The organism is Streptomyces sp. NPDC007896 (assembly GCF_042959425.1).
Taxonomy (GTDB): domain Bacteria; phylum Actinomycetota; class Actinomycetes; order Streptomycetales; family Streptomycetaceae; genus Streptomyces.
In genome coordinates, this window is sequence record NZ_JBIBKX010000033.1 from 1 (window position 1) to 56,811 (window position 56,811).

Sequence of the window (56,811 nt, forward strand, 5' to 3'; positions counted from 1 at the left end):
AGGCTAGGAGCATCTGGCGCCCAAGCCCCCGCGGTAGCTTGAGGCGTCACCTGAAATAACGACGCCAGTTGTGCGCCGACACCTCGCCTCTGATAAGGAAGACGCGCAGGTTTCGTTCCAGCGGGACTTGACGTTGTACATGGCAACCGCATGGGGATGATTCAGACGGGCAGTGGCCTGGGCCTCGCTGCGGAAACGTTGCCTCGTGGCCTCGTCCTGACTCGACGGCGAGCAGTCGGGGAGGACACGAAGCCCGCGCGGGTGGCCGACCCCTTCACCTCCCGAGACAGGCCGGGCTTCTCCGCGTTCTCCTCGGACTTCACCACTGTCCCGAGGAACGCGGCCACAGCCGCCGCTTCGGCCTTCTGCTTGATCTCGCCGGTCAGCGGCGACTCCGTCTTGCCGTCGGTGTCCCCCGCGGCCGCCTGGCCGCCCGAACTCCGCGCCGACTGCTGGTTGTCGGCGGCCTTGGCCCTGCCGGAGCCCGAATCGGATCCGCTGCCGCAGGCGACCAGCGAGAACAGCAGCACAGCGGCGGGAACGGCGGCCACGGTAGGGGACTTACGACTCATCAGGATCTCTCCGTGCAAGGGTCTTCAAGGCCCGGGGATCGGACCTCGGGGGAATGTCAATGACCCTAGAAACACGCCCTCCAGAACAAGCCCAGCTGGTTGAGGAGTACCTCAGTGGACCGTAGATCAGCGCGGAACGCCGCGTTGGACGGCGCCCCGTCCGCCTGTCCGCGCGGCCTCGCCAGCGGTCCCGGGGTTGTCCCCGGACGGCCACGGCTTCCACCAGGCGTGACCTGTGTGGGTCGTCAGGTCGCCTGACGGAATCCCGACGATGCCGATCCGGACGAATGTTGTCTCCCTGAGGGGCTCAGGCCTCCTGACTGCACAGGCCGAGCACGCCGCGCGCGGATTGGAAGGCGGCTCGCTTGACCCTGACAGCCCGCCATCGTCAAAACCCCCATACCGTCAGAGTCGGCAGGATCGGGTTCAGGCGCGGGAGGAGGGAGCGACTGCCCTGGCGCCTCCGGAGGCGCCGGTGTGTCCGGAGTGCGGTCTGGAGGCGGACCGGTTTCCGACGCTGTCGCAGGCGTGGATGCTGTTGGAACCGTTGGAGCCGGAGCATGTGGTGGCGGCGCATTTGGTGCCGCCACGTCACCGTTGGGTGATCAATTCCGACGGAGTTGCGTGGAATCTATGGATGGCCGAGCCGTTGACGAGGACCGTGTCCGCCGATATTGACGAGGCCGATAGACGACACGCGGATGCCCCAGCCGACCCAGGCTGGGATTCCCCTGCCAGGCGATACAACTCCGTGAGCCACCAGCCGGAACATACGAGACCGGACGGCACAGCGGAGGCGGAACGCAACCCGGCAGGCTCGGCAAACAACCAAGCAGGTCGACGCCGGTGGCCCGCTCGACAAGGAGCGGGATGAGGTCTCCTGCGTCGGCAAGCCGCAGCGGGTTGTACAAGCGTTGCGCACGCCGCTCGTTCTCCCCGCGCATCACAGGTTCTCCCATGATGTATCGGGCGGCTCGTCGGTTCAGCGAACCGCAGACGGAATTCGGTGACGTGCGGGTTTGTAGCTTCCCGGAAAGAGGGATCCCGCGTACGTGATGGCCGGTGTCCCGGCGGCTGGGAGGTACCGGAAGGCGTAGGGGCGCTGCCGGTGTCCCAGCGGGGGGTTCGTACGATCGGACGGTGACCCAGCAGACTACGGTGCGCATGAGGCGGAAGCAGGTCTTCGGGACTGTCCTCTGCGGTGTGATCGCCCTTTCCCTCTTCGGTGTCGCCGCCTACATGGCCGTCTCGGCCGTCGGGCGCTTGGGGCTGGTCGGGCATCAGCTGACCATGCGGGTCACGGACTGCGAAGCGTCCGCGCCGGCCACGACATCCCGGGGCGGCGGTCATCCCGACCTCGATTGCAGGGGGTTCGTGGATCCGGCGCGGACCTCTGACGGCGGGAAACGCTGGATTACGGCGACCGGTTTCTCCTCCGAGCCCGTCTTCGGCGCGCCCCTGGAAGTGGCCAAGGAGCCGTGGGGGTCTTGGGTGCCGGTGGATCAGGGCGGCTGGAACCGGCTGGGCCGCGCGCTCTCCCCGCTGATCCCGCTCGCCTTCGCGGGCTTGTTCGCCAAGGCGAGCGTGGCCGCTTACCGGGGCTGGAGGAACTCCAGGCGGTTGCCCGCGGGGGCCTCGGCGTAGAAGGGGCTGCGCACCCGAAGCCGGCGCAGGGCTCATCGGGCAGGGGCGACGTCCAGCGACGTATTCCGTCACCTGGAGAGCCCCCATTCGTCGGTTGCCCTCAGCAGGCGGCAGGTGCGACGGCGGCCTCAGGCCTCCTTCGGGGGTAGCTCGCGTCCACGCGGTGGATCGGCGAGCACGGCGCCGTGTCGTCCCCGCGCCCACAGGGGCATTTCGGAGGTACCCCATCCTGCCCACCGAACTCACCGCGTAGCCTCAAAGACGAGATCACCGAGTGGTCGTCGATAACCGAAGTCGTCCATGGCCGCCCGGCCGCGATGGGTGTGGATGCCGTAGAAGGTGACCAGGTGGGTGCACATCACGAGCAGCCAGTGCAGGCTGGCCCGCCACCCGCCACCCGCCATCGATTCGCCGTGGATGCACGGGCGAGAGTGGCGACTTCCACTGAGCGCTGGAGGCACTGGCGTGCGGCTGGGGCACACTGGCAGCGACTCTTGTCGGCGACCCGGCCTGGCGACCGTCAGCATCAAGGGTGTGCCCTCGCGCCTGTGCCTGGACGTGACCAGCGGAGCCACCAGCAACGAGCCCTCCGATGGAGCTCTGGCCCTGCACCGGCAGCAGCAACCAGCGCTGGACCACGAGTTGACGGACCGACTCGGACGGATCCGGACTCACCGCCCCAGCGGTGAGTCCGGATCCCAACGCGACTTGCGCATCCGGCTGCTGAGGCGGGCGCCGAGGTCGGGCTCCACGGGGCCCGCGGGCTGCTCTCCGAGGTGGGCGGCCAGGTCGGGGCCGTGCAGGTCCACGGCCGACTCGATGAGGTCGGCGAGGCTGGTGGCGGCGCCCCGGCCCTTGCGGATGCCGGTGACGCCGGTGACGAGCGCGACCGCGAAGGCGGGCCACCACCAGATGCCGAGCAACAGGTAGAGCGCAGCCCACGCGGTGAGCCGGGCGGCGCTGGCGAACGCGTCGCGTGCCGCGCCGAGTTCGGTCCGCACAGTGTCGGGGACGACGAGCCAGAGCCGGGGCCAGGAAGCGGCCAGGTCCAGCCCGTAGGCCGCCTCGACCCGGACCTGGCAGGCGCGCAGCCGATCGCCGATCCAGGTGGGGCGGGCCGGTTCGACCAAGCAGATCCGGTCGGCGCGCAGCATCGCCCGGCGCACCGCGACCGGATCGACCGAGCCGTTCGCGACGGCGGTCAGCTGGGCGGACCTGGCCCGCCGCCGGTCCACCAGCCAGCGGGCGGGCCGACGCTCACCCGGGAGCGTCCACATCGCCTCGACCAGCCTGCCGCCCGCGCCGGCGGCCAGCCCGGCGGCCACCGCGCCGGCCAGCACAGCGGCCAGGACAAGCGCCGTGCCACCCGGCGATTTGAGGGCCGGACTGGCCGCCCAGGCCGTGACCCGGTGGCTCAACTCCGAGTAACCGAGGGCGTGCCGCTGACCGAGCTCGGCCGCCGCGGCGGCCGCGGCCAGGTAGAGCAGGCCCGGGACCGCGACCAAGGCCGCCCACCGGTCGGCGAGCTGCTGCCCGACCCCCGCCAAGAACTCGGTCATCCGGGCAGCGGTCCCGCCGTGAGCGGGTCCCCGGATGCCGCGCACCGGGGCGGGAGTTGGCCCGACCGGACCCGCCCGTGGCCGGCGCACCAGGCGCGCGGGCACACCCACTACCGCGCGCCGCTGCCCGCCTCGGCCCCGGGCAGCTGCCCGGGGTAGCCGGCGCGCCAGGTCGCCGACGGGTACAGTCCCTTGCCCTCGGTCCTGCGCACCATCGCGTCGAGCGCGTCGAGTTGGGTCTCCAGCTGCGGATCGATCCGGCCGGCCCGCAGCGCCTGCTCAGCGTGCTGGTAGAGCGGCCCGAGACCATTGCTCCGGGCCAGGTCGGCGAGCGCGCTGTCACCGAGTTCGCGGCAGAATGCGGCGACCTTCACCGCCAGGTCGATCCCCATGCGCACCTCGCATTCCACCACGGGCGGGGCGTACCAGCCCTCAGCCGACCCGTGCTCCAGGTTAGAGCATCGGCTTGCCATTCAAGGGAGTTGTCGATCAGTCGGCACGGTCAGGAGCCGGAGTGCAGGTAGCCGGCCCAGAGTGACGGTGTGTCGGGTAGTCGGCCGCGCAGGTCGAGGGTCACCCGGTGGAGGGCTTCGGCGGCGCGACGGGTGTCGAGCCGACGATCGGTCGGCGGGCCGGTGGTCAGCCGTGCGTAGAAGGCCTGGGCAAGGCCGGCGGCGATCCCGTCCTCGATCTCCCAGAGGGTGCCGACGACTTGGGGGAAGCCGGCCAGCTGGAAGGCGGAGACCAGGTGGATCGACTCGTCGATCAGCTCCGCGTTGTCCGTGACGGCGGTCCGGCAGGCGGAGAGATAGGCGAGCCGCGCGCCGTCCAGCGTGACCGGGGCCAGGCCCGCGACGGTGAACGGAGCACTGCGGTGGTCGGTGAGCAGCAACCGGCTGCGGGAGGGATCGACGAGGTCGCTCTCGGCGTGGCAGGCGACGTGCAGCACCGAGCAGCCGGGCAGCTCCTCAAGGACCCGGGCGCGCGTGGCCGGCCCGGCGGCGAGGCGGCCGACGTCGCCCGGCAGGTCGGGATCGGCGAGCAGGACCGGCGAGGGGAGGCGCGACAGCAGCGCGGCCGCCTCGTCCGCGGCCCGCTCCAGGTCCGGCGATCCGGCGACGATCAGCGACGTGCCGGGACGGTCCGGCCTGGCCGCCCGCTCCCGAGCGTAGCCGAGGGCGCGCACGGTCGGCGTGTACGAGGAGACCACCCGGTCCAGGACGGTCCGCGCGCCGGACCGTCGGGAGGGCCGCTCCCGGTGGTGGCCGGCCGCGTGCAGCGGTCACGCGGCTCCCTCCTGGTCGATGGCGGCCGCCAGGAGCACGGCGGCGTCGGCGCGGAAGAGACGCTTCATCGGACGGGCTCCTGTTCGCGGGAGGGGTGGGTCAAGGGGAGGGCAAGGTCGTTACCGGCGGTGCGGGGAACAAGGTGGCCGTGGAGGTGTTCTTCGCGATTCGCCTGTGTCATGAGACATAGGGCGGCGGTGGCTGACTTCACCGGAACTGAATGAGTCAACGATCGTGTGCGTGGGCCTGAGTCCACCTGCTGAGGCGATGTCGCCGAACGAGGGGATTCGGGACGCTCGAGTGCGAATGCTCTGTGTCAGAGCACGTCACCTCCTGCGGTGTTGTGCCCGGCATGCTGCTGGCCTCCAGGCGGCGGGCTCGGGTTACGGTCTTGGTGTGGTCGGTGAGGTGGATGTGCGATGGCTGCTGGTGTCGGTGACGACGGCGGGGGCCGCGCCGTCGTTGCGGATGCAGGTGTGGCGGAAGCTGAAGGGGCTGGGGGCGCTGTATCTGCAGCAGTCGGTGTGCCTGCTGCCGGATCGGCCGCCGGTCGCGCGGGCGCTGTCCGAGCTGGGTGAGCGAGTACGGGCGGACGGGGGGCGTATGCGTGTCGTCCACATTGAGGTCGCCGACGGTGCTGAGCGGGCGGAGCTCGCTCAGGAGTTGGGCGCGGCTGTGGAGACCGAATATGCGGAAGTGCTGGAGCGGCTGCCGTCGTTCTTCGCCGAGTTGGAGATGGAGGCCGCACGGGGGCGCGCGGTCTTCGCGGAGGTCGAGGAGTCCGAGGCGGACCTGGAACGGTTTCGCTCGTGGGTGGCGAAGATCGAAGCGCGGGACTACTTCAGTGCGCCGCTCGGGGACCGGGTGCGGGTCGAACTGGACCGCGCTGCTTCGGCGTTGGCAGAGTTCGAGGCCGCCGCGCTGGCCGGAGAGGACCACGACGGCCAGGGTGCGCCCGCATAGTCATGGACCGTCCGTTACAGGCCCGCCAGGAACAGTGCCGCCGAGACGATCAGTCCGGCCTCGACCAGCCGGCCAGAGACCCGGTCGCCCGCTTCGCCCTCGGTGCGATACCCCTGGCCGTGGCAAGGGCCCTGCTCTGACCCACGCCACGCTGCCCCCGCTCAAGACACGCGGCTACTTCTGTGGTGAGGCGGTGGGCAGTCCGGCGAGGCGGCGTACGACGGTCAGGCCGTCGTCGGTGCCCGGCCAGTGCCGGGTCAGCGCCTGCGGACCGGCCCGGCGGATGACGGCACGCAGCACCAGCGCCACGGCGATGGCGTCGTCCGCGTACCCGAGCACCGGGATGAAGTCGGGGACCAGGTCGATGGGCAGGGCGAGGTAGCCGGCCAGGATCCACAGCAGCCAGCGAGTGCGGCGCGGCAGTTCGCGGTCGCGGGCCAGGCGGGAGATCAGGCGGAGGAGATCGGGCAGGAGGCGTACGGCCTCGGTGAGCAGGTTGCCCTTGGGGCGGGCGAGGGCCAGGGTCGCGAGCAGGAGCAGCCAGCACAGGAGCAGGCCGGTCGCGATGCCGATCAGGGTTTGCCACACCGTTGACTCCCGGGCTCACTCCGCGGGGCCGGAACGCCCCCCACCGAGTGATGTTACGGGTGTAACATTCCGGCCAGCTGCGGGGCCGCCTCCCCCGTCGGTCCCGCAGCGCCCTCCTCTTCCTCCGCCCCCTGGACACGTGCACCCGCCTGCGGCCTGCACACCAGGCCCGGTGTCCGAGGCCGCAGTGCAGGCCCTGCGGGCTCAATGGCGTGACGGCGAACGGCTCGTGCCCGGCACCGGCGGTTCCCGGAGGCCGTCATGCTCCGACGGCGGCGCCCGGCGAGCCGTGTGCTGCCTATGAGTCAGGGATGCATCCCGGGGAACGAAGCCGGAACCTCATGCTCGGACGGCATGTCTGCGTGGTGCTCCCTGGCCCCTGACACGGGTACGCCGGTGTGCGGGCGTGTCGACCCGGTCGCTGTCGTGTGGGGCTGGCGGACGGAGCGCCGGATGCGGGGTGTGACAGGGCGCAGTCGGACGCGGGCGTCGAGGCCGGTGCCGGGGGCTTCGTGGAGGGTGATGTCGCCGCCGGAGGCGTGGACGAGGTGGCGGACGATGGGCAGGCCGAGGCCGGTGCCGTCGTGGGGGGAGTCGGAGGCGCGCCAGAAGCGGTCGAAGGCGCGTGCGCGGTCGGCGGCCGGCATGCCGGGGCCCTGGTCGATGACGCGCAGTTCGGCGCCCGGTGCCCGGGCCAGGGTGAGGGTGGTGCCGGGCGGGGAGACGCGCAGGGCGTTGGCGAGGAGGTTGTCGATGATCTGTTCCAGGGCTCCGGGGACCGCCCATACCCGTCCGGCCGGTGCCCCGGCGATGGCGATGGTGACGTGCTGTTCGGCGGCGAGGGGTTCCCAGGCGGCGGCGCGGTCGGTCACGACGGTGTCGAGGTCGACGGCCTCGGGTGTGGTGGCGGAGTTCTCCAGGCGGGCCAGTGCGAGCAGGCCGTGGACCATGCGGGAGAGGCGTTCGACTTCCTCGAGGGTCTCGTCGAGGCTGGTGTGGGCGCGCGGGTCGAGGTAGGGCTCGAAGTTCTCCAGCCGCAGGCGCAGGGCGGTGAGCGGGGTTTTGAGCTGGTGGGAGGCTTCGGAGGCGAAGGCGTACTGCCCGTCCAGCAGGCGCTGCAGGCGGGTGGCGGTGCGGGTGAACGCGCTGGCGAGGCGGCGCAGTTCGGGCGGGCCGGTGGTGGCGTCGGGCGGGCTGGTCAGGCGGCCGTCGGCGAGTCGCGTGGTGGCTTGTTCCAGGGTGCGCAGGGGGCGGGTGATCCAGCGGGCGAGACCAAAGGCGACCAGCGCCACCGCGGCCAGGACGCACGCCCCGACCAGGGCGAGGGCGAGCCAGATCCGGTGCACCTGGTCGTTGACCATGGTCACCGGGTACGTCACCCGCAGCGCGCCGCGGATGGTGGTGCCGGAGGCGCCGGGCAGGGTCGCCGTCAGCAGGTCGGTGCCGTCGGTGTCGGTGCGGGTGGCAACCGTGCGCCGGTTGCGCAGGGCGGTGGCGATGTCCGGCTCACCGGACAGGTCGGTCCCGGCCGCGGTGCGGCCGCCGGAGTCGACCAGGACGGCGCCCTGCCGGTCGACCACGACGACCCGGCCGCCGGTTTCGGCGGCGTATTCCCCGGCCAGGCGCGGAAGTTCGGCGGTGTTGCCCTTCTCGATGTTCTCCTCGGCGACCTCGGCGAGCATCGATGCATCCCGCTCGACCGACTGCGAGAAACGGGACTCCTCGCCGCGGGCGTAGAGGGCGGCGCGCGGGGACCTGGTGGCTGAAGCCGTGGCGGTGCGGCATCTGCGCGATGGCCGACAGCGTCATGCTCTTGTGGAACCGCCGCCCGATCAGCGTCTTGATCCGCGCCAGCGTCCAGGTCTGGTCCGGCCAGCCGTGCGCTACCGGCCCCCTGGCCAACTCCCGCTCAAGCACCGCGAACAGCGCCTCACTCAGCTTGGGCCTGGACGCCTGCCCCTTCGACTCCAGGCCCGGTGCCACCGCGCTCCCATGCCCGGTGTCACCGCTGTACTGACCGCACGCTGACACGTAACTGCCCGGCGATGGCTGCATTGTCGTGTCCCAGGGCGAATAACTCGGCCGCCTGCACCTGGATGTGCTCGCGAAACGCCCGTCGTTCCGCGGTCAGCCGTCCCCTTGCGGATACCTCATGTGACCGGCCTACCGCGACAACCACAGCTTTTCGACCCCAACGACATCACGTCGGCAAGGTCAGTAACTCAGCCCAAAGTCAACGGCATGACTCTGCTGGTGATGTTGGTAAGCCGCTGACGGCTGGCTGCGCTCGGTGCTTGGCTGGGAGTGTGCGGGGTGGTGTCGTCGGTGGAGGTGGTCGCGGTGTCGCTGCGGCCGGAGGATCACCAGCGAATCCCGGTACGGACCGTGCAAACGGCGCGGGCGGCGTGTCCGAAGAGCACCCCGGCCATGCTCATCCGGGACCGGTTGGATGTCCTGTTCGAGGACGAGGAGTTCGCCGGTCTGTATCCGGATGACGGCAGGCCGGGACTGTCGCCGGGGCAGCTCGCGCTGGTGTCGGTGCTGCAGTTCGCGGAGAACCTGTCCGACCGGGCGGCGGCGGACGCGGTCCGCACCAGGATCGACTGGAAATACGCGCTCGGCCTTGAGCTGGAAGATCCTGGATTCGATCACTCGGTCCTGTGCGAGTTCAGGTCCCGGCTGGCCGAACAGGACGGCGCCGCCGACCAGTTACTGGAGCTGATGCTGGACCGCCTGGTGGCGGCAGGCCTGCTCAAGGCCGGGGGCCGGCAGCGTACCGACGCCACCCATGTACTGGCCGCGGTGCGGACCCTCAGCCGCCTGGAGCTGGTCGGAGAGACGCTGCGAGCAGCCCTGGAGGAACTGGCCGAGGCCGCCCCCGCCTGGCTGGCGCCGCAGATCGAGCCCGAGTGGGTCAAGCGATACGGGCGCCGGGTGGAGATTGGCAAACTGCCGGGCGGGAAGGCGGCCGTGACCGCCCGGGCCGAGGAGTACGGCCGGGACGGACAGAAGATCCTCACCGCCGCCTGGGCCGCCTGCGCCCCACCCCACCTGCGGCTTCTTCCCCAAGTGGAGATTCTGCGTCAGGTCTGGGTCCACCACTACTTCTGGGACGTGGACGGATTACTGCGCTGGCGGGACGGCCACGCCCTGCCGCCCGCCTCACTGCGGTTCGACTCCCCCTACGACACCGACGCGCACTACTGCGTCAAACGGGACACCGCCTGGAGCGGATACCGGACACATTTCACGGAAACCTGCGACGAAGAACGCCCTGAGCTGGTGGTCCATGTCGCCACCACCACCTCCACCGTCCAGGACATCGAGCTGACCGACACCATCCACGACGAGCTCGCCGAGCGGCAGTTGCTGCCCGCGGAGCACGTCGTCGATTCCGGCTACATCTCTCCGGCACGTATCGAGCGGGCCCAGCGAGTGCACGGCATCACTCTGCTCGGCCCGGTCACCGCCGACCACAGCGCCCAGGCCAAGGCCGGTTCGGGCTTCGACAAGGCGGCCTTCACCATCGACTGGGACAACAAGCAGGCGAACTGCCCGCGCGGGGCCACGAGCGTGTCCTGGACCGAGCTGAGAATGAAGGGGAACACCTATCTGCAGGCCCGGTTCGCCGAGGCAGACTGCCGGACCTGCCCAGACCGCGCACGATGCACCTCTTCAGTCACCGGGCCCCGCTCCATCGCCATGCTCCCCCGGCCGCTGCACGAGATCCAGATGAGCAACCGGCTCGACCAGCGCACCGAGCAATGGCAGCGCCGCTACGCGATCCGCGCCGGCATCGAAGCCACTCTCTCGCAGAACGTCCGAGCCCACGGCTTGCGCCGTTCCCGCTACCGGGGCCTGGCGAAGACCCACGTCCAGCACGTTCTCACCGCCTTGGCCTGCAACGTCACCCGGGTCTCCGACTGGATATCCAGCACCACCAGAACCCGCCGCCGTACCACGCACTTTCACGCGCTATGCGCAGTCGCCGCATGACCTGGACAACATCACCAGCAGAGTCACGGCATTGTCTTTAAGGTCAGCCTCTCCGAATCGTGCTCACCGATGCGCCTCTAGCGCGACCTCGCGGTGTACGCGCGGAACGCGGCCAGCGCGCCTGCCCCGAACCAGCAGATCTCGAACACCGCCCGGGCCGCCCCGTGCAGCGGGTGGTCGGCCGTGGAGGCCGCGAACTGCCCCCACAGGACGGCGAGTCCGGCCACCACCAGCACCGCGACCCGGGCCACCCACCCGGCGTAGACCAGCTGCGCGCAGGGGTAGCCGTTGTGGAGACGGGTGGGAGTGAGCGGGGCAGATGTCAATCAACGGACCGAACCCTCCGTGGGTAGTTTCACGGATGCGCTGCGGGTCCGCGATACGCCAGGCTCGTGCAGATGCCCGGGTTTCGCGGTGTGGCGCCCGCGAACGCGGACATCCCCGGCAGCCATGAAGGAGGAGTAGACCGTGAAGCTGATGAGCGCGGATCGCCGGCAGGCAGCCCCCCCGCCCGTGTGAGGACGACCGTTTCCGGGACATCATCTGGCCCGCGTCCTTCCGCAATGCGCCCCGGGTCCGTGTCCCTGCGCACGCGCTTGCCGTGTTGGTGGTCATCACCGCGGTGTGCGAGGCGTTCCAGGGCTTCTACGCGGCTGACAACCCCGATTACGCTCAGGACCGCGCGGACAACGTGCTGCTTGTGGCGGGACTGAGCGCGGTGCCGCTGTTGCTGATGTGTGGGGTGCTGATCGGCGCCCTGCAGTCCTGGCGTGGGGTGCCGTACTGGATGCTGGCCTTCGCGGCCTGGACGACGTCAGTGCTCGTGACCCCGGTCTTGCTGCTGGCGATCGGCCTGATGGCGGAGCCGGAAAGCCCCTGCGGGGCGAACAATCCGGAGCATCCGCTCTCGGGGATTGTGGTGCCATTCTGCGTGGTGATGGCGCTGGCCGCCGGATCGTTGGCCGGGTGGATCGCGTGGGTGCTCTTGCGTCGCCGGGCGCGGCCCGTGGCGCTGTACGCGGTGTGGCTCGCTACGGTCGCTGTCACCATCGTGCTGACCTTGGCACCGCCGCTCCACACGGCTCAAACCTGCGGTCCGTACGGGATGGGCTGAGCTTGAAATTCAACCTCTGGCCTCGAACGTCGCGTCGTACGCGCTCACTCATCCGGGGGTTCGCCGGGCAGGCGGACGGCCTTCGCATGATCATGCATTCCGCCACGGAATCACGTTCATACGAAGGCCGCAGAGAGTGAGTGTGCTCCAGCACGATGCCCGACGGGACGCGTTCGACTTCACGTCACACTTCCGACGGTCGACCACCTGCCCGGCGGCCAGGACCCGCTGCCCGTCTGGCTGTGGTCCTCGAAGACCGGCATAACCAGCGCGGACGTCGACCTGCGCTGGCAGGCGTTCCTGCGGCGCTTCGATCTTGAGCACACCTTCCGCATGATCAAGCAGACGCTCGGCTGGACCCGCCCGAAGCTCCGCAGGCCCGAGGCGGCGAACCGGTGGACCTGGCTGGTCATCGCGGTCCATACCCAGCTGAGGCTCACCCGCGACGCCGCCGCTGATCTCCGCCACCCGTGGGAGAAACCGGCCGATCCCACACGGCTCACCCCGGCCCGCGCCCGCCGAGGGTTTCGCGACCTCCAGGGCAGCACGAGACACGCTCAGGGCCTACGGCCGATGAAGGCGAGCAAGCGAGTCTGCACGTCGGCGCTTTCGGGTACCTCGGCCCGTGGTCCGTACTGCCCGCTCTTGCGGAGCACGTCGTCGAGCGGCAGCATCCCGTCGAGCAACTGGGCGCACCTGCCAGGGTCGAGGCGCTCCTCCTGGCCGGTGGCCCGCGCCAGGTCCCAGGTGTGCATGAAAACGTCGGCGGTGTAGAACCGGTCGACCGCCTGGTCCAGCGGGACCTCTCCGATGTGCTGGTTCGACAGCATCCTGTGCGCCGTGGCCGGATCGTCGAGGAGGGCCTGCACCCCGTCGCTGTGCACCGTCCAGGCTGCCACCGGGTCGTCGTCCACCGACGGCCCTTTCGGCAGTTCGACTCCGGCGCCAGCCTTCAGGAAGTCCGGGAACCACTCGACAAGGTGGCGCACCACATCCCGGGCGGCCCACCCCTCGCACGGCGCTGGGTTGTCCCATGCCCCGGGACGCACTCCGCGCACGCGGTCCGTGAATACCCCTGCGACAGTGCGGTGCTCATCGGCTGCCCTCGTCATGACCTCAAGCCTTCCTTCTCGGTACGTCGGTAGGCGTTGCCGCTCCGGCGGCCGCTGAGCAGCTCGTCAAGCCGCTCCTGGCCTCCCCGGGCGCCGCGTTGCATGCCGCTCTTGATCATCGAGTCGCGGGCCTCGATGGAGTCCATGAAAGATTTGGTGGTGACCCGGGTGCGACCGCGGAGGTCCTCGAAGGCGATTGTCTCCAGGCTGACGCCGTCCGGGAAGCCTATTGGTCGGGGGCCGGGTGCTGAACGCACCGAGCTGTGGCATAGAGAGCCGGACGGGCCGATCCCAGCCCGCCCCGATCAGTGCCATCAGGCGTCCGCGCCGACGGAAATGCGGGCGGCCCGCACGTCCCCCAGGTAGCCGCGGGGCCACAAGGTCTCGTGTGGAGCGGGCAGCGGTCCCTGACGGCGCTGGAGGCCGACGATGTGCCGGACGACCACCTTCGCTTCGGCCAGGGCCGCGGACCTGCCGTTGCGCATCAGCCAGCAGGTCGGCGACTGGAGCAGCCGCACGTCCTCGTGCCCGGCACTGCAACCAGCGCCGGGCGTCAAGAAGGCCGGTACGCCTACCGCGTGGCGAGTTCGCGTACCGTCGCCATGTCGTTGAACGGCAGCAGTTCCTCGTTGACGATCTGGTAGGGCTCGCTGCCTTTGCCCGCGATCAGGATGACGTCGCCGTGCCCTGCGGCGGACAGGGCGAAGGAGATGGCGCGGCGGCGGTCGGTGAACCGCTCGAAAGTGGTGCCGCTCGCGAGCAGGCCCGGGACGATCTGATCCATGATCGCCCGGGGGTCCTCGTTCCGGGGATTGTCCGAAGTGAGAACGCACAGATCGGAGTAGGTGCCGGCGATCTCCCCCATCCGGGCGCGCTTGGTGACGTCCCGGTCCCCGCCGCAGCCGAAGACCGTGACGACCCGGCCAGAGGCGAAGCCGCGGATGGTGGTCAGCACCTTCTCCAGTGAGTCCGGGGAGTGCGCATAGTCCACGATGACGGACGTGCCGTCCGGGGTCTCGTAGCGTTCGAACCTTCCCGGGATCGGAGGCATCTGCTCAAGTGCGGCGACCAGTCCGGCCAGATCGTGCCCGATGAGGTGGCAGGCTGCGACAGTGGCCAGTGCGTTGGAGACGGAGAACCGTCCAGGCACGGGGATCGCCGCCGGATACTTGTGGCCGGCGTGGTGCAGGGTGAAGCGGGTGCCGACGGCGTCCATGGTGAGGCCGGTCGCCCGGTAGTCCGCCTCCGCGTCGATGCCGTACGTGACGACCGCGCCGGGCATCATCGCCCCGATGCAGGCTCCGACCGGGTCGTCGGCGTTGACCACCGCACGCCGGCACAGCCCCTGGAACAGACGCAGTTTGGCGTCCCGGTAGTTCTCCATGGTGCCGTGGTCGTCCAGGTGATCCTGCGTCAGGTTGGTGAACACCCCTACGTCGATGAACGAGTGGTCGAGGCGGTGGGTCAGCAGGCCCATCGACGTGGCTTCGAGCGCCACGGTGCCGACACCGCGGTCGCGCATGCACCCGAGCAGATACTGGAAGTCCGGCGACTCCGGTGTGGTCAGTACCGACATCGGCATCGGGATCAGTTCGTCGCCGATCCGGCTGCCGCCCGTCCCGATGACCCCCACCCTGGCGTGCTCGGCGACCCTCAGCACCGACTCCACCATGGAGGAAACCGACGTCTTCCCGTTGGTGCCCGTGACGGCCACCATCTTCATCTGCCGGCCCGGCTCCCCGTGGTAGCGGGAGGCGACGACCGCGGCCGCCTTGCGCGTGTCCGCGACGGCTACGACGCATACACCAGCTGCCGACGCCCAGGTCGCGACCGGAAGTTGCGCCGTCGCGGAGTCGATGAGTATCGCCACCGCGCCGCGTGCGAGAGCCGGTCCGACGGACTCGGGGCCGCCCTCGCGATGGCCGGGTACCGCGATGAACAGGGATCCCGGAGCGGCGCGGTGGGCGTCGAAGCAGGTGCCTCCGGTAATCCTCGTCTCCGGATCGCCCTCGATGACTTCATGATCGTGCCCGGCGAGCAGCTCGCTCAACTTCACAAGGGTCCTCTCGAAGATGCACCGGCTGCCGGTTGTCCGGCGGTCGGCGCGCAGGCGGCGCCAGGGCACCAAGGGATGACAAAGCAGGAAATTATGGCGAGGACCGCCGCCGTGCGGTTACAGAGGTGGGGAGGGGCGCCCGCGCAGAAAATAGTCCGCCCGCAGGGGCGGAATGACCTGGGAAATGCCGAGAATTGCCCGAAATCGCTAGCCGTGACCGTGCAACGCGCGACAGTAGATCGCCGACGCGTTCACCGGGTCGACGGCCGTCGCGCACGCGGCGGACGGGCACAGGGCATGAGCGGCCTGGAACAGGCACTCCCTCACTGCGCATGTGCGACCCATGTGTGGAGTGTACGTCCAGCCGCCGGGGCGATCGCCCACCGCTCGCTCGCACATCTGCGTTGCTGCTGCCGCACTGTCTCCGGCACCCGCGCCGCGAGGAACGCCGTGCGGTGGCGCAGGCGGAAGCCCAGCGACTCGTACAGCCGGATGGCGTTGGTGTTGCGCGCGGAGGTGTGCGGGAAGGGCCTCTCGTCGCGGGCACGGACGCCGGGGGCCACCGCCAGGACCAGGCGGGCGGCCACGCCCTGCCCGCGGAAGGCCGGGTCGATCAGACCGCACTGATCTCCGTAGCTGGAGCGGATCACGGCTCGCCGCAGTGAACTGGACGCGCTCGCCGAGGAGTTGGCCAAGCAGCTGCAGGGACCCGCGGTCACCTGGCACGATCGGCCGAGATCTCGAAGGCCGGCAACGTCCGGCCCCGTAGACCAGATGACGGGCCATCTCGCCACTCCTGAAGATTCCCTGGACTTCGCGGTACTCCCCAACACTCGCCGACCCGTGGCGCTCGCGCTCGCCGGAACGTCGGCCCTTGCAGCGTGGCAAGCAATCGCGAGAAGCGAGAGGCTTGGGCACGCACCTTCTGCTCAGCTGCCTCCTTGGATTGCTGAAGCTGATCGTCGGAAACTCTCACCTGCCAGAGCGTGGCGACCGCACTGGTCAGCAGGCCGAGCACGCTCACGAGTACGGTGATTTCCTGCCACTGGCGTGGCCCTCTCTGTGTCCGTGGCTCGGATACCTCGTCTTCACCTCAGAGCTCCATGAGCGCGGTGTGCGTCTCGGCATTCGCAGCCCTGGGGCGCCACACCAGCCAGACCGCGCCGATACCCTCGTCGAGGTCGACGTCACCCGACACCACGGTCAGCTGGCGGCGAGGCAGCCAACCGGGCTGCGGCGCACGGCCGTTGATCATGCGCCGGATCACCCCCGGCAGGATGATCCCCATCCAGCGGTGAATCCGGCGCGACCGACGCAGCTCCGCGGAACTAGGCATGTTCACACGGTACCCAGGGTGGGCCAGGCTCATCGCGCCAGCGGAGCCGGGGCCGTGTCAATGACCGTAAGGAACGCCCCGCACGATCCGAGAGCGGGAGACCCTGACATCGTGACGAAGCGCGGCATCCGTCTCACGACGTCGTGAGTTGGTGGGATTGACATCTCCCCCTGAAGGACTCCGTTGGGAAAGTCGTGATTCGGGCGGGGCTGTGTCGTTGCACCGCCCCGGACCAGCGACCGACAGATCCAAATGAGGACACCACGGTCCGTTCTCACGCGGGTCAAGCCACCGCCCGGGACGGCACCCGCTGATTCTCACAGTTTTCACGAACGAGCAACTCGCGGTCACGGCATCCTCGCCGACGCCGGAGGTGCGGTCGAAGACCCGGGGCGCGCCGGTGGCGGCGATCACGGACAGTTTGCGCTCCGGCCAGCTGTGGGACGGCAGCCGGGCCTCGATGATCGGACGCCGGTCGGCCTCGGTGACGGTCTCGGCGCCGGCGCCATCTCGCCTGTCCGACGCGGGCGTTCCACCGGGTCGGTGACCTCGGCGTCCTGCTTCGCGCCGAACTCGAAGACCTCATCGAGCGCCCCTTCCCGTGGTGTCAGCTCCTCCCGCTGGAACGCGAGGTCCACCCGGGTCTGGAAAAGCGTCGGCCTCTCCACGCCGCTGCTGATCTGTGCGGCTACCACAGACCCGGCCGAGGTGCCGAAGCAGGAAGTCCGCGTCGGTGACATCGGCCCCGGCGTCGGCGAGACCGGCCAGCACGCCCGTCGCCCAGGGGACACCGGCCACTCCGCCACCACCGAGGACCAGCGCACGTTCGTTCTTCATTTCTGCCCGTGCCCGAGAGTCGACCGGGATGCGGGTCTGCCCGCTGCGGGTGAGGCTGGTGTCATGTCCGAGCACTGCGTGATCGTCTGTCCGCCGTCTGCGGCCGGTGGCCGCCAGGTGCGTGTCGACGACCGGCTCATGGGCACCGCACACAGCCTTCACGACCTCACGGTGTTGCTACAGAACGCCGGCCTGACCGGCTGGGACGAGTTGGATGTCGTCGAGTCGGGATTGATCGAGTGGCATGAAGGCGGGCCGGAGGTGTGGGAGCCCTGAACGCACGTGCGACCCTCCGCTGACGCGAGGTCGCGCAGGGACCTGCCGCCCACGGGCGGACCAGGGCAGCGCCGAGACCCAGGCGGACGTGACCGTGCCCTCGTCGATCACGCTGGTCGGTGACCTGAGCCGCCCCGGTTTCATGGAGTCCTCGGACTGCCCCGAGTTGGGTGGAGCCGACGGACTGTCCCGAGTTGCGTGGAGCCGGGGGCAGCTGGGCAACTGCCTCAATAGGACGTGCCTGGCGGGAAGATGCGAGAGCGGCCGTTTCGGGAGACGGTGGAAGAGGGGCGGGGCCGTTCGCCGGCCGATTCTTGCCGAGCATCGCACTAGCCGTAAGGAAACGTGATGGCCATAGCCACAGACATGCTCGTTCCGGCCCTACGCGAGGTCCGCGAGGCCCAGGCCGCGCTGGCTGACCGTTGCAAAGCGCACCTCATGGTCACACCCGCCGGGGAGTACCGGGAGGTCCTGGAGCGCCGCGTCGGGGACTCCCGGGGCCATGTGTACCGCATCGACGAACGTCTGGGTACGTTGCAGCCCCGCGGGCTGATGCAGACCGTTATCGGGAATGCCTGGCACCTCACCGGGCAGGCCGTCCGGCTGCCCTTCGATGCGGCAATGGCCGTCCCGAACGCCGTGTCGCGGGGCCCGGGAAAGGCGACGGAGCACCAGCTATTGAAGAACGCCGAGGATGAGTACGCGGTCACCGCGTTCGCCGTGGCCATCTGCCGGGCCGCCGAGCGCATCGCCGAGGAGGCCGCGGACGCCGCCACCTCAGAGCTGCTGGGCTCCATCCGCCGTGACGACGAGGAGGCGCTGGAAGAACTCGGCAGCAGCCTCGAGCAGCGCGCCGAGGCGGCAGTGCTGGCCGCCGAGACCGCTGAGGGCATGGGCACCGCCGGTGCCGCCCAGGCGGTCCGCGACTGGAGCAGCTGGCTTCGGGAGACGGCCGAACGCATGCCTGGCGTGGACCGGCTCCAGGGTGCGCCGGAGGGAGCCCTCATCTCGGAGGACGAGCTGCCGATCTCCGACTACCGTCGGCTCAGCACCAGGATGATCCTCGGCCGGCTCCCGCACCTGTCCCAGACGGATCTGGCCACGGTCGGCGCCTATGAGCGTGCCCACGCCGGCAGATCCGCGGTCCTGAGCAGGGTCGCGGACCTGCTCGGGCCCGAGCCCTGGCTCGGTTACGACAGCATGAATGCGGGCGAGATCCGCAAGCGGCTCGGTGACGCCGAGGAGGGTCTCACCCGGCGTGTGCTGGAATACGAGCGTCGCCATCAGGCACGCTCCACCATCCTCGCCGCCGCCGAACGAGTCCACGCCGGACCGGCCTGACCGGCCCGTGTGGGGCGGGGTTACCTGGCGCCACGTCCCTTTCGAGCGCCGAGCGTCACGCCCCTGGGATCACGCGGCAGTCCGCGGGACCCGGGGGCGTCGGTGCTGGTAGGTCCACAGCTGGTCGACGAGGGTGAAGCCGAAGGCCTCGAACAGCCGGTGGGCGGCCTGGCTGTCGGAGCAGGGCTGCGAGGCGTCATCGACGACCAGGGCGACTTCGGTGGCGCCTTGCTCGGCCAGCAGGGCCAAGGCCTGACCGAGCAGCTTGCGGCCCAGGCCGCAGTGGCGGCGCGTGTGCTCGGTCTCGATCCAGTACACGGTCGCGGTGCGATCGGTTCCGACGCTGACCAGGGCTTCGGCGACGGGCTCTGCGGCCTCACGGATGATCAGTCGGTGGCCCGGGGGGAAGTCGCAGGGGAAGACATCAGCGACCAGCTTGGTCGGCGGGGCCTCTGCTGGTAGAGCGCAGTGGAGATAGCAGCCCTGGCGGCGGCCGGTGAAGCCGGACTGCAGCAGGGCATCGTGGGTGGCGCCGCGGCGGGTGCGGGGTAGGCCACCCGGCCCCAGGGGACCTGGCGGAGCGCCGACGAATGCGTCGGTCTGCGGGCAGGGGGCAAGGTCGGCCAGGGCATGGCTGAGCAAGGCACGCAGGGCAGGGGGTTCCTCCCGGGCGTGTATCCAGCAGATGAGGCCGGTGTGCACATCGGTCCAGGACAGGTACCCGATGATGCCGCGAGGATTGTCCTCGGCATCGGCCAGAACGCTGATCCGCGGCCAGGTCGGTACTGCCCAGCCGGCCGGGGGGACAAGACCGCGCCGCGCCGCGGCCAGCTTCTCCGGGGTGCAGTGCGGCTGTCCCGGCAGCCGGTCGGCATCAATCAGCTCTCGCACCCCCGGTTCGTCCTCGGGGCGATACGGGCGTACCGTCGACCCGCTCTGGGGGCTGAGCGAAAAGGCCATATCGTCCGTCCGCATTCGTGCTGACGTTCTTACCGGCTATCTGCCAGCCTCCCCCGTTTCATCCCTGCTGTCACGGGGGCCGGTGGCAGTGCCGCGGGTGACCGGGCCGCAACGCTGCGGGGCGTCGCCGGGCAGGACGGTCACGCGCCGAAGGTGGCCTGCTGGATCGCGGTCAGCAGCGAGCGCACCTGCTCGACGACCGGCTGGTGGAGGGGCAGCGTCAGGTGGCCGACACCGGGCACGAGCACGTTGCAGGCCTTGAGGTCGGGATGGTCGATGCAGCCCCTGGCGGCAGGGATGACGGCCTCGTCCAGGTCGCTGTAGAAGGCCACGAAGCGGGTACGGCATCCCGCGGCGGGCTCGGCGAGCTCGGTCAGCAGCTCGCTTCCCGGCCGTAGCTGACGCATGAGTGGATGGGGTGGGGCCAGCAGGGCCGTTGCGGTCCCGCCGTGCGGCGTCGCCAGCGTGATCACCAGCGGCACGTACGCGTCCCCGGCGAGCCGCTGCACGTAGTAGCGGGCGATCAGCCCGCCCAGGCTGTACCCGATCACGACCACGGGCAGCCCCGAGCTTTGGGCAGACGCCAGCTCCACCTGCTGGCCCAGCGCCCGGGCCGCGGTGCGGATGTCCGGGGTGAGTACGTTATAGCTGGCCAGGGAAAGCGGGCCCACGCCGCAGCCGCGCAGCTCGCGCTGCAGCGGCGAGACGATCGTCGCCCGGTCGGCCAGCCCGTGCACCAACAGCACCGGGATCCCCGAATCGGTCGCTGGCTGTTCGTCCCGGCCCGTCGACCGCCGGAGCTTGGAACGACTGAACTGGCCGGTCAGCTGCCCGACGCTTTCCGCGGCCATGTCGAGCGGGAGCCGGACCAAGCGCATGGCAGCCCTGCTTGCCTCGACACCGACGCCGCGCGCCGGTGTCAGCCCCGGCACCGACAGGTGCGGCCCGAAAGGAATGCCCGTGGCCGTTCACCTCCCTGCGTAGGCCCCCGCTTGTCCCGTCCGCTGTGGGCCCTCTTGGGAAAACGTTGCGCGTGCCGACCGGATTCCCCACCACCGTAGCGTTTCCTACGGTGGTGGGGATGGCCGGAACGGCGGTCGCTGCCCGGACCGGGTGCCCCGCCGGCAACCCGCCAACCAGGACACAGTCCATACGGCGCTTATCGATGGGCAGTCAATCGCCCTGCCAACGGTCGCCTCATTTTGATCGCTACCTCTTGTTAAGCAAATATCATTTCTGGGGGGTGTGGAAAAATGGAATACGTAGGACCGAATTACTGACTTGGGAAGTCAACAGCGTGCCCGGGCGCCAGTTGAGATGCCATCTGGATCGCCCCCTCTTCTTCTCTTCGGGGAAATGGGGAGCTCTCTTCGGGGAAATGGGGAGCGAGATTCCAGCACTGGAGCACTCCTCGCCCACCGGAGGCGACGGCGTGTGGTCGCCGGTGACGCCGCTTCTCCTGCGGGTTGTTCACCTTCAGTCGGAGCAGCCTCGGGTTCCGCGGTCTCGCCGGTCGCAGGGGGCTTCCGCCTCCGTGGCCTCTGCGGTCTCCGAGGCCCGGAAACACACCGCCCCAGACGGCGTCGCACCCCTCGCCACCGACCGGTCTGCGCCGTGCCCCGTCTGACCGCCGGGACAGACCGCTCGCATCGCCGCCTTCGCCAAGGGCCCGGCACAGGGACGGTCCCCTCGCAGGGCTGCTCCGGCTCAAGCTGCGGCCCGGGGCTCGGCGACATGCGCATCGCGGAGCACGCGGCAGACCTCGCCGACGACCCTGCCGTGCAGGGGCAGCGAGACGTGGCCGACGGCCCGCACGGGGACGTTGCTGACCTGAAGGTCAGGGTGGTCAAGTCTGGCGTTGGCGGTGGGGACGATCAGCTCGTCGAGGTCACTGTGGAACGCAACGAAGCGGGTTCCGCAACCGGGAGCGGGCCCGGCGAGCTCCACGAGCACGTCGCTGCCGGGGCGAAGCTGCCGGATCGCCTGATGCGGCAGCGGCACCATCGCGGCCAGCGTGCCGTGGTGCGGGGTGCCCAGGGTGACGAGCGTGTGCACGCGGGCGTCACCGCCCATGCGCTGCACGTAGTAGCGGGCGACCAAGCCCCCGAGGCTGTGGCCGATCACATGCACGCGCTCGTGCCCGCTGGCCTCGCAAACCCGCTCCACCTCGTCTGCCAGCAACCGCGCGGCGCTGCGGACGTCGTTGCTCAGCCAGCAGTAGTTCAGCTCGGCCACCCGGCGAAAGCCCGCTTGCCGCAGACCGCGTCTCAAGACGTGGAAAATCGCCCGGTTACTGCTCATCCCGTGTACAAGCAGAACTGGGCTGTCTGCGGAGATGGCAGGAAGAGGCATAGTGCCGTCTGGCGGCGGCCCCAGGCGGGATCGGACCGTCTGGCGTTCCTCGCCCATGCCGGACGGGTACAGGGCCAGCGCCGCGATGATCGCGGCCACCTCCACGGCGGCGCCGAAGACGGCTCCGGTGAGCGCGCGGACCGGGAGCAGGCTCCCACGGGAAGCCGACCGCCCGGCCCGGCCCAGAAGGGTCACTCCCGTGCTGCGGCATACGAAAGGAAGCATGCTACGACTCCTTACGGCGCACGGGGTGTGCACAGTCGGATCCAGGCCGGGAAACGCGCCCCGCCGCACGGAGAAGGCTCCACTCGGAGCCTGCACTCGAAGGCCGCCGCCAGCGGCAACCGGCCAGTTACGCGGTCCGCTCAAACGGATTTCGGCGACGTTAAGCCGAAGTTCCCGGTGTCAGCAATAGATAGGTGACCCACCTCACCCCGCCATGGTTCGCTATGTCTGAATTACCAAGAGAATTCATATTTAAGTGGGGTTTGATGGGCTTGCCGACCAGGCCGGCCAGCGAGACCAGGGAGGTACGGACCGCCTTGGAGGCAGCACCGGATCGGTCAGGGAAGAACGGGCTGCGCCGGGCCGCGGAAGGACGGCTCGGACAGCACGAAGCGGGGCCGACTATGGCCCGGACTACTGTCCATGTCGCCTCCTCCCGGTCCCGGCCGCGCACAGGGCGTCGCGGTCATGTGCCACGAGATTCTGCACAAGGAGCGGTGGCCTGTGCGCGCGGCCGGAGTTCAACCGGTGCTGGGGTTGAGGCGGGCGGCGAGGAGTGCGATGTCGTCGTCGACGGAGGCGGGCGTCAGGTGGATGAGCAGGCGGTCGCACAGCTCGTCCAGGGTCGGGGCGGGTTGTTCGAGGAGGTGGGTGAGTTCGGCGAGGCGTTCGTCGATGTCGCTGCCGCGGGCCTCGACGAGCCCGTCGGTGTACAGGACGAGGGTGCTGCCGGGCTGGAGGGTGACATCGGTGGTGGTGAAGGGGGTGCCGCCGACGCCGAGGGGGACACCGGGTGGCACGTCGAGGAGGCGGGCGGTGCCGTCGGGTGAGACGGCGGCGGGCGGGGGGTGCCCGGCGCGGGTGATTTGGCACCGGCCGTTCGCGGGATCGATGACGGTGTAGAGGAAGGTGACCAGCATCGGCTCGGTGAGGTCTTCCAGTGCGGCTTCCAGCTGGTGCAGCAGGTTCTCGGGTGCGAGGTCGAGCCGCGCCAGTGCGCGGACGCTGACGGAGAGCCGTCCCATGACGGCTGCGGCCGCGGTGCCGTGTCCCATGACGTCGCCGATGGTGAGCGCGGCCTTTCCGCCGGCGAGTCGGATGACGTCATACCAGTCGCCGCCGACTTCGTTGACGTCGCTGGCGGGCAGGTAGCGGTGGGCGATCTCCATCCCCAGGATCTGGGGAATGTGCTGGGGAAGCAGGCTTCTTTGGAGCACGAGGGCGGTGTCGTGTTCACGGCGGTAGAGACGGGCGTTGTCCACACAGATGGCGGCGCGGGCCGCGAGTTCGCCGGCGAGGCTCACGTCGTCGTCCGTGAACGGGCCGACGGGTCGGCTCCGGTACAGGGTGCCGAGGCCGAGCACGACGCCGCGGGCGATCAGCGGCACCATCATGAACGAGTGCACCCCGTGCTCGAGAAGTTGTGCGGGCGCCGGTGTATGGCGAGCCGCTGGGGCGATGGCCTTCTTGTCCAGGTGGGCGATCATGAAGGTCTCGCGGTCGGCGAGGACCTGTGTGTAGGGCGCTCCGGCAGGGAAGGTCAGGGTTCGTCCGAGCGGGGCGAGGATGTCCGCGATACGTGAGCCGGCCGGGGGAGCTTTTCCGAGGCGGCGCAGAGCGGTGCCGCCGACCAGGCCCGGGCCGAGGTCTCCACCGGTGGTGAGGGCTTCCAGGACGTCGACGGTGACAGCGTCCGCCAGGTCGCGCACGGCGACTTCCGCGAGCTCCTGCGCGGTGCGTTCCAGGTCCAGACTGGTCCCGATCTTGACGCTCGCCTCATTCACCAGGGCCAGGCGGCGTCTTCCTGCTTCCGCTTCGAGCTGGTCCTGTTGTTGGGCGGTGATGTCGATCAGGGAGGCGGTCAGCCCGATCGGTCGGCCGTCGGGGTCCTCCAGCCTGACATAGGAGCACGACCACACGCGCTCGTGTTCGGGATCGGCGTGGGTGCGGCCCCTGCGGCGAAAATCAAGGACGGGCTTCCCGGTGGCCATGACCTGCCGCATCGCGGTTTCCATCGCTGCCGCGTTCACCGTGTGCAGCAGCTCCGCTACGCTGCGTCCGATATGGGCATTCTCCGGCAGGCCGTTCATGGCCTGGAGAGCCTGGTTCACGCGCAGGAACCGCAGCTGGGTGTCGAAGACGGCTATGCCGACGGGAGAGCGGACGAACAACCCGTCCCATACCGCGGAGGAACCGCGGATGCCACGGGCGGTGCGGGCGTCGGCGGCGAACACCAGCACGGTGGTGCCGCCGCGGTGGCGGGCCGGGACGGGTGCCGCCCAGATCTCCAGCTCAAGTGGATGTCCGTCGCGGTGCCAGGCGGTCACCGCGGCCATGACCCCGCGGTCGGCGGTCGCGCTGTCCCACAAGGACCGGCCGAGGCTGCGGTCGGCACCGGGGTGCAGCAGGTCGGCGATGGGCCGACCCACGACCTCCCTCGACGGATACCCGAGCAGAGCCTGCGCCCCGTGGTCCCAGCGCACGATCGTCCCATCGGCGGTCGTGGCCACGACCGCGACCCGTAGCTCCCCCAGCCAGCCACCCGCATCCCAGGCGGCACCGCCGGCCACATCATCCACGGGTGCCCGCATCACCACACGTCCCATCTGCCCCGCACAGCCTCTCTTCCAGTATCCGTGCGGACCCGGCGCATCGCGCTTCAGCTCGAGGCTGCGGATTGCCTGCCGACCTGGCGGGGTGGTGCTGAACGCCGTACGGCCACTGCCGTCAAGGGCAGCCCCAACCAGACCGATCCCGCCGCCTTCGCGGCACGCGAGATCGCGGCGCGCGCCCACGCCCGCGGCATCCTCGTCGTCGGCGGCACGATCACCCCGTACGGCGGCGACGGCGGCTGGACCGCAGCCCGCGAGGCCGTACGGCAGTCCGTCAACGACCTGACCCGGTACGGCGGCGTCTTCGACGCGGTGGCGGACTTCGCCGCCGCCGTCGGCCGAATCGGGCTCTCGCCTACCAGCAGGGCCAGGGCGCGAAGCCGCCCTCTCCGAGCAACACGGTGACGCCCCCTCACGCAGGACGTCGAAGTGCCCGGCGACGGCCGAATGCGGCGCGGGCGTCGTTGCAGTGGGGAAGGACAACGATCGGCAGGCCCATAGCGACGCCCTCGTTGGTCAGGCCGAGCGCCAGGGTGTCGGAGACGGCGGCGGCCCACTTGGCGAACGTGTCCCCATCCGCCCGACGTCCGCGGGCCCGCGGCTGGTAAACCCTCCTCCCCACCCGTGACGGTATGGCCCGAACTTGCCGGTGGGTGACAGTGCGTGGTGGAGTCCGGTGGTGGGCGTGTGCGGTGAGGACCGCCCCGGATGGCGATGGAGCGGAAGAGCGTGGCACGGATCGTCGTACGAGAACCGGGCACGGGCACGATGAGCGCACCGCCGCCGGCCGCCCCCGGGGCTGCCACTTGGGCACGGGGGCTGCTCGACGGGGGCTGGGCGGCGGTGTTCCTGCCCGGAGAGCCGGCCCGTCTCGGGCGTGTGCTGCTCTGGCAGCCTGCCGGGGCGGTCGCCGAGGACGATGGCGTACGTCCGAGTGTGGAGACCGACTCGGTGGAACTGGTGCTGCCGCACGGCCGCTCGGTCAGACGGCGCAGGGTGGAGGGCTACGCGCTGCCCGTCACTGTCGCCGTGTCTGCCCTGGAGGGGGCGCGGCCGTCGCATCCGTCCGCCACCGCCTGGCAGGCCGCCGCCCGGTTCGCGCTGCGGCTGCTCGCCGACGGCCGCCTCCACCCGGCCCTCACCCCCGCCGGTTACGACACCTGGCAGGCGGGCCCCTTCACCGCCGCCCAGCGGCAGACGCTGGACTCCCTGGCCGCCGCGTTCCCGCCGCACGCCCACTGTCTGCCGGAACCGGGTCCGCCACCGCTGCGGATCGCCGAACCGGCGGCCCTGGTACGCCAGTTCTGCGACGCGGTCGCCGACGACCTGGTCCGTACCCCGGCCGCGCCACTCGCCATGGGAGCACTGCCGTACGCCTGGCGTGAGGTGCGTGCCGTGCCCGCCCTGCGCGAGTGGTCCGAAGAGACCACCGCTGCGCTCACCGCCGAGGTCGGTGTCTCGCTGCGCGTCGACCTGCCCGAGGGGCGGCGCCGGCAGTTCAGGGCCGTCCTGCAGTTGCACACCGCGGCGGATCCGGCGCTCCTCGTCCAGGCGGCACGGCTGTGGAGCGAGCCGGCCGAGGTCGAGCGGCTGCTCGGTCCGCGTGCCGAGACCGAGACGCTGCTCGCGCTGCGCCGCGGTGCCCGTGTCTGGCCCCCGCTGCAGCGGCTGCTGAAAGACGCCGCCCCCGAGGAACTCCGGCTGACCGACGACGAGGCCTTCGACCTGCTGGGCGACGCTACCGACGCGCTGCGCGTGACCGGTATCGACGTGCACTGGCCGCGCGAGCTGGTCAAGGCACTCACCGCGACCGGGGAGATCGGGCAGCGCACCGCCCCCGGCTCCAGCGCCGGCGGTCTTCTCGACGCCGACGCCCTCCTCGACTTCCGTTGGCAGATCTCGCTCGGCGGTGAGCCGCTCACCGACGCCGAGATGGACGCCCTCGCCGAGGCCCGCCGCCCCCTCGTCCGGCTGCGTGACCAGTGGGTGGTCGCCGACCCGAAGCTGGTGGCCCGCGCCAGGCGCCGCCGGATGCAACCGCTCACCCCCATGGAGGCGCTGAGCGCCGCGCTGACCGGCGAGGTGGAAAGGGAGGGCGAGCCGATCCCCTGCGCGGCGGTCGGCCAGTTCGGCGACCTCGTCGCTCGTATCCGCGATCCCGAATCCCCTACCCCCGCCGAGCAGCCGGCCGCGCTCAAGGCCACGTTGCGCGACTATCAGAAGCGGGGCCTTGGCTGGCTGGCCGAGATGTGCGAGCTCGGCCTCGGCGGCTGCCTCGCCGACGACATGGGCCTGGGCAAGACGATCACCCTCCTTGCCCTGCATCTGCACCGCCAGACCGACCCCGCCACCGCGGGCCCCACCCTTGTCGTGTGCCCCGCCTCCCTGCTCGGCAACTGGCAGCGCGAGGCGGCCAGGTTCGCGCCGTCCACGCCCGTGCGCCGCTACCACGGCGGCAGCCGCCACCTCGACGACCTGGCCGGCGATGAAATCGTTCTGGTCACCTACGGGGTGCTGCGCCGCGACCGCGAAGCCCTCGCCGAGACGGCTTGGTCGCTTCTCGCCGCCGACGAGGCCCAGCACGTCAAGAACCCCTACGCCGTCACCGCCCGCGAGCTGCGCGCCCTGCCCGCCCTCGCCCGCGTCGCCCTCACCGGCACCCCGGTGGAGAACAACCTCTCCGAACTGTGGGCGCTGCTCGACTGGACCACCCCCGGACTCCTCGGCCCGCTCTCCACCTTCCGCGACCGGCACGCCCGCCCGGTCGAGACGGGCGAGGACCCCGAGGCCGCCGAGCGTCTGTCCCGTCTCGTCCGTCCCTTCCTGCTGCGCCGCAGGAAGTCCGACCCTGGGATCGCGCCCGAACTGCCGGCCAAGACCGAGACCGACCGCGTCGTGTCGCTGACGGCCGAGCAGACCAGCCTGTACGAGGCGGTGGTCCGCGAGACCATGGCGAAGATCGAGGAGTCCGAGGGCATCGCCCGGCGCGGCCTGGTGCTGAAGCTGCTCACCGCTCTGAAGCAGATCTGCAACCACCCGGCCCAGTACCTGCGCCAGTCCACGCCGCTGCGTGGCCGCAGCGGCAAACTGGACCTGCTCGACGAGCTGATCGACACGATCACCGCCGAGGGCGAGTCGGTCCTGGTCTTCACTCAGTACACGAAGATGGCGGCCCTCCTGGAGAAACACCTCGCCGAACGCGGCATCCCCACCCTCCTCCTGCACGGCGGCACCCCCGTCGCGCAACGCGAGGACATGGTGGACCGCTTCCAGCACGGTGAAGTACCGGTATTCCTGCTGTCACTGAAAGCGGCAGGCACCGGCCTCAACCTCACCCGCGCCACCCACGTCGTGCACTACGACCGCTGGTGGAATCCTGCCGTCGAGGACCAGGCCACCGACCGCGCCTACCGCATCGGCCAGGACAAACCCGTCCAGGTCCACAAGCTCCTCGCAGAGGGCACCGTGGAGGACAAGGTGGCCAAGCTGCTGGAATCCAAGCGCGCGCTCGCCGACGCCGTCGTCGGCTCCGGCGAGGCCGCCCTGACCGAACTGTCCGATGCCGACCTCGCCGAACTCGTCGCCCTGGGGAGGCAGTCATGAGCCCCTCGCTGCCCGGCCAGCGCCGTGCGCCCGCCCGAGGCAGGCACGCCTTCGCCGCAACCTGGTGGGGCCAGGCGTGGGTAACCGCCCTGGAGGACTCCACCCTCGACGCCGGGCGTCTGTCCCGCGGACGCACCTACGCCCGCAAGGGCATGGTCGGCCCGACCACCGTCGCCCCCGGCCATATCAAGGCCTCTGTCCAGGGCAGCCGGCCGCGCCCCTACCGATCCTCGGTCCACCTGCCCGTCCTCGCCGACGCGCAGTGGGACACACTGCTGGATGCCGTCGCGGCCCGTGCCGGGCATCTCGCCGCGCTCCTCGACGGCGAGATGCCCGCCCAACTCGTCGACGCCGCCCGCCAGGCAGGCGTCCCCCTGCTGCCGCAGCCCTCCGAACTCGACCCGGACTGCTCCTGCCCCGACTGGGGATACCCCTGCAAGCACGCCGCCGCGCTCTGCTACGCCATCGCCGCGACCATCGACACCGACCCGTTCGTGCTCTTCGCGCTGCGCGGTCGCAGCCGCGAGGAGGTCCTCGCCCAACTGCGCGCACGCCGCACCGCGAGCCCGGCGACGGACACCCCGCCGGCTCCGGCCGGGATCCCCGCCGCCAGCGCCTACGCCGCCTGGGCCGAACACACCCCCACGCTGCCCGACCTCCCCGCACCATCCCCCCACGCCGCCGCGCTGCCGGTCCCCCCACCGTCCGACAGCGGCCTGTCCCTCACGGACCTGGAACGGCTCATGGCCGACGCAGCGGCACGCACAACGCAACTGTTGTCCGGCGACACCACTTGCCTGCACCTGACCCAGCACCAGGACGCCGTACGGATCGCCGCGAGCAGCCCCGGACCCGAGTGGTTCCATAACCTGATCCAGAACACCGGCACCAGACCGACCACGTTCGCCCGCCTCGTCCGCGCCTGGCGCCACGGCGGTCCCACCGGCCTCACCGTCGCCGAACAGCCCCACACCCCCGACCCAGCGGAGATGGCAGCCGCCCGCACCGCCCTGACCATGACCCTCGCCGAGATGGCCACCACCCCTGTCCCCCTCAGGGCCTGGCGCAACCGCCTCACCCTCCCCGGCCGGGGCATCCAGCTGCGTCTGGGCCCCGACGCCCGCTGGTACCCCTACCTCCAGGACGACGACGGCGAATGGTGGCCCGCGGCACCAGCCGACACCGACCCCGTCGCAGCGCTCACCTCCGTCTGGCAACGGTGCCCCCTGTACGTCGGCGACGCGCTCTCCACGGACGATCCCCCTCCACCATGATCAACCAGAAGATCCTCCCACCCGGTCAGCCAACGCGAAAGCGCCCATCCCAGCGCCCCGACCAGCACACTGACTCAATTTTTCGTGTCAGTGTCCTCTGTGGGACGCGACCCCCTCGGATTTGCCTTCGAGTGGACTCCAGCCTCCACACTGATCACGACAAGATCCGTGCTGCGGACAGAAAGACGGCAGTAGATGGAGACGACGAGCCAGACGGGGCACCCTCTGCCCTACGACACCTACCGGCAGGCGGTAGAGCGGGAGACCCTGCGGTTTGCCGAGGTGGTCAAAGGTGCGGACCCCGCGACCGCCGTGCCCTCCTGCCCCAACTGGACGCTGGCCGAGCTCACCCGGCACGTGGGAGCGCTGCAGCGCTGGTTCTGCACGCTGCTGACCCGGCTGGTGCAGGAGCCTCCACACAGTCGCGACGTGGAGCTGGGGCTGCCGGAACGCGCGCAGGAATATGGCGACTGGGTGGCAGCGGGCGTACCCCAAGTGGCCGCCGTGCTGCGGGCCACGGATCCCCAGGCGGTGATGTGGGCGTGGGGTGAGGACCAACACGCGCGGTTCTGGGCCCGCCGGATGCTGTTCGAGACGCTGGTGCACCGGGTGGACGCGGAGCGTGCCGTCGGCCGGGAGTCGGACATCGACCCCGCGCTGGCGGCGGACGGGGTTGACGAGTTCCTCGTCAACTTGCCCTACGCGGGCCTCTTCGCTCCAGCTGTGGCGAAGCTGCACGGCAACGGCGAGACCATCGCCTTCCAGTGCGCGGACTCCGCCGGCGAAACCGGCGAGGAGTGGCGGGTGCGGCTGGATCCGGACGGTTTCCGACTGCTGACGCGGGCCGGAGCCGGCGCCGCGCCATCCAAGGCGCAGGCGGCAGTACGGGGGCAGTCGGCCGACCTCCTCCTGCTGCTCTACGGGCGGCGGTCGTACCAGGAGACCGCCTTCGACATCTCAGGAGAGGTCACGGCACTCGACCGCTGGTTCGCCCACACAGCCTTCTGATCCGCGCCAAGGAGCGCGCTGGTGGGGCTCGGCGACGGACTCGACGGACTCGACGCCCAACGGCTCCCCTTTGAGCTCGTTCCCGAACCGCTTGCCCGACCCACCGTCCGCACTCAGGAACCAGCCAGCCGCCCCCCATCGCCGGCGCCATCCGGACTCGGTGAGCCCCCCGCGGCGAGGTTGCGGCGGTTGTTGGCGAGCTTCTTCCGGGTGCGTGCCGATGGAGGGTACCGGCCTGTGCAGCCCGGATGCCCTCGCCCGGCTGTGGCCCGGGAGTGACCCGGGGGCCGAAGACTGCAAGAACGGTCTTCGGCCCCCGGCGGGGTCGGCCGGGGCTGGCCTGACGACGGGTGGCACCGGGTGCACTCGAATCGCCGCATCACCAGCACGCCCGCCATGGCGGGCTTGGCGGCGGCCGACCTCGTGGTGCCGGTGCTGGTCGCCGTACCAACCGTGCCGCCGGTCCCGGTCGAGCAGGACCTGGCCGTCATGCCGGTCGGCGCAGATCCGCAACCCGGCGAGCGGGCCGTCCACGGTGAGCAGGCGCGGCCGTCCGAGGTCCTGGTGCAGGAGGGTCAGGTGTGCATCGCGTAGAGGAAGTCGTCCAAACTGCCGACGTACACGGTCCCGTCAGCCACCACGGGCGACGCATACACCTCCCCGCGGGTTTCCAGACGCCAGCGTTCTTGGCCCGTGGCCGCGTCCACCGCCCAGAGGGACATGTCCTCGCTGCCGATGTACACGGTCCCGTCAGCCACCGCCGGCGACGATTGACGAGCGGCTCCGGTCTCCTGCTTCCAGCGTTCCTCCCCCGTGGCGGCATCCACGGCCCACAGGTACCAGCCGTTGCTGCCCATGTACACGGTCCCGTCGACGATCGCGGGTGTGGACCACGTCGGCCGGCCGAACGGCCGCTCCCAGCGCTTCTCGCCGCTGGCGGCGTCCAGCGCGATCAGGCAACGGTCACCGCCGACGTAGACGGTGCCGTCGGCCACCACTGGTGAGGCGTGCGGTGAGGCATCGGTTCTCACCTCCCAGAGCCTGCTTCCGGTGGCGGCGTCCACCGCGTACAGGGAGTCGCGGGGGAAGGAGACGTAGACCCGGCCGTCGGCCACCGCGGGGTCGGTGAACTGCTCGTAGGAGCGTGGACGGCGCGGCCTGAGCCGCTGCTTCCACCGCCTGCGGCCCGTGGCCACGTCCACGGCCCAGAGGACTCCGTCACGGCCGGCCATGTACACCGTGCCGTCGGCCGCCGCCGGTCGCGCATCCTGCACGTAGTCGGTCGCACGCTTCCACCGCATGCGGCCGGTGACCGTGTCCACGGCCCACAGGTGCTTCCCGTTGCGGATGTACAGGGTGCCGTCGACGACCACCGGTGACGAGTGGAACGGGAGGGCGGACCTCAGTCTCCACCGCTCCTGGCCTGTGGCGGCGTCCAGTGCCAACAGGCCGCCAGGATCGGTGGTTTGGTACACGACGCCGTCGGCAACAGCCGCCGTGAAATACCCCGCACCCGGGGCCTGCACCCGCCAGCGCACGGTGCCGCCGATCGGAGCAGGGGCTGCCGGAGCGGATCCTCGATGGGTGCTCGTCCGTATCGGATGGGCAGAGGCGGAGGGGTGGTCCTCGGCGGGTGCTTCACCCGGTCGATGAGCCCGCACGGCGTAGAGGTGCTTGTCGAGGCTGTCGACGTACACCGTGCCGCCGCTCACCAGAGGCGTGGAGTGCACCGGCCCGGTGGTCTTGCCCTTCCACCGCGCCTCGCCGGTGGCAGCGTCCACCGCCCACAGGCGCCCGTCGTGGCTGCCCGCGTACACCGTGCCGTCGGCGACCGCGGGCGTCGCGAGGATCTCGCCGCGGGTCTTCAACCTCCATGTTTCCCGACCGGTTCCGGCGTCCACCGCGATCAGGTACCAGCCGCGGACACCCGCGACCGCGATGCCCTCGGCCACCGCGGGGCTCGCCCACACCGCCCCTCCGGTCGACAGCCGCCAGCGTTCCTCACCCGTCGCCGCGTCCATCGCGACCAGGCCTTCGTCATAGCCCACATACACGCTGCCGCCGGCCACCGTCGGCGTCTGTCGCACGCCCCCGTGGGGAAAGACGTCCCATCGCCTGCTTCCGGTGGCCGTGTCCAGGGCCAGCAGATGCCCGCCCACGGCCGCGTACAGGACACCATGGGCCACTGTCGGCGGTGGATTGTGAGATGTGCGATAGTCCGCCACCGTGACGTTCCACACCGGTCGGCCGGTGAGACCGTCCACCGCCCACATCCTGCCGTCGTGTGAAGCGGCGTACACGATGTGGTCCGCCACCGCCGGCATCGACATCTTCGACCGGCGCGATCTCCACTTCCACCGCACGTCGCCGGTCCCGGCGTCCACCGCCGTCAGACAGCCGACCGTGTCGACGAAGTACACAACGCCGTTGTCGGCCACCGGAGATGAGTCGATCGCGGAGTCGTCGCGCAGTGTCCAGCGTCGCTGTCCGGTGTCCGTGTCGACCGCCACCAGACCGAAGAGGTCATCAAGGACATAGACGGCGCCGTCGGCCATCGCCGGCGTCTCGTAGAGCATGCCCCCGCCGGGCACCCTCCACAGCGTCCTGTCGTCGACGTCGACACCAGCCATCGCTTCCCCCCTCCCCGCACAACAGCGTTCGCCTGATGCCCTGCGGGCGACCGCACCGCGGAAGCCGCCAAGGCAACGAACCTGACATGTCGCGTTTGAGGAGTGCAACCATGAATCCCCGTAGTCCCACGGCCTGTTGGCTGTGCCTGGCCTCGCAGCACTCCTGTCCCGGCTGCGGCTGTTCAACGGGCGAGCAAGCACAGCAGATGCTCGTCCCGCAGCGCTGCGGGACGAACTACGCGTGCCATCCCAGGCGTTCGGGCCCCGGGCCGACCCGTCGCGCACGTCACGTAGGATCTCGGCGCCCATCCCGAGGTGTCGCGTGACCGGGTGAGACGGGTTGCGGCCGACCGCGTTCACCGCCTGGTGAGCGGGAGTCCGAGCACTCCGCGGTCGTGTCCGACGATCAGGTCCAAACCCGCGGCGGCCAGAGAGGTGAGCGCCACCTCCAGGGCGATGTGCCGCACTGTTCCGGTCTCCGGTTCCCATACCCTTAGGCGGCGCCCCAGTTTGTTGCCGGTGACCAGGACAGAGCGCCCGCCGTGCAGCGTGGTGGCGGCCATGACCGGAAGACCGGCGGTGCCCGTCGAGGATGGCAGGCCGTCGCTGACCGGGTCACCGGTCGCGAGGTCCCACAGCATGACCACACCGCGGTCGTCTCCGGTGGCCAGCACGTTACGGTCCCGCGTGGGCACAGCCGCCACCGCTGCCACCCGGTGGCCGGCATCGTGGAGGGCGCGTTTGCTCAGCTGCACGGCCGCGCCTCGTTCCCAGGGGTCGTCGACGGCCGGATCCCACACGTGCACGCGGCCCCCGGTGTCCGCGGCCGCGATCAGCGTATGGCCGGCGGAGATCGGGACGGCGGCGATCGACCGGATCGGACTGCCGTAGGGGTTGAGGCTCCCGACAGACTCGCCAGTGGCTGGATCCCACAACCGGACCGCGCCTCGGGGGGCCGCGGTGACGAGCAGGGTCCGACCGTCGGGGACGGTCGCGGCGCACATCCCGATCACCTCGCCCAGCCGATTGCCGGCCGGTTCGCGGACTGGCCGGCCGGTGGCCGGATCCCACAGGGTGATCGTCCCTGTTTCGCCTCCGGTCGCCAGAAGGACGTGGCCGTCGGGCAGGGGCAGGGCCGTCATCGAGCGGATACGGTCGGGATGTCCTGGCAGCGGGTCATGGGTGAGTCGGCCGTCGGCCGGATTCCACAGGCAGACCGCGCCCTGGTCCCCCACACCGGCGACGAGCGTTGGCTGACCGGGGCGGGACACGACCGTCAGTGAGTTGACGCCCCCGCTGGAAAGGGGCGCGGGATCGGAAAACGCTGCCAGGTGGCCCCACGGTGTGCCGTCGGACGTGAGCAGGGCGCTCCCGTCCTGCCGAAGCCGGTTGGCCGCTACACCTGTTGGGCCGGCCGCCGCCGGCGTCACCGTGGAAGTCGGTCCTTCGGCAGCCGTCGACTCCCCCCTCAGGTGGTTCTGGGGGTGCGCGCCGTCCGGGTTCTCCGCCAGGCCGTCAGCGATCGTCCAGGTCCGCTCGCAGTCCCAGCAGCGGAAGTATCCGGTGAGCAGCATCAGTTTGCGGGCCCATTCCCTCCCGGCCCGCTGCGGGGTGCCCTTGGCCGCGACCATGCCGGCGACTAGGCACAAGACGGCCGACCCCGGCGTTTCGGGGGGTACTCCGGCCACCGCGACTTCGCGTGCCACCCGCAGGAAGGGCTCCCACCCCTCCCCCAGCGTCTCCTCGCGCAAGGCCGTGGCGACCTCGCCCCACCGGTGTTCCCCCGGACGGACACGGTCAGGATCAGGCAGCCCCGGAGCCGCGAGAGACGGACGCACCGGGTCCACGAAGAACTCGGGGATCTCGGTATCGCTCCCGCACCCGGGACACAACAGCCCGAGGTGCCCTTCCTGGGGCTCAAGAGACCACAGTGCTGTGCCGATGTGGTGACCGGCGAAGGCGACGCAGGACAGCGCGAGGGAGACACAGGCCTCGGCCGGAGCGTCGGCGGCGAGGAGGCTCCGTACGGCCGCCTGCTCGGCCAGACGAAGTGCGGCGTTGAACCCCGCCTCGAGATCGGCCGGGACGGGGGGTCTGTCCTCCGCGGTCACGATGCATCCCAGGTCCACCCAGAAATCCACGGACTGCCCCGGAGGCAGGGCCGCTGCCGCCTCGGCGAGATACGGCAGGGCCGCATAGGCCCCGTCAAAGACGGTCCCGTCGTCCAGCAGGCCTCCGGCCAGATAGGTCCAGGTCTGCCTCCAGCCATTGCCGGTCTCGGTGACAGTGCTGGAGACAGCGGTGGAGGCCATCTGCTCCAGAAGTACCTCCACCTCCTCGGCCGTCACCCCGTCGAGGTCACGCCAACGAGGGCTGTGCAAGGGCAGTTTCGGAATCATGGAGTAATACTCGCAATCAGCGGTGACAGCAGAGGTCGAAGGTCCGGCAGCCCGCCGCTTCCAGCAACCCGGCCTGCGCGTCCGTCAGTTGAGATGCCGTGACCTGGCAGACGAAGTGAAGTGCGGCTCGGCAGCACGGCACACCCCATCGCGGATCATCATCTGCTCGACGACAACTGCCACGGAGCGGGGCACGAGGACGGCTCTGCTCCCGCCAGTGTCGGCAGGACGAATGGCTCAATTCTCTCCCTGCCCGACGACTGGATCGCCGTCTACAAGCCCGTCCGATCCCACAACGAGGGGATCCACGGGCGCCTCAAGAGCGACGCACTCGACATCGGCAACCCCAAACACCGCCGGGCACGAGGCCAGGTCGTCCGGACCCTCCTCGTCGCCCTCATGGTCACCGCCGGGAACGACATCCTCGAAACCTGGCTCTACCAGCGCACCGGCACCCAACTCACCGACACCGACTACGCCGACACCGCGCCTCAGCAACCAGCACAGCCAGAGAAGGCCCCGCTCGCAGGCATCGGACGGCCGCCGGATTTCTGCTGGCCGCATGCTCAATGAGTTCCGTCCTGGACGGAATCGCCCACAACCACTGTCCCCGCCCGTGCGAACCGTCCCTGCGTCATGGCCGCCTTCGGCCTGCTGCTCTGCCCTGTATTCGGCAGCGGCCTCTACGGCATCGCGGCGGCCGTGGTCCTCACCGGCCTCACCCTGGCCCCCAACTCACCACCCAGAACACCCTTCTGGACTCGCTGGTGCCGCCTTACCAGGTCTCCCAGGCCTTCGGTTGGATCACCACCTTCATCGCCCTCGGCAACGCGGTCGGCCAGGCCGCGAACGGCGGCGTCATCGAACACAACGGTCACCAAACAGCGTTCCTCATCGGTATATCGAGCGTTCTCGGCTTTACCGCCATAGTCGCTCTCGGCCGACACCGCCTTCGTTCTCACACTCAGCCTGTGGACAGCGCTGGGAAAAGATCAACCTGAACGCGGGAATTGAGAAAGACCCCAGCCGGAACGCTGCAGGTCAGATCCTTCCGTCGGTGCCCCAACCCCTGCCGGAGTTTTCGCCCGCACCGGCCAACGCCTCCTCGCCCTGGCAGCTGGCACAACTGGACCACCGACGCCAAGGTCAAACGCTCACTCATCGCCTACGACCACTGAGTACATCGGACAGATCACCAGCTCGCAGCGGCTGATGAAGGCATCGTCGCTCCGGGCGCCGTCCGCCGGCTGTTCCCGGTCCGCCCCCGCGCCCGCCGACCGATGGGCCAGCAGGCTCTCGAGTTCGGCGGCCGTACGGGAGAACTCCAGTTCCTGGTAGGCATAGCGGGCCGCGGCCGCATGGCACGGTGACCGTGGCGGTCACCGTGGTGACAGCCGCCACCCAGAGGGCCGCGCTGTCCGTGCCGTAGACGCCGGCCAGAGCGCCCAGCCCGGAGACGACGACGGCCAGGGACACTTCGCGGCGCCGCACGGCCGTGCACCTGCGGGACATCTGCGCGGCGCGGCGGCCGATAGTAGTCGTGGATCTGTCCCGTGAGCCGTATCGCGACGTAGGAGCCGACATCGCGGACCAGCGGCAGCGGGCGCAGCCGGGGTACCAGGCCCTCGGTCCGGTGCAGCAGGGCGCCAGCCTGGGCCGTCACGCGGTCGGCCCGGTCGAGGAGGGTGCCGTCGATGTCGCCCTCCCGGTAGACGTCGGCGCGAGCCAAGGCCACGTACACCTCGCTCTTGAGCGCCGCACTGACCGAGCGCAACCGGGTCCAGTCCCGGAGCGAGGATGCCCCCAAACGGCCCGCAGCGACGAGCACGAGACCGGCGGACAGGCCGCCCAGGAAGGTCAGCGTCCGGCCGGGCGTGGGGTGCCCGCCCATGAGCTGGCCGTGACGGATTCACCCGGTTCCACCATGCGGGTGATCCTGCCAGCCTTGGCTGAGGGAGTATCAGTGCGGTGAGGGGGAGCGGGTGGCGGAAGGACAGCGGGAGTCCCGGGGCGGGCCCGGTCCGGTGGCGGGAGGCGGGGCGCCGGGGTCACCGCCGGCCCGCCCGGCCCCCGCGCGCGGCCGCGGAGCTGAAGCAGTCCCGGGTATGGGGGGTGGTGCTCCAGTCGGCGGGCGTGGTGGCGATGTCCCTCGGCATGGCGAGCGGGGCGCTCGCGTACCGGTCTATGCGTACATGGCACGCCGAGCACGGCTGGCCCGCCGTCGCCGTCGAGTGGGTGCTGATGGCCGCCCTGCTGACGAGCGGGCGACGCGCGCTCCGGCACGGCAGCCGACACCGGGCCCCGGTGCTGCGGGCGCCGGCCGAGCTGCCGGAGGGCGAGAAGGCCAGCGCGGTGACGCCTTCCGCCCCGTTGGTGACGTCCCCGCGAGTTCCGCGACGCGCTGTCGGCCGTCCTTGTCCCACACGGACACCCAGCCCCCGTCGTCACCGACCGCCAGCCGGTCGCCGGACGGGCTGAAGTCCAACCACATCTGACGGTTTGGATCGTCTTGGTTCGGATCCGCCGAACTCCGTCAAGACGTCCTCAGCGTATGCGCGTCGGCCGGTACCGGCAGGCAAGTGCTCAGTACTCCATTTCGGGGCGCAGGGGGCCGCCGACCGCATGGAGGTGCCGCACTACTTGGGCGTAGGAGTTGAGGAGTCCGGTCTCGTAGTAGGCGATGTCGTGCCGGGCGCAGAAAGTGCGCACGAGTTCCTGGGCATGGCGCAGGCTGGGCCGCGGCATGGAGGGGAACAGGTGGTGTTCGATCTGGTAGTTCAGTCCGCCAAGTGCGAAGTCGGTGAACCGGTGGCCACGAATGTTGCGTGAGGTCAGTACCTGCCGACGCAGGAAGTCGATCTTGTCGTCCTTGGCGAAGACGGGCATGCCCTTGTGGTTGGGGGCGAACGAGCACCCCATGTACAGCCCGAACAGCCCTTGGTGCACGACGAGGAAGCACACGGCCTGGACGGGAGACAGGACCAGGAACACGGCGGCGAGATAGCCGCCGAGATGCGCCGTCAGCAGTCCCGCCTCGGCCAGTTTGGCCGCCCGCGAGGTTGCGGTACCGGTGCGGTCCAGCAGCGCCCGTACTCCGGCGACGTGCAGGGCGAGTCCTTCCAGGAGCAGCATCGGGAAGAACAGCCAGGCCTGGTGACGGGCCAGCCATGCGTACGCTCCGCCGCGGACCCGGGCGTGGTCCTGGGTGAAGGCGATCGCGCCGTCGGCGATGTCGGGGTCGCGGTCGACATGGTTGGGGTGGGAGTGGTGCCGGTTGTGCTTGTTGATCCACCAGCCGTAGCTGAGGCCGATCAGCAAGTCGGCGTGCACGCGACCGAGCAGGTTGTTGACGCGCTTGGAGGCGGCGATCTGGTGGTGCCCGGCGTCGTGCCCGATGAACCCGGTCTGGGTGAACATCACCGCGAGGAAGGCGGCGGTCAGGAGTTGCCACCACGACTGACCGATCAGGGCGAACGCGGTCCAGCCTGCGGCCAGCAGGAACAGGTTCGCCCCGACCTTGACGGAGTAGTAGCCCGGCCGCCGCTTCAGCAACCCGCTCTGCTTCACCTCGCGGGACAGTGCGGCGTAGTCGCTGCCCCGGCCGCCGGGCGGCGGTTTGGTCATCTCGGTGTGGTCCGCCGGACCGGGGCCCCGGGTGCTGATATCAGTGGTCACAGTGTTCCTTTCAGCGTACACGGGCGCTGCCTCCGATGCGAGGGCGGGGCACCGCAAGCGGCACCCGTTCAGAAGCAGCACGAGGCAGGCCCACGGCGCGGGCCTGCCTCGGAATGGGATGTCTCAGAGCGCGCGGACCTGATCGGCCTGCATGCCCTTGGGGCCCTGGCGGGCGGTGAACTGCACCCGCTGGTTCTCCTCCAGGGAGCGGAAACCCCCCGTGTCGACCGCCGAGTGGTGGACGAAGATGTCGGCGCCGCCCTCATCAGGTGCGATGAAACCGAAACCCTTGTCCGGGTTGAACCACTTCACGGTTCCTTGAGCCATGTGACGTCTCCTTCGCGATGGCGAGTAGTGCGGAGAACGCGCACTCGCACGCTCCCGGGCTGCCAGTCGCCAGCCGTCGAAGAAAACCCCCCGAGAACGGCGAAGCACCCGCTGTCAGAACTCCACGGGCGCTTCCACGTTCGCAAACTTCAACTACAACCACTCGCTACAACGTCCGGAGCGCCGGGAAGGTTCCCGGTCGGACGGGGAAGGGTCCGGCGACGCCCTGGCGGGTCGGTTCCGGGTCCGGAGGGGAGTACGGTTGCGGCATCGATCACACCTCGCATGCCGTTATCCGTTTCGGCGTCGCCCTCGGGGAACGGCAAGGCCGGAGCGCATCCGGTCCCGCTGCCCGTAGCCGTCGCTCATTGCGAGGAACCCGCGGCTCCTCGGGAATGGGGAGCGGCTGTCCGGTGGCGGCCGGTTCTGCGACCGTCCTGACCGACTGACGAACAGGTCACCCGACACGCCCAGCCCACCTCTGGAGAAGGCCAGGTCACAGAAGGTCTGCCGGTTCGCGACCCGCGTACGCGCCCATGGTCGAGAGGTGCGAGGCTGGGCATCGTACGATGCGTGGACTCCATGAGACGGGCCGGGACGAGCTGAGGCTCAGCTGTCCCGGAACGTCGCGAAGGGCCTGACCACCGGGTGCAACCAGTGACCAGACCCTCCGTCGAGTACAGCAGTCCCCCGAACCCGGCCGTCTTGCATCCGGCCGGACTCACTGCTGAGCTCAGGCCTTTCGGCGGGGTCTACGGGGTCTGGATCAGGGCCAGAATGACCGCTGATGCCAGCGCGTGCGGGTGTTCTCACGGATCTTCTGTCGGAGCCCGCGCGGCAGGTGGAGATGTCCATCGCCGTGATGACCAGCTCGAGCCGGAGCGATGAAAATTCTGCGGCTGTACCAGCGCATCCTGCGGGGCGGCTCCTTCCGCATCAGCGTCAACGGCGCCAACGCCGACTCCGGGACGCTGCCCGGCACCGGCAGCGGCGACAACATCGCCGAGGTCGAGAAACTGCTGCTCTACCTGTCGGACCTGGACGTCGTGCAGCGCCACTGCGAGACCTCCTTCCCCGCACCCCTGGCCTACACCGATGCCGAGCGCATCGATCTGCTGGATCGCACGGCTACTCACTGAGGGGCCGCTGCGTGGCTTACCGGCCCGCCCGCACGCTCACGGTCACTCTCAACGGCCACGACGCCTCCGCCCTCCGGGCCGTCCTCGGCCCACAGCCCCAGTGCCTGCGCATCAGCCCTCCGGGCTTCGAAGTCGCCATCGACGGCCACACCATGGGCATCGGCCCCGTCCATCTCTTCCACACCCGCGCCACCGCCGACAACGGCCAGCAAGCCATCGAAGCCCTCAACACCGGACGCGCGGCTGGCACGCAAGCCGTAATACGCCCTCAGGACGGCGAGCACTACCGTCTCTTTCTCGCCGGTGTCCCCGACGACAGCCTCCCCCCTGGCCCCTGGTTCCCACCCCGCTCGTCCGGCAAGCCGCCATCACCGCCATCTGCAACGGCACCGAACGGCATCACCAAAACTCACTCGAGGCCATCCGCCTCGACCACCGCGCCGAAACCCACCACCGCCCCACACGAACCCGCCAACCCCACCCGCCAACCAGCACAAACAACTCTGACCAGCGCAAACACGCACCCGGCCATTAAGCCCTGCCGCTACCTACACCAAGCCCAGCCCCTCCCCGCCAAGAACACACAACCCCAGCTCACACACCTGAGATCCCCACTCGAACGGCTCCCCCCGCCTCTCAACAGACCAACAACACACCAGCTCAACCCACACCCCGCACACCAACTACCCCCCTCCCAGCGTCAGCCGGCCATCTCGCTGCGGCACGTCAGTTCCACGCCCGCGAGGGGCACTTGAACGTGCCGCGCAAGCATGTCGAAGACGTCGGCGGCGTTCCGGTCAAACCGGGTGGGTTCCTCGACAACACCCGCCGCACGGCCTCAAAACTCACCCCCGAGCGCCACGCGGAACTCGAAGCTCTCGGCATGCGCTGGTAGGACGGCTGGGACGGCAGGCGGCCGCCCCGGCGGAGGAACGACAAGGCGACCGACCTGGCCTGCCTCGGTGACGACAGCAGCAGGAAGCCACCTCCCAGGAGCGTCCACGGGAAGGAAGGTGAGTCACTTATTGTGCATGCTTCATTCACAATAAGTGATGGATTCTCGCCTGGCGCAGAAGATTGGCGTGGGCGTCATGTCCGGCCGCGGCGAACGTACGGGACATCGCGCGCGGGCTACCGCGTCACCGGTGCTGCGGACGCCATTCGAAGAGCAGGATGGTCACGTCGTCCCGCAGTTGGTTGCGCTGGTAATCGAGGATGGCGTGGATGAGCAGCCGCAGCACCTCGGCCGGGCGTTGTCCCGCGGAGGAGGAGCGGATGATGAAGTCGGTGAACCGGTCGAGGCCGAACTCCGCACCGTCCGCGTCGCGAGCCTCCACGACACCGTCGGTGTAGAGCAGGACGCAATCGCCCGGTTCCAGGGTCGTCTCGTGGACTTGCCGGGCTGACGGGGCGAGTGGGCCAGCCAGGCCGATCGGCGGCTGTGGGGGGCTGTCCAGCGCCCGGACGACCACCCGCTCGGCACGGATCAGCAGCGGTGGGGGGTGACCACAATTGACCCAGCGCAGCACCCCGGTCTCGGCGTCGAGCCGGCACAGCACGCCGGTGCAGAAGGAGTCGGGCAGCCACTGAGCGAGCGCCTGGTCGACGGAGCCGACGACGTCGGCCAGGTCGGCACCGCCCCGGCGGGCGTTACGCGCCGCCGCCATGGCGACCGACGTGGTCAGGCCGGCGGTCAGATCGTGCCCCATGGCGTCGAGGATCATGGTGTGCAGGATGTTCTTGACCACCGAGTGGTCGAAGGCGTCGCCGGCGATGTCGTACGCCGGTTCCAGGACCGCGGTCGATACGCACCTGCTGCTGCCGATGGTGCGGGGTGGCAGGAAGGCCCGCAGCATCTCGGCGGGCAACCGCATGGTCGCAGTGCGGGTGCGGGCGGCGAGCCAGTCGCTGTAGGCGCGCTTGGAGGTGATCAGCATGGCGAACAGATGGGCCAGCATCCGGCTGCGGCGCATCCGCACCCCGTCGAGCGAGGCGGTCCGCACCGCCAGCACGCCCAGCCGCTCCGCACCATCGACCAGAGGCAACCAGAGGATCAAGCCGTCGTCGGCCTCGGCCACCCGCGGGGAGACCGTGCGGTACGCCCAGCCGGCCGACGAGCGGTCCACCGGCAGCGGCTCCAAAGCCTCGTCGAGTGGGATGAGCAGCTGTTGTTGCAGGTCGGCAAGGTAGATCAACGCGGTGTCCAGGCCGAGGGCGGAGGCGCACCGGTTCGCCAGGGCGGGCAGTTCGACTGGCAGGGTAGTCTGCGCCTCGATGATCAGCTCTTCCAGCCGATTCTCGTCGACGACGGTGTCGGGACCGGAGGACGCGTGCGGTGGGTCCGACACAGGGATCACCCCTTCCGTGCCCAGTTTCACACCGTTCCCGTCCTCTCTCACGTCAGCCCGTGGCGAGGCGAGAGCGACGCCAGGGCGGTCAGCTGAGCTCGGCCGGGCCTACCTCATGCGCCAGCCACGTGATCAGCCGGTCCGATATCAAGATCACCGCTCTACCGCCAAAATCCAGTCCGGTCCTTCGCGCGCGGCGGCCGGAGAGGGGCCGATCGTGACGGACAGCCGTCACGGGGTGCCGCTTATCGCAACGGGCGTACAGCGTCCTTGGACTTGAGCACGTCTCAGCGGCAACCCGCGAGAGCCGCCCCGGTGACCCGAACGCTGCCTGGCGTACCACTACGCACGGGACCATGGTGAGTTCGGGCGGCTCCACTGGCAGCGGCACGGCGAACAGCCCCGTTCTGTACGTGCGCTGCGCGTAGTGGGAAGTTGGAGGGCCTGGTGGTCGGGTTGGTCCTGGGCCCCAGGCCTTCCACTCGCCGTAGAGAGGATCGACCGTGACCTCGGACCACGACATGCTGTGGCGTCGCTGCGGGCTCCTGGGCCGTGTCCTGCTGCCGCTGGTGGACCAGGAGCCATGGCGGCAGGCTCGTCGCCAAGAGACCCTGAAGGCCCGGGGCATCGACACGGCGGCAGGCGAGCGAATGATCGAGATCTTCGCGGCCCTGGCCGCCCACGCCGTCGCGCTCGACGCTTCCTGGTCCGCCGCAGAATTCGGGGCTTTGCCCCTCCGGGCCGTGGCCGACGCGGCGGCCGGCAAGCGCGACTACGAACTGCTCGCCGGGCTCCCGGACACCTTCGCCGACGACCGTGACGGACAGGCCGTCAACGTCTTCCGCCTGTACACCTACAAGGGCGGGCAGTACAGCCACCGACTCTTGCTGCTGAGCTGGGAACTGCGCTACGCGCTGAACGTCCTCGCCGAACGCACGCCGACACCGTCACCCACGTGCGGGGACGTCTTCCACCGGGCGGCTGAGGCCGGCCTGCCGCAGTGATCACGAACATCAGACAGGCTGAGGCCGCGCTCCGCGCCGTTCCCGAGCCGGCATGCCCCGGCCACGCCAGCCACACGGGCCACCGCAACACGACGCACGGCACTCCCCCAATGCTCGTCGAAAGGGCCGGGCGGCGATCCCCCAGCCGGCGTGCACAGGGCCGTGCGCCGCTTCGGGGGTCGGCACGCGCGGCCCTCAGCGCGGGGGAACCCTCGCTCGGCTCGGCTCAGGGTTGGGTGCAGATGGCGGACCGGGCGTTCAGGCGGCGGTGGTAGCCCAGGAGGTTCACGTCCCAGAACGTCCTGTCGTAGCCGAGGCCGATCGCCACGACGTCCCGGTCCATCAGGGCCCGGTAGAAGGCGTTGTCCGGCCTCGGGTCGGTGGCCATGTCCGCGAAGTACCCGTCGTGGTTGTAGCCGGAGAACATGAACTCGAGGATCGTGTTCGAGTAGATGTCGGCGTCGGCCAGCCGCGCCCGCTGGTCCCTCCCGTCGCTGCCCGTCCCGGTGAGCCTGCCGATGTTGGCCATGTCGATCGCGTGGCTGCGGCTCACGTCACTGGCCCGGTCGGAGATCAGAAGCGGCGACAGTTCCTGCGCGATCCGCTCCTTGTTGATCTCGCACGTGATGTAGTCGACGTTCGGGTAGTACTGGCGCTGGAACGCGGCGTGTCCGGGCCCGGCCGACGGGACGGACGGGGGCACCGCGGCGGCCCGCGCCGGAGCGAGCGGGCCGAACAGGGCGGCGGCCGTCGCCACCGCAACCGCCGTCATCGCCAAGCGCTTCACGTTGACACCTCTCACAGAACCCACATCGGTTGACCGGATCGTTGGCAGCAGTGTGCCGCGCCGACCCGCCGACCGCGCCGGCGACAGCCCGAGGTCCCCCGAACGCACCAACGCCTGAGTGCCCCGCAACGCAAGGGCCGAGGTGATCCCAGAACTCGTGAACATCACCCTTGACGAATCCCGGCGTGCTCCAGAACTCCCGTCGAAGCGCTTCCACTTCCCATGAACAAAGTCAGGCGAGCGCCGATACCTCGCCCTCCAGGTCCCGGCGCGACTTGACTGCTTCGCTCTGCATCAAGGGTGATTGCTCGGCTCAGCCGGGTACTGGCGGCCGGAGATCGTCACGACTAGGCGCGGCTCCGGGCAGACTTGACGGCGCTGGGTCAGGTCCCGGACGGCGAGCACGGTCAGGGCGGGAACAGCAGGAGCATCCCGGCCAGCAGGCGAGACGCGTCACCGTTGGCCTGTCCGGGTACCGGATCGAGGACCGCGACCGGCGGCCAGTCCTCCCTGCTGATCAGTGGCACGCCGCCCGCCCAGTTGGCTCGAGTGGTCCGGGGACCGAGTCCCCCAGCGGCGCAGGGCGGGGCGTGAAGGCCGTGCCACGGCCCTTTACCACTCCTTAAGTCGTTCAAGTAACGCTCGGCAGTCCCCGAGCGCCCGGTGGTTGCCACCCTGCAAGGGCTGCCAGGTGTACTCGCCCCAGTAGTCCGACCAGTCCCCGTACCACGTCGAGTAGGGGATCATCACGTCCGGTGCCTCACATTGACCGAGACCACTCACCAGATGCCCGCGATTGAGTGAGGCGCGCGACCGCATGCCTCACTGAGACCGGGACCGCCTCAACTTCGCGGAGAAGGTCAGCTGGTCCCCCGCCTCAGCTGGCTGCGCACAGCCCAGGGGCAGCTGCGGCAGCTGGCTGAACAGGAGCGTGCTGCACGGAAGTTGGCGGCCCGCCGGGAAGCGGACCGGCGTGCCCGGTGGGGGCCGGGCTGGAGCGAGGGCGAGGCGTTCGCCGTGGCCGGGCCTACTACCGGCACGCGGCCCCGAAGTGATGCCCGCGGCGGCCCGAAAGTGCAAAAACCCGCCAGGATCTGCTTGAAGAGCCGGAAGGTTGGCGCGCGGCCGGGGCTGGAGCGGCGGCGCACCGCGGACGGCAACGACTGTTCACGACACCTTCGTCACGAAGCGATCGGCGACGGCCAGGGCGGCCGCCATGATGCTCAGTTGCGGATTCACCTCCGGACAACTGGGCAGCACGGAGCCGTCTGAGATCAGCACGCCGTCGACGCCGCGCAGACGCCCGTCCGGGTCGGCGGGTGACCGCTCGGGGTCGGTACCGGCAGCCGCCGTACCCGTGGGGTGAAACGCGGACACATGCAGATGCCGCGCGGTCACCGTGTCCAGCAGTGCCTCGAGCTGGGCCGGGGTGCGGGCGCGCGGCACCTGCGGTACACCGGTCAACACCTCCTCGGCGCCCGCCGCGAACAGCAGGCGGCCCATGGCCCGTTGGGCCCGGAGCAGGCGGCCGGCGTCGCGCGGCGTCAGATCGTAGCGCAGCAATGTGCGGTCCCTGCCGAGGACACGCCCCGAGGGCCGGTCGGCGATCATGGCACCGAGTGTCGCGAGCTGATCCGTCCCTTCCAGTTCCCGGCGCAGCTCGCGTCCGATGCCGGGCAGCACGAACGAACTCATGCCTGCCGGCGCCGCGGTGGCTTCGATCAGGATGCCGTCGTCGCGCAGGTGCTCCACCCCGACGCTCTGCAGGACACCCTTCCAGCCGGTGACCGGGCGGCCGAAGCGTCCCGCGACGCTGATCGCGGGGTGCACGCTGAGGTTGCGGCCGAGCCGCGGGTGTCCCCCGAGGCCGGAGCGGCGCAGTAGCGGCGGGGTCTGCAGGGCCCCCGCGGCGACCACGACCAAGGGGCTGAGGATCTCCAGTTCGCTGCCCTCCGGGCGGCGAACCAGTACCCCGGCAGCCCGTGGACCGCCCGGCCGGTCGCGGTCGACGAGGATCCGCCGGACGCGAGCGCCCGTCACGATAAGGGCGCCGGCCGCGCAGGCCTCGGGAAGCACGGACAGCTGGACGCTCTGTTTGGCACCGGTGGGGCAGCCGACGACACACTGGCAGGACCCCCTGCAACCCGGGGCGTTGCGACGCAAGGGTGCGGCGGCCCAGCCGAGCGCCTTCGCTCCGGCCAGTGCGAGCAGCCCGTTCTTGCCCAGCACCTGCAGCGGCTGGGGTGCCACCTGCAGGGTGCGTTCCACCTCGTCGAGGTGGACGTCGAAGCCTTCGGCCGCCGCGAAGCCGTGCTGGTCCAGCCAGCGGGTGAGGACGTGGTCCGGTGTGCGATAGCACGTTCCGGAGTTCACGACAGTGGTGCCGCCGACCGCGCGGCCCACGGGCAGGACCAGCGGGGGGCTGCCGAGGGCGATCGTCGCGCCGCCGTCCCGGTACAGGTCGGTGAAGCGATCGAGCGGGGCCCGGCGCCCGAACGACGCACTGGTGTGGTGCTCCCCCTCCTCGAGGACGACGACACGCATCCCGACGCGGGCGAGTGTCCGGGCGGCTATGGCTCCGCCGGCGCCCGAGCCGACAACGACGGCGTCGGCGCTCGAGCGCGTGGGCCAGTCGCGGGACGGCGTACAGTCGAGCGGCGGGTCGTCGGGGCCGGACGCCAGGGGCGCCGGGCGGTGCTGATGCAGCGTCCGTTCGGTACCGGCCGCCAGCAGCAGCGGTACTTTGACCGCGTCCAGGAGCGGCAGCAGGGCCCGGTGGGAACCGAGCGCCCCCATGACCTGCTCCCGTTGCGCCGCGCTCAGCGCGGACAGCCGCCTGCCCGTTCGGGCCACGGTGTAGGCGTCGATCGCCACGGCCGCGGCGCGCACGGCCGTCCGTACCGGAGCGGGCATGGCGTCGAGCAGCATCTCGGCCCTGCGCGGCACGGCCCGCGTCCACGCGGAGGTGCCGTCGTCCGCGAGCAGGGCGGCTACAAGTCCCGCCAAGGCGGTGCGACCTCGAGAGTTCATCGGTCGCCGACCTCCGCGTGCGCGGTGCCCGACAGCCGCCATACAGCCTCCCGCCGCCATGTGCCCCACCAGCGTTCCAGGCTGACCACCGCGTCCGCCCTCTCGCTGTTGCGGCAGACCGCGGTGGAGCCGTCGGGGTCGGTGTAGCCGAGCGTCACTGTCTGTTGCGGCGGCTGGGTAACCGTCACCTGTATGCGGCTCAGGCCCGCCCTGCCCTCGACCCGCCACTCGGGCAGGCGGATGTCCGCGCGGAACCGGCCGATGCCCGCCCAGCCCACGGCAGAGCGTTCCGCGCGCCGGGGCCAGGTACGGCCGTTTCGGTGCAGGCGCAGGAAGACCAGGGGCGGCAGCCTGTCGAGTCCGCGGCGCATGGATACCGCGGCGATGATTTCCAGGACGTCGCCGCCACCCAGGTCGGCGTGGAGCCAGGCCCAACGGCGGGCGTTGCCGTGGCCGTAGATGCGGGCGCCGGCTCCCGGAGCGTCGTCCAGCCGCAGCTCACCGGTGCCGTACCGGATGGTTCCGCTGTAGCGGGCGCGGGCGGCGGGGAGCATGTGCGAGGCCGGCAGCCAGGGACGTCGCCAGGACCAGCGAGGGAAGGTGTGAAGCGGCGGACCTTCGGGTCTCTCGGTGAGTGCCCAGGTGAACGTCCCGGCGGAGCCGGTGAGCCGGCCGGGTCGGACGCAGATGCCCTCGGCGGTGAAGCCCTCCGGATGCGCCGTCCACGGTACGGGGCCGAAACGTGTGTGTTCGGCGGGGCCGTCCTTGGGGAAGACGGCGATCCAGCCGTGCGCGTAAGCGGCGGAACCGTCAGAGGGCGCCACCAGTTCGTGGTGCAGCCAGATCCCGCTGTCGGTGGCCGGATCGGTCAGAGTCGTGTACCAGACCTCGGTCCGCCCCGGTGTGCCGTCCCAGCGCGACGTCAGATGCCTGTCGGCAGGGGACGCGGCCGTACGAGGGAACCGGAAGCTCGCGAGGAAGGGCAGCAGACCGGTGGCGAGGGGGAAGCGCAGCGTGCCCTCGCCCACGCGGTCACCGTCCTCGTACAGGGTGTACGGCAGTACGGTCAGTGAGGCGAGCGGATGCTTGGGCGACACCGACTTCCAGCCGTCCAGAGTGAGGCGCCGGCCTTCCATGGCGAAAGTGATCCGGTAGCGGATCCTGCGGCGCGACAGGGGCGCTATCTCCAGCTCGCCCTCGGCTTCGGCGTCGTCGGCCCGTCCCGCTATGCGTACCCGTCCGCTCACGTGCGCCCGCGTCGTGCGGTGGGGCAGCAGCACGGCGTCGGCACGGGCCAGCAGGTCCAGCCGCACGGGGCGGTCGCCGTCCTCGCCGGCCAGGCGCACACGGCCCAGCATGGTCTCCTTGAACACCGTCCCGTGTGAGCTCACAGGGCACCTTCCCGGCGTCCGCGGGAGCGTGCCAGCCCCTTGAGCATGATGCGTTCCGTTGCCGACAGATAGTCGCCCGCGGCGGTGCGTGCCGCCTCCTGGTCGGCGGCGGCCACCGCCTCGACGACCGGTGCCAGACGGTCATGAGCGGCCCGGGGATCCTCGAAGGGCCTGACCAGTGCCCCGCGCACCGGCAGGTAGGCGTTGAACAGGGTGTTGGTCAGCAGGACGTACACCCGGTTGCCCGTGGCACGGGCCAGTGCACGGTGCACCTCCACGTCCGCCAGCTGCACGGGCTCGCCCCCCGCTGCATCCCCGACGGCCGCCAGCAGCAGACGCAGTTCGGCGACCTGGGCCGCCGTGGCGCGAGTCGCTGCCCGTTCCACGATCAGCTCACCGATGCTGCGCCGGACTTCGAAGATCTCACCGATCCAGTCGGGGCTGTGGCGCACGAGCATCGGCAGGAGGTCCGCCCCGCCCAGGCGCAGGAAATCCCGTACCCGGGTACCCACTCCGTGGCGCGTCTCCAGCAGCCCGGCGTGCGCCAGTCGGCCGAAGGCGTGCTTGAGGGAGGTGCGGGTGACCCCGAATCCGTCGGCGAGTTCACGTTCGGGAGGCAGATAGCTCCCGGCGGGATGACGCCCGGCGAGGATGTCCTCGCGCAGCCGCTTCTCCAGCACGTCGACGATCGTCTCGCGTGGCAGTGCCTCCACCCCGGCCCCCAATGATTCAGTGGTTCAGTGGCTCAGCCACTGAACCACTGTTAATGACACGGCGTCAATAAGAGTGGCCGGACAGCGGCTGTGCCACGCGCTTCGATGTCGGTTCTTCGCGGTGCCGCCGTGCGGTCACCGGCCCGGTGACCGCTCCCCGCGGTCCGCTGCTCGGCAGGTACGACACCGAAGGGCGCCTTCAGCACGTCGGCCGCACCACCACCCTCGCCCGGGCAGCGGGTCCTGCGGTCGCCGGCCTTCTCGCTCCGGGGCGGCGCGGTCATCCGTGGACAGGCTGGTCGCTCTCCGCCGGGTGGGACAGCCAGGAAAAACTGGTCGTCACGCTGGTGGCACCCGAGCTGGTAGTGGAAGTCGACGTCGCCCGCGACGCCTGCGGCCGGTCGCGACACTCCGCACGCTGGCACCGCGCCCGCCCGGACCTCTCCCTCACCGACGTTCCCCGCACGACGTCGCCGCCGTGCCGAAGTGACTGTGCAACCGTGATGTGAGGGTGGAGTGTGTGGGTTTCGGAGGTAGTTGAACGCCCGCAGCCGGGTTGCCCAGGACGAGACCTGATGCCGCACACCACCACCCAGTCCCCGGAGCCGGGCAGCGGGCTGGTGTGCCCGCCATCAGATCAACGCCGCCCGCGCCCGCGGGGCAACGCCGTCAGACGGCGGCGGCACCAGCCGCTCGGACGACAACGACCAGTCGAGGACGGCCTGAAGCGATGACCATCGTGTCCATCGCGGAGCGGCTGGGGCATGACGAGTTCCTGGCCCGGTCGCTGCACCGCGACTAGTGCCATGTACCCCAGGCTGTGGACGTCCCCGGCTCTCTCGTCTCCTTCGACGTTTTCAACGAACTGATCGCCACCCACCGGGTGGAGCCGCCACGGCTGCGTCTGTCGGCCGAGGCGAGGTCCTCCCGCAGCACCGTTACGCCGTGCCCGTAGCCACACGACGGCACACCGTGTGGCAGCGCACCCATCCGGCCGAACTGCACCAATGCCTGTCCGACAGCGCCTCCCTGGCGATCGACTCGATCGACTCGATCGACGAACTCCACGAGCCCGTCGCCGACCTCGCTCAGCACATGGAGAGCTGGCTGCGCACCCGCATCCAGGTCAACGCCTACGCCTCATGGACCCCGACCGAGGGATTCGGCATCCACTGGGACGACCACGACGTCATCGTCGGCCAGGTCGAGGGCGCCAAACGCGGGCGCTTGTACCGCCCGACCCGGCAAGCCCCCATGCATCACGACGTCGCCTTCCCAGAGCTACCACCGGAGCCACCACCGGAGACACCGGTCGCGGACGTCGTCCTCAACCCGGGCGACGTCCTGGATCTGCCGCGCGGCTGGTGGCGCGCGGTCACCGCCGACCAGGGCACCGCCTCCCCGCACCTGACCTGTGGACTCGGCCCGCACACCGGCGCCTACCTGATCGGCTGACTGTCGGAGCGGCTACGCACCCACGGCCTCGTCCGAGCTGATCTCCCCCTGCACGCCTGCCCCGGCGCCCAGGAGGCGTATGCGGAGTCCCTGCGCAAGCTGCTGATGGACGCTTTGGACGAGCCGGACCTGATCGGGCGGTTCGCTGCAGCCCGGGACGCGGAAGACCTCGGCCGACTGCGCCCCTCTCCGCCCTTCCTCAACGGCGTCCCTGCGGAACCGGACCTCGCGGTGCGGTTGACCACCGGCCGAACCCGGCTCACCCGGGCCCGCGATGACGACGGTGCGGAGGTGGTCCGCTTCACCGCGGCCGGACAGGAGATCGACTTAGCCCCGGCCACCGCATCGCTGCTGCGCCGTCCGCTCGAAGGCGGCTGGTGGACCCTGGCCGATCTGGCGACTGCCGCCAGCCTCGCCGTGCCCGGGCTGGTGGACGGTCAGGCTGCCTGCGTCCGGGCCGGCCACCGGTGACCGCCGCGTTGGCGCTCGGCACGTACCGGCTGCGGGACGTGGCCACCGCGGCCCGGTATGCCGCCGCCTCCGAAACTACGTGGCTGGACACCGCGCCGAACTACCTGCACGGACGCGCCCCGCGGCGCGAACTCGCCCGGCACGTGACAGAGGTGATGCCCGCATACAACCTGGCAAGGACTCAGAGTCGGCCTGGACAGTGCGGGCAACCCCCTATGCGATCGAACAATCCAGAAGTCGCCCGTCGCTGGTGCCAATGAGCAACCGACCAGGCTCGGTCAGGGTCAGCGCGGTCGGTACGGCGGGCACTGCGGCAACGGCAAGGTGCCGACGCCAGCGCACGGTGCCGTCATGGAGATTGAGCCCGACGATCTCGCCATCGTCGTAGGTGACATAGATGGCCTCCGCGTCGCAATCGAGGTCGGTGGCCTTCCGGTCCGTCCGGAAGACCCAGGTCGGCTCCCCATTCGTTGGCTCGCGTCGTACGACGAACGAGCCGTCGGGCTGCAGCCCGTGGCCGTGGTAGACGGTGCCAGCATGCACCAGGCCACCATCCGCAGTCTCTACGCCAGGGCCCCCGAAGTGTGTCTCACCTCGTGTCCAGGAGTAGGGGAACAACCGTCTGACTTTCGCCTTCGTCGGCTCACGCGGGCGTTCGGCAACCGGCATCGCCTCCAGGTCGGCCGCGGCGAGCCACGTTTCCTTCCGCTCGAGGTTCCACTCGCCCTCCTCGCGCACGGTCTCCCGGAAGTAGACCCGGCTGCCACGCCGGATGCGGAGCCTGCTCCGTTCCCCGATTGATCCTGCAGGCGCTAGGGCCGGCAGGCCGTCAGTGCAGCGCACCAGGGACACCGGGGCGGAGGGGGTGAGGTGGTCCAGCTGTGCCCCGTCCTCGAGCGAGAGCCGGACGACGGCCTGAGGACGTTTCTCCCACTCGGGCCGGACCAGGCCGACCCAGGCCGATCGCTCATCTGCGGCGATGACAAGGTCCCGGCCGCCTTCGTCGTCCGGAACAGCCCACTGCCGCTGTCCCGACGGCAGCCAGGACTCCAACTGGACCCCGTCAAGCGTCGCCAGGATCCTGCCGTCGGACAGTTCCTGCACCGCGCGGACGTTGCACCGCGGACCCCAGTCCGTACTCAGAGAGGAGACCCTCTGGCGGGCGTCCTCTCGGCCGTCGGGGCGCGGGGCCGTCACCCGTGGTCCTGCCAGGTCGTATGCGGTGACCGACCGGGGTGGTACGGCCCTCCAGTCGGGCCGGCGCAGCACCGCGACGTGACCCTCGACCCATGCGTCTTTGTCCTGCCAGTCGTCAGGCGGTGCCATCAGCACACGTAGTTCCTGTTCGTTGAGCCATTCCAGACCCAGGACCTGGCGGCCGAGCTCGTGCTCGATGAGCGACGTGGGCATGCCCGTCTCCAAGTCCAGCAGGAGCAATTCGCCTTCAAAGAAGTAACCGCCGTCATAGCTGCCCGTGCCGGCAACGAGGAGGGGCAGCGCGGGATGGAAGGCCATTGCGTGTACGGGGTAGCGCGCACGGAGAAGGGCTCGGCAGGCCAGATCATCGGTGCCGTAGACACCAATCGGCGCAGTGCTGCCGAACTCGTGCATGCCCGCCACCGCCGTGTGTGTGCCCGCTACTGCCAGCAGGCGGCGATGCTCGTCGTCAACAGCGAGGGTGGGATCGCCAACCTCGGCGAAGGGACGGTCACCGAGGATTCGGTCGATGTGGAACGGGACGGTCATGGCGATGATCTTCTCAATGGCCGAAGACTGCGGGAAGCCACGAACTTCAAGAAGTTGAACAGAAGAACTCGACTGGCTTGACTGGCTTGACTGGGAAGTCTTCCAGGCCCTTCGCCCACTCCCACTCCCACTCCCACTCCCACTCGAGGCTAGCACCCAGGTGTCGACGCGCGCCGCGCGTGGATCAACTGACGCGATCGGCAAACCGGCTGATCAATTACGCGAGTTGCAGCGCGGGACCCAAAGGGCCACACCGGGGAGGCCGACGGTCCCGGGGGCCCGTCGACATTGCCGACGGGCAGTCACGTCATCACGTCAGGAGTGGCCGAGGACTCGGTGTGGCTGGTACGGGGCTTCCAGGCGGGCGATCTCCTCCTCGCTGAGGGACACCCCCACCGCCGCGACCGCGTCGTCCAGATGGTTCAGCTTGGTCGCGCCTACGATCGGTGCGCTGATCGCCGGCTTGCCCAGCAACCACGCCAGGGCGATCTGTGCGGGCGGCAGCCCCCGCTCACCGGCGACCTCGCGCACCGTGTCGACCACGTCGAAGTCGGAGTCCCCGTACAGTTCCTCGGCGTACTGGTCGCTGCCCGCGCGGACCGTGAGCTGCTTGCCGCCGCGTTCGCGTGAACCGGCGAGCAGCCCGCGCGCCAGCGGGCTCCACGGGAGGCAGCCCACTCCTTGGTCGAGGCAGAGCGGGATCATCTCGCGCTCCTCCTCGCGGTAGGTCAGGTTGTAGTGGTTCTGCATCGACACGAACTTCGTCCAGCCGTGTGTCTCCGCGACGTGCTGTGCCTTGGCGAACTGCCAGGCGAACATGCTGGACGCGCCGATGTAGCGCGCCTTGCCGGAGCGCACCACGTCGTGCAGCGCCTCCATGACTTCCTCGATCGGCGTCTCGTAGTCCCACCGGTGGATCTGGTACAGGTCCACGTGGTCGGTCCCCAGCCGCCGCAGCGAGGCATCGATGCCGGACAGGATGTGCTTGCGCGACAGGCCGCCGTCGTTGGGTCCGGAGGCCATCGGGAAGTAGATCTTCGTGGCGAGCACGTAGTCGTCACGGCGGGGGAAGAGCTTGTCGAGCAGCCGTCCGGTGATCTCCTCGCTCACGCCGTGCGAGTACATGTCCGCGGTGTCGAAGAACGTCACCCCGGCCTCCGCTGCCCGCCGCACGATGGGCTCGGCCGCCTCCTCGTCCAGAAACCACGCGCGCCGGGCGGGGTCGCCGTAGCTCATCATGCCGAGACAGACCCGCGAGACCTTCAGCCCTGTCGAGCCCAGCCTGATGTACTTCATGTCTGCACACCCTTAGACGTTCGCCAGCCCGTTGCGTCAGCCTACGCTTGGCCAGCGCTCGCGGTCGTGGGGAAGCATCCAGTCGCCGGCGATCCACCGTACCTCGGGATGCCGTCGCGAGACTCGGCGTAAGATCACTGTCCGCTGCGGCCCGCCTGAGTGCCGCTACTTCGCCGTCGGCAGGCAGGCAGGTCCCCCCAGCGGTGGAGCCGCGGTATCGGGCACCATGTCATGGCTGCTCCGTGTTCGCGGCTCCCGTACGGTCTCCAGGCTGCGGCCTTGTCTGAGAGGGCAGGGGAAGGGGCCGGGCAGGTGCGTCGGAGGTGTAGGCGTCTGCGTCGAATCGGCTCAGTCGGCGCACGAGCCGCCCGGTGGACCACGGCCAGGCGAAGGTGTTCCGCCCGGTGGAAGTGAAGTAGTAGCTGGTGCAGCCGCCCGTGTTGTAGACCGTGGTCGCGAGCGCGTCCTGGACTGCGGTGTTGTGGGCGGCCTGTGCGGCCGACCGGACGTCCAGGGCACAGTGGCCGCCCTGGTCGAGGTGGGCCAGGGCGGCAATGAGGTACGTCAACTGGGCTTCCAGGACCGTGATCGCGGAGGTGGAGCCGCCGAGCAGATTGGGTCCCAGAAGCAGGAAGAGGTTGGGGAAGCCGCTCACGGTGGTGCCCATGTACGCCTGCGGTTCACCGCCCCATGCTTCGTCGAGTGTCCGGCCGTTCGTGCCGTACAGACTCTTGGCCAGCGGCAGCTCACCGACACGGAAGCCCGTGGCCTCGATGAGCACGTCGGTCGGGACGGTGGTGCCGTCGGCGCCGACGACCTCGTTGCCGCGTACGGCGGTCACCGCGGTGGGATGCAGGCGGACGTGCGGCTGAGACAGGGCCCGGTAGAAGGTGCTGGACGTCAGAAGACGCTTGCAGCCCAACCGGTAATCCGGTGTCAGCTGCCGGCGTAGCTGCCGGTCGCGGACCGCGAGCCGCAGGTGTGCGCGGGCGCCTGCCTCGAGGAGGCGGGCGCCCTGAGGGTGGCGGAAGGCGTAGCCAAAGCCCTCCTGCAGGGCGTACTGCCCGGCGCGCAGGGCGCCGCGCGCACCGGGTACGCGGTCCAGAAGCCGGTTGAACGCCGCGGGTAGCAGCAGATCGGGCTTGGGCAGCACCCACTGGGCGGTGCGCTGGAAGAGGCTCACGGACGCAGCCTGGGCTTCGATGGCGGGGATGACCTGGACGGCGGAGGCGCCGCTCCCCACCACGGTCACCCGCCGCCCGGCCAAGTCGACGCTGTGGTCCCACCGGGCGGTATGGAACGCGGGACCGTTGAAGTCTTCGATCCCGGGGACCTCCAGGCGGCGCGGGACGTGCCACGGGCCGGTGGCCAGGACCAATACCGCCGCGCTGTAGGGCCCGTCGCTGGTCTCCAGCAGCCAGCGGCCGGCCGCCCCGTCCCACCGGGCCCCCAGCACCTGAACACCGCAGCGCAGCATGTCATCAAGCCGGTACCGCTGGGCCGTCGCCCGCAGATAGGCAAGGATTTCTCGCTGTCCGGCGAAGACCCTGCTCCAGGCGGCATCCGGGGTGAAGGAGTAGCTGTAGAGCGTCGAGGGCACATCGCAGGCGCAGCCGGGGTAGGTGTTCTCGCTCCAGGTGCCGCCGAGTTGCGTCCCCTTCTCCAGAACAAGCACGTCGTTGAACC

50 protein-coding genes and 4 pseudogenes (1 of these 54 only partly in view) are annotated in these 56,811 nt (G+C 70.1%); 22 read left to right on the plus strand and 32 right to left on the minus strand.

The genetic code is table 11. The features are described 5' to 3' along the window. Window positions 1–161: 161 nt before the first annotated feature. Window positions 162–572, minus strand: coding sequence for a hypothetical protein (locus ACFZDJ_RS52535; protein WP_391070212.1), 411 nt, complete (start codon window positions 570–572; stop codon window positions 162–164). Window positions 573–843: 271 nt separating this feature from the next. Here ACFZDJ_RS52535 and ACFZDJ_RS52540 point away from each other — a divergent pair, with 271 nt between their 5' ends. Continuing rightward, window positions 844–1,446, plus strand: coding sequence for a DUF6083 domain-containing protein (locus tag ACFZDJ_RS52540; protein WP_391070213.1), 603 nt, complete (start codon window positions 844–846; stop codon window positions 1,444–1,446). 266 nt (window positions 1,447–1,712) lie between these two features. Further along, window positions 1,713–2,216, plus strand: a complete 504-nt coding sequence (locus tag ACFZDJ_RS52545; RefSeq protein ID WP_391070215.1) for a hypothetical protein — start codon at window positions 1,713–1,715, stop codon at window positions 2,214–2,216. A gap of 242 nt (window positions 2,217–2,458) precedes the next feature. Here the strand turns inward: ACFZDJ_RS52545 and ACFZDJ_RS52550 are convergent, their stop codons facing one another. From ACFZDJ_RS52550 to ACFZDJ_RS52565, 4 genes are all read right to left on the minus strand, one after another. Next, window positions 2,459–2,620, minus strand: a complete 162-nt coding sequence (locus tag ACFZDJ_RS52550; protein ID WP_391070217.1) for a hypothetical protein — start codon at window positions 2,618–2,620, stop codon at window positions 2,459–2,461. 267 nt (window positions 2,621–2,887) lie between these two features. Next, complete coding sequence (locus tag ACFZDJ_RS52555) at window positions 2,888–3,775, minus strand: hypothetical protein (RefSeq protein WP_391070219.1); 888 nt, start codon at window positions 3,773–3,775, stop codon at window positions 2,888–2,890. 110 nt (window positions 3,776–3,885) lie between these two features. Further along, a complete protein-coding gene (locus tag ACFZDJ_RS52560) occupies window positions 3,886–4,188 on the minus strand; it encodes a hypothetical protein (RefSeq protein ID WP_391070221.1) in 303 nt (100 codons plus the stop codon). Window positions 4,189–4,277: 89 nt separating this feature from the next. Further along, a complete protein-coding gene (locus ACFZDJ_RS52565) occupies window positions 4,278–5,054 on the minus strand; it encodes a CHAT domain-containing protein (protein WP_391070282.1) in 777 nt (258 codons plus the stop codon). Window positions 5,055–5,457: 403 nt separating this feature from the next. Between ACFZDJ_RS52565 and ACFZDJ_RS52570 the strand changes: the two genes are divergently transcribed. After that, window positions 5,458–6,024 (plus strand): Chromate resistance protein ChrB, encoded by a 567-nt coding sequence (locus ACFZDJ_RS52570; RefSeq protein ID WP_391070222.1) that lies wholly within the window; start codon window positions 5,458–5,460, stop codon window positions 6,022–6,024. A gap of 174 nt (window positions 6,025–6,198) precedes the next feature. Here ACFZDJ_RS52570 and ACFZDJ_RS52575 read toward each other — a convergent pair whose 3' ends face one another. The 3 genes from ACFZDJ_RS52575 to ACFZDJ_RS52585 all read right to left on the minus strand — a co-directional run bounded on the left by ACFZDJ_RS52575 (window position 6,199) and on the right by ACFZDJ_RS52585 (window position 8,667). After that, on the minus strand, window positions 6,199–6,612 hold the full coding sequence (locus ACFZDJ_RS52575; protein WP_391070224.1) for a DUF1232 domain-containing protein: 414 nt from the start codon (window positions 6,610–6,612) through the stop codon (window positions 6,199–6,201). A gap of 305 nt (window positions 6,613–6,917) precedes the next feature. After that, window positions 6,918–8,234, minus strand: a complete 1,317-nt coding sequence (locus ACFZDJ_RS52580) for an ATP-binding protein (RefSeq protein ID WP_391070283.1) — start codon at window positions 8,232–8,234, stop codon at window positions 6,918–6,920. Continuing rightward, window positions 8,119–8,667, minus strand: coding sequence for a winged helix-turn-helix domain-containing protein (locus ACFZDJ_RS52585; protein WP_391070226.1), 549 nt, complete (start codon window positions 8,665–8,667; stop codon window positions 8,119–8,121). The genes ACFZDJ_RS52580 and ACFZDJ_RS52585 overlap by 116 nt, the downstream gene beginning before the upstream one ends. A 285-nt stretch (window positions 8,668–8,952) precedes the next feature. Between ACFZDJ_RS52585 and ACFZDJ_RS52590 the strand changes: the two genes are divergently transcribed. Next, complete coding sequence (locus ACFZDJ_RS52590) at window positions 8,953–10,608, plus strand: IS1182 family transposase (RefSeq protein WP_391070285.1); 1,656 nt, start codon at window positions 8,953–8,955, stop codon at window positions 10,606–10,608. A 77-nt stretch (window positions 10,609–10,685) separates the two neighbouring features. Here the strand turns inward: ACFZDJ_RS52590 and ACFZDJ_RS52595 are convergent, their stop codons facing one another. Continuing rightward, window positions 10,686–10,934: a DUF2568 domain-containing protein gene (locus tag ACFZDJ_RS52595; RefSeq protein WP_391070228.1), complete on the minus strand. Its 249-nt coding sequence runs from the start codon at window positions 10,932–10,934 to the stop codon at window positions 10,686–10,688. Between the two features lie 275 nt (window positions 10,935–11,209). Between ACFZDJ_RS52595 and ACFZDJ_RS52600 the strand changes: the two genes are divergently transcribed. Beyond that, window positions 11,210–11,722 (plus strand): hypothetical protein, encoded by a 513-nt coding sequence (locus ACFZDJ_RS52600; RefSeq protein ID WP_391070230.1) that lies wholly within the window; start codon window positions 11,210–11,212, stop codon window positions 11,720–11,722. Window positions 11,723–11,920: 198 nt separating this feature from the next. Beyond that, window positions 11,921–12,262 (plus strand): annotated as a pseudogene (locus ACFZDJ_RS52605) (transposase); the annotation flags it as partial. A 17-nt stretch (window positions 12,263–12,279) separates the two neighbouring features. Here ACFZDJ_RS52605 and ACFZDJ_RS52610 read toward each other — a convergent pair. From ACFZDJ_RS52610 to ACFZDJ_RS52630, 5 genes and pseudogenes are all read right to left on the minus strand, one after another. Further along, window positions 12,280–12,834, minus strand: coding sequence for a TIGR03086 family metal-binding protein (locus ACFZDJ_RS52610; protein WP_384906935.1), 555 nt, complete (start codon window positions 12,832–12,834; stop codon window positions 12,280–12,282). After that, window positions 12,831–12,980, minus strand: coding sequence for a hypothetical protein (locus ACFZDJ_RS52615; RefSeq protein WP_390931830.1), 150 nt, complete (start codon window positions 12,978–12,980; stop codon window positions 12,831–12,833). Before ACFZDJ_RS52615 ends, ACFZDJ_RS52610 begins: the two co-directional genes overlap by 4 nt. Window positions 12,981–13,148: 168 nt before the next feature. Beyond that, window positions 13,149–13,352 (minus strand): hypothetical protein, encoded by a 204-nt coding sequence (locus ACFZDJ_RS52620; protein ID WP_391070232.1) that lies wholly within the window; start codon window positions 13,350–13,352, stop codon window positions 13,149–13,151. Between the two features lie 53 nt (window positions 13,353–13,405). Next, the gene (locus ACFZDJ_RS52625; protein WP_391070234.1) at window positions 13,406–14,890 is read right to left on the minus strand and encodes a UDP-N-acetylmuramoyl-L-alanyl-D-glutamate--2,6-diaminopimelate ligase; all 1,485 of its coding nucleotides are present in this window, start codon (window positions 14,888–14,890) and stop codon (window positions 13,406–13,408) included. A 422-nt stretch (window positions 14,891–15,312) separates the two neighbouring features. Next, a pseudogene (locus ACFZDJ_RS52630) lies at window positions 15,313–15,524 on the minus strand (GNAT family N-acetyltransferase); the annotation flags it as partial. Window positions 15,525–15,649: 125 nt separating this feature from the next. Here ACFZDJ_RS52630 and ACFZDJ_RS52635 point away from each other — a divergent pair. Further along, a pseudogene (locus tag ACFZDJ_RS52635) lies at window positions 15,650–15,784 on the plus strand (XRE family transcriptional regulator); the annotation flags it as partial. A gap of 199 nt (window positions 15,785–15,983) precedes the next feature. On the opposite strand, the gene ACFZDJ_RS52640 reads toward ACFZDJ_RS52635, so the two are convergent. Then, window positions 15,984–16,226 carry a hypothetical protein gene (locus ACFZDJ_RS52640; RefSeq protein ID WP_391070236.1) on the minus strand — a complete coding sequence of 81 codons (243 nt, stop codon included), beginning with the start codon at window positions 16,224–16,226 and terminating at the stop codon, window positions 15,984–15,986. Between the two features lie 708 nt (window positions 16,227–16,934). Between ACFZDJ_RS52640 and ACFZDJ_RS52645 the strand changes: the two genes are divergently transcribed. Then, a complete protein-coding gene (locus tag ACFZDJ_RS52645; RefSeq protein ID WP_390931828.1) occupies window positions 16,935–17,339 on the plus strand; it encodes a hypothetical protein in 405 nt (134 codons plus the stop codon). A 348-nt stretch (window positions 17,340–17,687) separates the two neighbouring features. Next, window positions 17,688–18,680: a hypothetical protein gene (locus ACFZDJ_RS52650; protein ID WP_390931826.1), complete on the plus strand. Its 993-nt coding sequence runs from the start codon at window positions 17,688–17,690 to the stop codon at window positions 18,678–18,680. Between the two features lie 69 nt (window positions 18,681–18,749). On the opposite strand, the gene ACFZDJ_RS52655 is transcribed toward ACFZDJ_RS52650, so the two are convergent. From ACFZDJ_RS52655 to ACFZDJ_RS52670, 4 genes are all read right to left on the minus strand, one after another. After that, window positions 18,750–19,571, minus strand: a complete 822-nt coding sequence (locus tag ACFZDJ_RS52655; RefSeq protein ID WP_390931824.1) for a GNAT family N-acetyltransferase — start codon at window positions 19,569–19,571, stop codon at window positions 18,750–18,752. 209 nt (window positions 19,572–19,780) lie between these two features. Next, entirely contained in the window at window positions 19,781–20,518 is a 738-nt protein-coding gene (locus ACFZDJ_RS52660) for an esterase/lipase family protein (RefSeq protein ID WP_390931823.1), read from the minus strand. Window positions 20,519–21,347: 829 nt separating this feature from the next. Continuing rightward, entirely contained in the window at window positions 21,348–22,091 is a 744-nt protein-coding gene (locus ACFZDJ_RS52665; protein WP_391070238.1) for an alpha/beta fold hydrolase, read from the minus strand. Between the two features lie 647 nt (window positions 22,092–22,738). Continuing rightward, window positions 22,739–24,796 (minus strand): SpoIIE family protein phosphatase, encoded by a 2,058-nt coding sequence (locus ACFZDJ_RS52670; protein WP_391070240.1) that lies wholly within the window; start codon window positions 24,794–24,796, stop codon window positions 22,739–22,741. A gap of 57 nt (window positions 24,797–24,853) precedes the next feature. On the opposite strand from ACFZDJ_RS52670, the gene ACFZDJ_RS52675 reads away from it, so the two are divergent. The 5 genes from ACFZDJ_RS52675 to ACFZDJ_RS52695 all read left to right on the plus strand — a co-directional run bounded on the left by ACFZDJ_RS52675 (window position 24,854) and on the right by ACFZDJ_RS52695 (window position 31,308). Next, window positions 24,854–25,234 carry a hypothetical protein gene (locus tag ACFZDJ_RS52675; RefSeq protein WP_391070242.1) on the plus strand — a complete coding sequence of 127 codons (381 nt, stop codon included), beginning with the start codon at window positions 24,854–24,856 and terminating at the stop codon, window positions 25,232–25,234. Window positions 25,235–25,597: 363 nt separating this feature from the next. After that, the gene (locus ACFZDJ_RS52680; protein ID WP_391070287.1) at window positions 25,598–28,432 is read left to right on the plus strand and encodes an SNF2-related protein; all 2,835 of its coding nucleotides are present in this window, start codon (window positions 25,598–25,600) and stop codon (window positions 28,430–28,432) included. Further along, the gene (locus ACFZDJ_RS52685) at window positions 28,429–29,706 is read left to right on the plus strand and encodes an SWIM zinc finger family protein (RefSeq protein ID WP_391070244.1); all 1,278 of its coding nucleotides are present in this window, start codon (window positions 28,429–28,431) and stop codon (window positions 29,704–29,706) included. Before ACFZDJ_RS52680 ends, ACFZDJ_RS52685 begins: the two co-directional genes overlap by 4 nt. Before the next feature lie 195 nt (window positions 29,707–29,901). Next, window positions 29,902–30,714 (plus strand): maleylpyruvate isomerase family mycothiol-dependent enzyme, encoded by an 813-nt coding sequence (locus ACFZDJ_RS52690; protein ID WP_391070245.1) that lies wholly within the window; start codon window positions 29,902–29,904, stop codon window positions 30,712–30,714. 360 nt (window positions 30,715–31,074) lie between these two features. Then, window positions 31,075–31,308: a hypothetical protein gene (locus ACFZDJ_RS52695; protein WP_391070247.1), complete on the plus strand. Its 234-nt coding sequence runs from the start codon at window positions 31,075–31,077 to the stop codon at window positions 31,306–31,308. Here ACFZDJ_RS52695 and ACFZDJ_RS52700 read toward each other — a convergent pair. Both ACFZDJ_RS52700 and ACFZDJ_RS52705 read right to left on the minus strand, forming a co-directional pair. Then, on the minus strand, window positions 31,290–33,344 hold the full coding sequence (locus ACFZDJ_RS52700) for a PQQ-binding-like beta-propeller repeat protein (RefSeq protein WP_391070249.1): 2,055 nt from the start codon (window positions 33,342–33,344) through the stop codon (window positions 31,290–31,292). The two genes, ACFZDJ_RS52695 and ACFZDJ_RS52700, sit on opposite strands and share 19 nt — an antisense overlap. Window positions 33,345–33,700: 356 nt before the next feature. Next, window positions 33,701–35,743 (minus strand): PQQ-binding-like beta-propeller repeat protein, encoded by a 2,043-nt coding sequence (locus ACFZDJ_RS52705; RefSeq protein WP_391070251.1) that lies wholly within the window; start codon window positions 35,741–35,743, stop codon window positions 33,701–33,703. Window positions 35,744–35,863: 120 nt separating this feature from the next. Here ACFZDJ_RS52705 and ACFZDJ_RS52710 point away from each other — a divergent pair, with 120 nt between their 5' ends. Together ACFZDJ_RS52710 and ACFZDJ_RS52715 are read left to right on the plus strand one after the other, a co-directional pair. After that, entirely contained in the window at window positions 35,864–36,316 is a 453-nt protein-coding gene (locus ACFZDJ_RS52710) for a hypothetical protein (protein WP_391070253.1), read from the plus strand. 483 nt (window positions 36,317–36,799) lie between these two features. Next, window positions 36,800–36,921: pseudogene (locus tag ACFZDJ_RS52715) on the plus strand (IS982 family transposase); the annotation flags it as partial. A 1,405-nt stretch (window positions 36,922–38,326) separates the two neighbouring features. On the opposite strand, the gene ACFZDJ_RS52720 reads toward ACFZDJ_RS52715, so the two are convergent. Continuing rightward, window positions 38,327–39,367, minus strand: a complete 1,041-nt coding sequence (locus tag ACFZDJ_RS52720; protein ID WP_391070289.1) for a fatty acid desaturase — start codon at window positions 39,365–39,367, stop codon at window positions 38,327–38,329. Between the two features lie 174 nt (window positions 39,368–39,541). Continuing rightward, window positions 39,542–39,745 carry a cold shock domain-containing protein gene (locus tag ACFZDJ_RS52725; RefSeq protein ID WP_391070255.1) on the minus strand — a complete coding sequence of 68 codons (204 nt, stop codon included), beginning with the start codon at window positions 39,743–39,745 and terminating at the stop codon, window positions 39,542–39,544. A gap of 884 nt (window positions 39,746–40,629) precedes the next feature. Between ACFZDJ_RS52725 and ACFZDJ_RS52730 the strand changes: the two genes are divergently transcribed. Further along, entirely contained in the window at window positions 40,630–40,884 is a 255-nt protein-coding gene (locus tag ACFZDJ_RS52730) for a hypothetical protein (RefSeq protein WP_391070257.1), read from the plus strand. Here the strand turns inward: ACFZDJ_RS52730 and ACFZDJ_RS52735 are convergent. After that, window positions 40,878–41,168: a hypothetical protein gene (locus ACFZDJ_RS52735; RefSeq protein ID WP_391070259.1), complete on the minus strand. Its 291-nt coding sequence runs from the start codon at window positions 41,166–41,168 to the stop codon at window positions 40,878–40,880. The two genes, ACFZDJ_RS52730 and ACFZDJ_RS52735, sit on opposite strands and share 7 nt — an antisense overlap. A gap of 323 nt (window positions 41,169–41,491) precedes the next feature. On the opposite strand from ACFZDJ_RS52735, the gene ACFZDJ_RS52740 reads away from it, so the two are divergent. Then, window positions 41,492–41,779 carry a Helicase associated domain protein gene (locus ACFZDJ_RS52740; RefSeq protein WP_391070291.1) on the plus strand — a complete coding sequence of 96 codons (288 nt, stop codon included), beginning with the start codon at window positions 41,492–41,494 and terminating at the stop codon, window positions 41,777–41,779. A 244-nt stretch (window positions 41,780–42,023) separates the two neighbouring features. Here the strand turns inward: ACFZDJ_RS52740 and ACFZDJ_RS52745 are convergent, their stop codons facing one another. Further along, the gene (locus ACFZDJ_RS52745; protein WP_391070292.1) at window positions 42,024–43,241 is read right to left on the minus strand and encodes a SpoIIE family protein phosphatase; all 1,218 of its coding nucleotides are present in this window, start codon (window positions 43,239–43,241) and stop codon (window positions 42,024–42,026) included. Between the two features lie 494 nt (window positions 43,242–43,735). On the opposite strand from ACFZDJ_RS52745, the gene ACFZDJ_RS52750 reads away from it, so the two are divergent. Next, the gene (locus tag ACFZDJ_RS52750; protein ID WP_391070261.1) at window positions 43,736–44,236 is read left to right on the plus strand and encodes a hypothetical protein; all 501 of its coding nucleotides are present in this window, start codon (window positions 43,736–43,738) and stop codon (window positions 44,234–44,236) included. Between the two features lie 226 nt (window positions 44,237–44,462). Here the strand turns inward: ACFZDJ_RS52750 and ACFZDJ_RS52755 are convergent, their stop codons facing one another. The 4 genes from ACFZDJ_RS52755 to ACFZDJ_RS52770 form a co-directional block, all read right to left on the minus strand. After that, window positions 44,463–45,023 (minus strand): CAP domain-containing protein, encoded by a 561-nt coding sequence (locus ACFZDJ_RS52755; protein ID WP_391070262.1) that lies wholly within the window; start codon window positions 45,021–45,023, stop codon window positions 44,463–44,465. 1,167 nt (window positions 45,024–46,190) lie between these two features. Further along, window positions 46,191–48,053 carry a GMC family oxidoreductase N-terminal domain-containing protein gene (locus tag ACFZDJ_RS52760; RefSeq protein ID WP_391070264.1) on the minus strand — a complete coding sequence of 621 codons (1,863 nt, stop codon included), beginning with the start codon at window positions 48,051–48,053 and terminating at the stop codon, window positions 46,191–46,193. After that, on the minus strand, window positions 48,050–49,444 hold the full coding sequence (locus ACFZDJ_RS52765; RefSeq protein WP_391070266.1) for a hypothetical protein: 1,395 nt from the start codon (window positions 49,442–49,444) through the stop codon (window positions 48,050–48,052). The genes ACFZDJ_RS52760 and ACFZDJ_RS52765 overlap by 4 nt, the downstream gene beginning before the upstream one ends. Continuing rightward, window positions 49,441–50,157, minus strand: coding sequence for an FCD domain-containing protein (locus ACFZDJ_RS52770; RefSeq protein WP_391070268.1), 717 nt, complete (start codon window positions 50,155–50,157; stop codon window positions 49,441–49,443). Before ACFZDJ_RS52770 ends, ACFZDJ_RS52765 begins: the two co-directional genes overlap by 4 nt. Before the next feature lie 146 nt (window positions 50,158–50,303). On the opposite strand from ACFZDJ_RS52770, the gene ACFZDJ_RS52775 reads away from it, so the two are divergent. The 3 genes from ACFZDJ_RS52775 (at window position 50,304) to ACFZDJ_RS52785 (ending at window position 52,083) form a co-directional block, all read left to right on the plus strand. Beyond that, window positions 50,304–50,666 carry a hypothetical protein gene (locus ACFZDJ_RS52775; RefSeq protein ID WP_391070270.1) on the plus strand — a complete coding sequence of 121 codons (363 nt, stop codon included), beginning with the start codon at window positions 50,304–50,306 and terminating at the stop codon, window positions 50,664–50,666. 436 nt (window positions 50,667–51,102) lie between these two features. Then, complete coding sequence (locus ACFZDJ_RS52780; RefSeq protein ID WP_391070272.1) at window positions 51,103–51,612, plus strand: JmjC domain-containing protein; 510 nt, start codon at window positions 51,103–51,105, stop codon at window positions 51,610–51,612. Window positions 51,613–51,717: 105 nt separating this feature from the next. Beyond that, window positions 51,718–52,083, plus strand: a complete 366-nt coding sequence (locus ACFZDJ_RS52785; protein WP_391070273.1) for a hypothetical protein — start codon at window positions 51,718–51,720, stop codon at window positions 52,081–52,083. A gap of 213 nt (window positions 52,084–52,296) precedes the next feature. On the opposite strand, the gene ACFZDJ_RS52790 is transcribed toward ACFZDJ_RS52785, so the two are convergent. The 3 genes from ACFZDJ_RS52790 to ACFZDJ_RS52800 form a co-directional block, all read right to left on the minus strand. Further along, complete coding sequence (locus tag ACFZDJ_RS52790; protein ID WP_391070275.1) at window positions 52,297–53,829, minus strand: hypothetical protein; 1,533 nt, start codon at window positions 53,827–53,829, stop codon at window positions 52,297–52,299. A 315-nt stretch (window positions 53,830–54,144) separates the two neighbouring features. Continuing rightward, window positions 54,145–55,125, minus strand: a complete 981-nt coding sequence (locus ACFZDJ_RS52795) for an aldo/keto reductase (protein ID WP_390931779.1) — start codon at window positions 55,123–55,125, stop codon at window positions 54,145–54,147. 229 nt (window positions 55,126–55,354) lie between these two features. Continuing rightward, window positions 55,355–56,811, minus strand: partial view of an NAD(P)-binding domain-containing protein gene (locus ACFZDJ_RS52800; RefSeq protein WP_391070276.1) — the 3' portion only. 103 nt of this gene lie beyond the right edge of the window; 1,457 of the gene's 1,560 nt are visible here — the last part of the coding sequence; the start codon falls outside the window, past its right edge; the stop codon is at window positions 55,355–55,357.

Bases quoted from the DNA above. Each gene is read 5' to 3' on its own strand.
- ACFZDJ_RS52730 (WP_391070257.1), top strand. From the start codon at position 40,630: ATGAAAATTCTGCGGCTGTACCAGCGCATCCTGCGGGGCGGCTCCTTC.
- ACFZDJ_RS52690 (WP_391070245.1), top strand. From the start codon at position 29,902: ATGGAGACGACGAGCCAGACGGGGCACCCTCTGCCCTACGACACCTAC.
- ACFZDJ_RS52685 (WP_391070244.1), top strand. From the start codon at position 28,429: ATGAGCCCCTCGCTGCCCGGCCAGCGCCGTGCGCCCGCCCGAGGCAGG.
- ACFZDJ_RS52705 (WP_391070251.1), bottom strand. From the start codon at position 35,743: ATGATTCCGAAACTGCCCTTGCACAGCCCTCGTTGGCGTGACCTCGAC.
- ACFZDJ_RS52650 (WP_390931826.1), top strand. From the start codon at position 17,688: ATGGCCATAGCCACAGACATGCTCGTTCCGGCCCTACGCGAGGTCCGC.
- ACFZDJ_RS52785 (WP_391070273.1), top strand. From the start codon at position 51,718: ATGGACGCTTTGGACGAGCCGGACCTGATCGGGCGGTTCGCTGCAGCC.
- ACFZDJ_RS52795 (WP_390931779.1), bottom strand. From the start codon at position 55,125: ATGAAGTACATCAGGCTGGGCTCGACAGGGCTGAAGGTCTCGCGGGTC.
- ACFZDJ_RS52640 (WP_391070236.1), bottom strand. From the start codon at position 16,226: ATGCCTAGTTCCGCGGAGCTGCGTCGGTCGCGCCGGATTCACCGCTGG.
- ACFZDJ_RS52760 (WP_391070264.1), bottom strand. From the start codon at position 48,053: ATGAACTCTCGAGGTCGCACCGCCTTGGCGGGACTTGTAGCCGCCCTG.
- ACFZDJ_RS52790 (WP_391070275.1), bottom strand. From the start codon at position 53,829: ATGACCGTCCCGTTCCACATCGACCGAATCCTCGGTGACCGTCCCTTC.
- ACFZDJ_RS52585 (WP_391070226.1), bottom strand. From the start codon at position 8,667: ATGCAGCCATCGCCGGGCAGTTACGTGTCAGCGTGCGGTCAGTACAGC.
- ACFZDJ_RS52535 (WP_391070212.1), bottom strand. From the start codon at position 572: ATGAGTCGTAAGTCCCCTACCGTGGCCGCCGTTCCCGCCGCTGTGCTG.
- ACFZDJ_RS52610 (WP_384906935.1), bottom strand. From the start codon at position 12,834: ATGACGAGGGCAGCCGATGAGCACCGCACTGTCGCAGGGGTATTCACG.
- ACFZDJ_RS52660 (WP_390931823.1), bottom strand. From the start codon at position 20,518: ATGCGCTTGGTCCGGCTCCCGCTCGACATGGCCGCGGAAAGCGTCGGG.
- ACFZDJ_RS52720 (WP_391070289.1), bottom strand. From the start codon at position 39,367: ATGACCAAACCGCCGCCCGGCGGCCGGGGCAGCGACTACGCCGCACTG.
- ACFZDJ_RS52680 (WP_391070287.1), top strand. From the start codon at position 25,598: ATGAGCGCACCGCCGCCGGCCGCCCCCGGGGCTGCCACTTGGGCACGG.
- ACFZDJ_RS52700 (WP_391070249.1), bottom strand. From the start codon at position 33,344: ATGGCTGGTGTCGACGTCGACGACAGGACGCTGTGGAGGGTGCCCGGC.
- ACFZDJ_RS52555 (WP_391070219.1), bottom strand. From the start codon at position 3,775: ATGACCGAGTTCTTGGCGGGGGTCGGGCAGCAGCTCGCCGACCGGTGG.
- ACFZDJ_RS52550 (WP_391070217.1), bottom strand. From the start codon at position 2,620: ATGGCGGGTGGCGGGTGGCGGGCCAGCCTGCACTGGCTGCTCGTGATG.
- ACFZDJ_RS52540 (WP_391070213.1), top strand. From the start codon at position 844: ATGCCGATCCGGACGAATGTTGTCTCCCTGAGGGGCTCAGGCCTCCTG.
- ACFZDJ_RS52615 (WP_390931830.1), bottom strand. From the start codon at position 12,980: ATGGACTCCATCGAGGCCCGCGACTCGATGATCAAGAGCGGCATGCAA.
- ACFZDJ_RS52725 (WP_391070255.1), bottom strand. From the start codon at position 39,745: ATGGCTCAAGGAACCGTGAAGTGGTTCAACCCGGACAAGGGTTTCGGT.